At 65.9% G+C, this 57671-nt stretch carries 49 protein-coding genes, 2 tRNA genes and 1 riboswitch (1 of these 52 running past the window's edge); of the genes, 19 read left to right on the top strand and 32 right to left on the bottom strand.

Annotated elements, in window-relative coordinates; genetic code table 11:
• The 3 genes from PO883_RS06720 to PO883_RS06730 all read right to left on the bottom strand — a co-directional run.
• Positions 1-515 (bottom strand): thymidine kinase (locus PO883_RS06720; protein ID WP_308605774.1); only part of this gene is annotated, 515 nt, incomplete at its 3' end.
• 99 nt (positions 516-614) lie between these two features.
• A complete protein-coding gene (locus tag PO883_RS06725; RefSeq protein ID WP_289309055.1) occupies positions 615-1541 on the bottom strand; it encodes an NADP-dependent oxidoreductase in 927 nt (308 codons plus the stop codon).
• Positions 1538-2605: an alkene reductase gene (locus PO883_RS06730; RefSeq protein ID WP_289309056.1), complete on the bottom strand. Its 1068-nt coding sequence runs from the start codon at positions 2603-2605 to the stop codon at positions 1538-1540. Before PO883_RS06730 ends, PO883_RS06725 begins: the two co-directional genes overlap by 4 nt.
• A 102-nt stretch (positions 2606-2707) precedes the next feature.
• On the opposite strand from PO883_RS06730, the gene PO883_RS06735 reads away from it, so the two are divergent.
• Entirely contained in the window at positions 2708-3613 is a 906-nt protein-coding gene (locus PO883_RS06735; protein ID WP_289309057.1) for a LysR family transcriptional regulator, read from the top strand.
• Here PO883_RS06735 and PO883_RS06740 read toward each other — a convergent pair.
• The 4 genes from PO883_RS06740 to PO883_RS06755 form a co-directional block, all read right to left on the bottom strand.
• Complete coding sequence (locus PO883_RS06740) at positions 3596-4132, bottom strand: sugar O-acetyltransferase (RefSeq protein ID WP_308605775.1); 537 nt, start codon at positions 4130-4132, stop codon at positions 3596-3598. The genes PO883_RS06735 and PO883_RS06740 overlap by 18 nt on opposite strands.
• 33 nt (positions 4133-4165) lie before the next feature.
• Positions 4166-6370 carry a penicillin acylase family protein gene (locus PO883_RS06745; protein ID WP_289309059.1) on the bottom strand — a complete coding sequence of 735 codons (2205 nt, stop codon included), beginning with the start codon at positions 6368-6370 and terminating at the stop codon, positions 4166-4168.
• Between the two features lie 49 nt (positions 6371-6419).
• Positions 6420-7217: a hypothetical protein gene (locus PO883_RS06750; RefSeq protein ID WP_289309060.1), complete on the bottom strand. Its 798-nt coding sequence runs from the start codon at positions 7215-7217 to the stop codon at positions 6420-6422.
• A 249-nt stretch (positions 7218-7466) separates the two neighbouring features.
• A tRNA-Leu gene (locus PO883_RS06755) sits at positions 7467-7553 on the bottom strand.
• Between the two features lie 226 nt (positions 7554-7779).
• Here PO883_RS06755 and PO883_RS06760 point away from each other — a divergent pair.
• A complete protein-coding gene (locus PO883_RS06760; protein ID WP_289309061.1) occupies positions 7780-9906 on the top strand; it encodes a DUF6055 domain-containing protein in 2127 nt (708 codons plus the stop codon).
• 93 nt (positions 9907-9999) lie between these two features.
• Here the strand turns inward: PO883_RS06760 and PO883_RS06765 are convergent, their stop codons facing one another.
• Positions 10000-10302 carry a hypothetical protein gene (locus PO883_RS06765; protein WP_289309062.1) on the bottom strand — a complete coding sequence of 101 codons (303 nt, stop codon included), beginning with the start codon at positions 10300-10302 and terminating at the stop codon, positions 10000-10002.
• Between the two features lie 74 nt (positions 10303-10376).
• Positions 10377-10598: a hypothetical protein gene (locus PO883_RS06770; RefSeq protein ID WP_289309063.1), complete on the bottom strand. Its 222-nt coding sequence runs from the start codon at positions 10596-10598 to the stop codon at positions 10377-10379.
• Between the two features lie 544 nt (positions 10599-11142).
• On the opposite strand from PO883_RS06770, the gene PO883_RS06775 reads away from it, so the two are divergent.
• Positions 11143-12354, top strand: a complete 1212-nt coding sequence (locus tag PO883_RS06775) for a cation:proton antiporter (RefSeq protein WP_289309064.1) — start codon at positions 11143-11145, stop codon at positions 12352-12354.
• Between the two features lie 10 nt (positions 12355-12364).
• On the opposite strand, the gene PO883_RS06780 is transcribed toward PO883_RS06775, so the two are convergent.
• Positions 12365-14464, bottom strand: coding sequence for a TonB-dependent receptor (locus tag PO883_RS06780; RefSeq protein WP_289309065.1), 2100 nt, complete (start codon positions 14462-14464; stop codon positions 12365-12367).
• Between the two features lie 359 nt (positions 14465-14823).
• Positions 14824-15037: riboswitch (cobalamin riboswitch) on the bottom strand.
• A 100-nt stretch (positions 15038-15137) separates the two neighbouring features.
• On the opposite strand from PO883_RS06780, the gene PO883_RS06785 reads away from it, so the two are divergent.
• Positions 15138-16559 (top strand): PLP-dependent aminotransferase family protein, encoded by a 1422-nt coding sequence (locus tag PO883_RS06785; RefSeq protein ID WP_289309066.1) that lies wholly within the window; start codon positions 15138-15140, stop codon positions 16557-16559.
• Here the strand turns inward: PO883_RS06785 and PO883_RS06790 are convergent.
• Positions 16556-17233, bottom strand: coding sequence for an ion channel (locus PO883_RS06790; RefSeq protein WP_289309067.1), 678 nt, complete (start codon positions 17231-17233; stop codon positions 16556-16558). The two genes, PO883_RS06785 and PO883_RS06790, sit on opposite strands and share 4 nt — an antisense overlap.
• Positions 17234-17351: 118 nt before the next feature.
• Entirely contained in the window at positions 17352-18314 is a 963-nt protein-coding gene (locus PO883_RS06795; protein ID WP_289309068.1) for a diacylglycerol kinase family protein, read from the bottom strand.
• 170 nt (positions 18315-18484) lie between these two features.
• Between PO883_RS06795 and PO883_RS06800 the strand changes: the two genes are divergently transcribed.
• Positions 18485-19021: a histidine phosphatase family protein gene (locus PO883_RS06800; protein ID WP_289309069.1), complete on the top strand. Its 537-nt coding sequence runs from the start codon at positions 18485-18487 to the stop codon at positions 19019-19021.
• A 109-nt stretch (positions 19022-19130) separates the two neighbouring features.
• Here PO883_RS06800 and PO883_RS06805 read toward each other — a convergent pair whose 3' ends face one another.
• From PO883_RS06805 to dgoD, 13 genes are all read right to left on the bottom strand, one after another.
• Positions 19131-21662, bottom strand: a complete 2532-nt coding sequence (locus PO883_RS06805) for an ATP-binding protein (protein WP_289309070.1) — start codon at positions 21660-21662, stop codon at positions 19131-19133.
• A 137-nt stretch (positions 21663-21799) separates the two neighbouring features.
• Complete coding sequence (locus PO883_RS06810; protein WP_289309071.1) at positions 21800-22216, bottom strand: 4-fold beta flower protein; 417 nt, start codon at positions 22214-22216, stop codon at positions 21800-21802.
• 91 nt (positions 22217-22307) lie between these two features.
• Positions 22308-23072: an SDR family NAD(P)-dependent oxidoreductase gene (locus PO883_RS06815; protein WP_289309072.1), complete on the bottom strand. Its 765-nt coding sequence runs from the start codon at positions 23070-23072 to the stop codon at positions 22308-22310.
• 41 nt (positions 23073-23113) lie between these two features.
• Entirely contained in the window at positions 23114-23737 is a 624-nt protein-coding gene (locus PO883_RS06820; protein WP_289309073.1) for a 2-dehydro-3-deoxy-6-phosphogalactonate aldolase, read from the bottom strand.
• 2 nt (positions 23738-23739) lie between these two features.
• Positions 23740-24615 (bottom strand): 2-dehydro-3-deoxygalactonokinase, encoded by an 876-nt coding sequence (locus tag PO883_RS06825; RefSeq protein WP_289309074.1) that lies wholly within the window; start codon positions 24613-24615, stop codon positions 23740-23742.
• A gap of 8 nt (positions 24616-24623) precedes the next feature.
• Positions 24624-27185 carry a TonB-dependent receptor gene (locus tag PO883_RS06830; RefSeq protein WP_289309075.1) on the bottom strand — a complete coding sequence of 854 codons (2562 nt, stop codon included), beginning with the start codon at positions 27183-27185 and terminating at the stop codon, positions 24624-24626.
• Positions 27186-27318: 133 nt separating this feature from the next.
• On the bottom strand, positions 27319-28278 hold the full coding sequence (locus PO883_RS06835) for a LysR substrate-binding domain-containing protein (protein WP_289309076.1): 960 nt from the start codon (positions 28276-28278) through the stop codon (positions 27319-27321).
• A 149-nt stretch (positions 28279-28427) separates the two neighbouring features.
• Complete coding sequence (araH, locus tag PO883_RS06840) at positions 28428-29414, bottom strand: L-arabinose ABC transporter permease AraH (RefSeq protein ID WP_289309077.1); 987 nt, start codon at positions 29412-29414, stop codon at positions 28428-28430.
• Complete coding sequence (araG, locus tag PO883_RS06845; protein ID WP_289309078.1) at positions 29411-30934, bottom strand: L-arabinose ABC transporter ATP-binding protein AraG; 1524 nt, start codon at positions 30932-30934, stop codon at positions 29411-29413. The genes araH and araG overlap by 4 nt, the downstream gene beginning before the upstream one ends.
• 6 nt (positions 30935-30940) lie before the next feature.
• Positions 30941-31930 carry an arabinose ABC transporter substrate-binding protein gene (locus PO883_RS06850; protein ID WP_289309079.1) on the bottom strand — a complete coding sequence of 330 codons (990 nt, stop codon included), beginning with the start codon at positions 31928-31930 and terminating at the stop codon, positions 30941-30943.
• Positions 31931-31947: 17 nt separating this feature from the next.
• Positions 31948-32790, bottom strand: a complete 843-nt coding sequence (locus tag PO883_RS06855; RefSeq protein WP_289309080.1) for an SMP-30/gluconolactonase/LRE family protein — start codon at positions 32788-32790, stop codon at positions 31948-31950.
• Between the two features lie 4 nt (positions 32791-32794).
• Entirely contained in the window at positions 32795-35230 is a 2436-nt protein-coding gene (locus tag PO883_RS06860) for a beta-galactosidase (protein ID WP_289309081.1), read from the bottom strand.
• Between the two features lie 47 nt (positions 35231-35277).
• A complete protein-coding gene (gene dgoD / locus PO883_RS06865; protein WP_289309082.1) occupies positions 35278-36426 on the bottom strand; it encodes a galactonate dehydratase in 1149 nt (382 codons plus the stop codon).
• Between the two features lie 185 nt (positions 36427-36611).
• On the opposite strand from dgoD, the gene PO883_RS06870 reads away from it, so the two are divergent.
• The 5 genes from PO883_RS06870 (at position 36612) to PO883_RS06890 (ending at position 40807) form a co-directional block, all read left to right on the top strand.
• On the top strand, positions 36612-37214 hold the full coding sequence (locus PO883_RS06870) for a PEP-CTERM sorting domain-containing protein (protein WP_289309083.1): 603 nt from the start codon (positions 36612-36614) through the stop codon (positions 37212-37214).
• A gap of 78 nt (positions 37215-37292) precedes the next feature.
• Positions 37293-37493, top strand: a complete 201-nt coding sequence (locus PO883_RS06875) for a hypothetical protein (protein ID WP_289309084.1) — start codon at positions 37293-37295, stop codon at positions 37491-37493.
• 77 nt (positions 37494-37570) lie between these two features.
• Positions 37571-37882 carry a hypothetical protein gene (locus tag PO883_RS06880; RefSeq protein WP_289309085.1) on the top strand — a complete coding sequence of 104 codons (312 nt, stop codon included), beginning with the start codon at positions 37571-37573 and terminating at the stop codon, positions 37880-37882.
• The gene (locus PO883_RS06885) at positions 37860-39167 is read left to right on the top strand and encodes a hypothetical protein (RefSeq protein ID WP_289309086.1); all 1308 of its coding nucleotides are present in this window, start codon (positions 37860-37862) and stop codon (positions 39165-39167) included. Before PO883_RS06880 ends, PO883_RS06885 begins: the two co-directional genes overlap by 23 nt.
• Positions 39168-39442: 275 nt before the next feature.
• Complete coding sequence (locus tag PO883_RS06890) at positions 39443-40807, top strand: DUF4214 domain-containing protein (protein ID WP_289309087.1); 1365 nt, start codon at positions 39443-39445, stop codon at positions 40805-40807.
• 148 nt (positions 40808-40955) lie between these two features.
• Here PO883_RS06890 and PO883_RS06895 read toward each other — a convergent pair whose 3' ends face one another.
• Together PO883_RS06895 and PO883_RS06900 are read right to left on the bottom strand one after the other, a co-directional pair.
• Entirely contained in the window at positions 40956-41948 is a 993-nt protein-coding gene (locus tag PO883_RS06895; protein WP_289309088.1) for a PQQ-dependent sugar dehydrogenase, read from the bottom strand.
• Between the two features lie 321 nt (positions 41949-42269).
• Entirely contained in the window at positions 42270-43763 is a 1494-nt protein-coding gene (locus PO883_RS06900) for a DUF1565 domain-containing protein (protein WP_289309089.1), read from the bottom strand.
• A 196-nt stretch (positions 43764-43959) separates the two neighbouring features.
• On the opposite strand from PO883_RS06900, the gene PO883_RS06905 reads away from it, so the two are divergent.
• From PO883_RS06905 to PO883_RS06915, 3 genes are all read left to right on the top strand, one after another.
• Entirely contained in the window at positions 43960-44331 is a 372-nt protein-coding gene (locus PO883_RS06905) for a DUF1566 domain-containing protein (protein WP_289309090.1), read from the top strand.
• A 135-nt stretch (positions 44332-44466) separates the two neighbouring features.
• Entirely contained in the window at positions 44467-44658 is a 192-nt protein-coding gene (locus PO883_RS06910) for a Thivi_2564 family membrane protein (protein WP_167091545.1), read from the top strand.
• A gap of 103 nt (positions 44659-44761) precedes the next feature.
• Positions 44762-45610 (top strand): MBL fold metallo-hydrolase, encoded by an 849-nt coding sequence (locus PO883_RS06915; RefSeq protein ID WP_289309091.1) that lies wholly within the window; start codon positions 44762-44764, stop codon positions 45608-45610.
• 7 nt (positions 45611-45617) lie between these two features.
• Here PO883_RS06915 and PO883_RS06920 read toward each other — a convergent pair whose 3' ends face one another.
• The 4 genes from PO883_RS06920 to PO883_RS06935 form a co-directional block, all read right to left on the bottom strand.
• Positions 45618-47006: a M20/M25/M40 family metallo-hydrolase gene (locus PO883_RS06920; RefSeq protein WP_289309207.1), complete on the bottom strand. Its 1389-nt coding sequence runs from the start codon at positions 47004-47006 to the stop codon at positions 45618-45620.
• Complete coding sequence (locus tag PO883_RS06925) at positions 46892-48355, bottom strand: DNA methyltransferase (protein ID WP_289309092.1); 1464 nt, start codon at positions 48353-48355, stop codon at positions 46892-46894. Before PO883_RS06925 ends, PO883_RS06920 begins: the two co-directional genes overlap by 115 nt.
• Before the next feature lie 2 nt (positions 48356-48357).
• Positions 48358-48434, bottom strand: a tRNA-Pro gene (locus tag PO883_RS06930).
• 75 nt (positions 48435-48509) lie between these two features.
• Positions 48510-49643 (bottom strand): metallophosphoesterase, encoded by a 1134-nt coding sequence (locus PO883_RS06935; RefSeq protein WP_167091530.1) that lies wholly within the window; start codon positions 49641-49643, stop codon positions 48510-48512.
• A gap of 214 nt (positions 49644-49857) precedes the next feature.
• Between PO883_RS06935 and PO883_RS06940 the strand changes: the two genes are divergently transcribed.
• The 5 genes from PO883_RS06940 to PO883_RS06960 all read left to right on the top strand — a co-directional run bounded on the left by PO883_RS06940 (position 49858) and on the right by PO883_RS06960 (position 56265).
• On the top strand, positions 49858-50379 hold the full coding sequence (locus PO883_RS06940; RefSeq protein WP_289309093.1) for a YMGG-like glycine zipper-containing protein: 522 nt from the start codon (positions 49858-49860) through the stop codon (positions 50377-50379).
• Between the two features lie 556 nt (positions 50380-50935).
• Positions 50936-51940: a serine/threonine-protein kinase gene (locus PO883_RS06945; protein WP_289309094.1), complete on the top strand. Its 1005-nt coding sequence runs from the start codon at positions 50936-50938 to the stop codon at positions 51938-51940.
• Positions 51937-54333: an FtsW/RodA/SpoVE family cell cycle protein gene (locus PO883_RS06950; RefSeq protein ID WP_289309095.1), complete on the top strand. Its 2397-nt coding sequence runs from the start codon at positions 51937-51939 to the stop codon at positions 54331-54333. Before PO883_RS06945 ends, PO883_RS06950 begins: the two co-directional genes overlap by 4 nt.
• A complete protein-coding gene (locus PO883_RS06955; RefSeq protein WP_289309096.1) occupies positions 54294-55811 on the top strand; it encodes a hypothetical protein in 1518 nt (505 codons plus the stop codon). Before PO883_RS06950 ends, PO883_RS06955 begins: the two co-directional genes overlap by 40 nt.
• A 10-nt stretch (positions 55812-55821) precedes the next feature.
• Positions 55822-56265, top strand: a complete 444-nt coding sequence (locus PO883_RS06960; RefSeq protein WP_289309097.1) for an SH3 domain-containing protein — start codon at positions 55822-55824, stop codon at positions 56263-56265.
• A 6-nt stretch (positions 56266-56271) separates the two neighbouring features.
• Here the strand turns inward: PO883_RS06960 and PO883_RS06965 are convergent, their stop codons facing one another.
• Positions 56272-56727 carry a GNAT family N-acetyltransferase gene (locus tag PO883_RS06965; protein WP_289309098.1) on the bottom strand — a complete coding sequence of 152 codons (456 nt, stop codon included), beginning with the start codon at positions 56725-56727 and terminating at the stop codon, positions 56272-56274.
• A 115-nt stretch (positions 56728-56842) separates the two neighbouring features.
• On the opposite strand from PO883_RS06965, the gene PO883_RS06970 reads away from it, so the two are divergent.
• Positions 56843-57671, top strand: partial view of an MFS transporter gene (locus PO883_RS06970; RefSeq protein WP_289309099.1) — the 5' portion only. The gene runs 425 nt beyond the window's last position; the window shows 829 of its 1254 coding nt (coding positions 1-829); the start codon lies at positions 56843-56845; its stop codon lies off the right edge, out of view.

A 57671-nucleotide genomic window follows, 5' to 3' on the forward strand; every position in this document is an offset into this window, starting at 1 on the left:
GTATAAAAACACCGGCCGCAAGCCTGGCGATACTGCTCGTTTCCGCCGATACTGACCTGCTCGCCTTCCCTGATCCGCTTGCCCTGCCCGTCCACGCGGATATTCATCGTGGCTTTCTTCCCGCAGGTGCAGATATTTTTCAATTCCTCGATATCGTCGGCCAGCGCCAGCAAATAGGCCGAGCCGGGAAACGGCTCGCCGCGAAAATCGCTGCGCAAGCCGTAGCAAATCACCGGTACACCCCTGATCTGCGCCAACTGGTGCAATTGCTGCACCTGGGCGGTCGATAAAAACTGCGCTTCGTCGACCAGCACGCAAGCCACATGCGGCGCATCGTTCAGGAAATCGGTCGCGCCATCGAAGATATCGACTTCGCGCTGCGGCCCCAGGCGCGAAGTCACCTGCCCCACGCCATAGCGGCTGTCGATCGCGGCCGTGTACAGCTTGACCTGCTGGCCCTGCTCTTCATAGTTATGCGCGACCTGCAGCAGTGCTGTCGACTTGCCGGCGTTCATCGCCGAATACCTGAAATAAAGTTTTGCCACTGCGTGTTCCCACCAATTGAAGCGCGTCATTATAGCAAGCGCGGCGGGCCAGCCTGTTGCACCTTAGCATCAGCGAGTGAAATCGACGACCACCTTGCCGGGCCCATGTCCGCTGTGGGATTCCTCGATCGCCTGCGCCAGGGCATCGAAGGCGACCACCCGGGCGATGGTCGAGCGCACGCTGCCGGCGGCCACCGATGCGGCAATCTCGGTCAACTGCCGCTGGTCCGCCACCATCATGAACCACAGGCCGCGCCGTCCGGCCGGGGTGCGCGCCACGATGTCCGGCGCGGCCGTGCTGACGATGGCGCCGCCCTCGGCGAGAACCTGCCAGGAGCGGTCCAGCGTATCGCCGCCGACCAGGTCGAGCACCAGGTCGACATCGCGCACCTGCTCCTCGAAGCGTTCGGCGTGGCGGTCGATGACGCGGTCCGCACCCAGCGCGAGGACATGCGCGCGGCTCGACGACGACGCTGTCGCCACCACCACGGCGCCCGCCGCCTTTGCAAACTGCAGCGCGAAGCCACCTACCCCGCCGGCCGCGCCGTGAATCAGCACCTGCTGGCCGGGCCGCAGCGGGCCGGCGGCGCGCAGCGATTGCCACGCGGTCAGGCTGGCCACCGGCAACGCCGCCGCCTGCGTGTAATCCATCGCCGGCGGCACCAGCGCCAGCTTGTCCGCCGCAATCGCGACCACGTCGGCATACGCGCCAAGCCTGCCCAAGGGCGCCATGACACGGTCGCCCGGCGCGAACCCCGTCACGCTAACGCCGACCGCCATCACCTCGCCGGCCAGTTCGATACCCAGCGTGGCGGGCAGCGCCAGCGGGAATGCCGCTTGCAGGTATCCCTGGCGGACCTTCCAGTCCAGCGCATTCACGCCGGCCGCATGCACCCGCACCAGCACCTCGCTGGCGCCCGGCGCGGGTACGTCGACCTGGTCGACCCGCACAACGCCGGCGCCGCCGTAACCGTGAATCCGAACGGCGCGGTTCATGCTGCTTCTCCCAGCGTCGGGTAGTCGGTGTAGCCGGCCGGTCCGGGCGAATAGAAGGTCGACTGGTCCGGCGCATTGAGCGGCGCGTCCACGCGCAAGCGCTGCACCAGATCGGGATTGGCCAGATACAGGCCGCCGAACACCGCGGCGTCGGCATGCTGCTCGCCGATGACGCCTTGTGCGCTCGCCTGGGTCAATCCGCCACCTTGCAGATAGGCGCCCGCAAACAGGGGCCGCAGCGCCGCGTGGTAGTCGAACGACGTCTTGAACAGCGCCACGTGCAGGTAAGCCAGTTTGAACGGCGCCAGATGCTGCACCAGATAGCGGTAGGTCTCCTGCGGCGTGGCGTCGCTGATGTCGTTAAAGCCCATCTCCGGCGAGATCTTCATGCCGACACGCTCGCCACCGGCTTCGCCCGCCATCGCGGCCAGCACCTCGAGAATGAAGCGCGCCCGGTTTTCGATCGAACCGCCATATTGGTCGGTGCGCTCGTTGGTCGACGAGGACAGGAACTGCTCCGGCAAATAGCCCGATGCCGCATGCAGTTCGACGCCATCGAAGCCAGCGGCGAGTGCGTTGCGGGTCGCCACGCGGTACTCCTCGATCACCTGCTGCACCTCGCCGGTAGTCAGTGCGCGCGGCTGCGCCAGTTCCAGCGGTCCGGCATCGGTGTACACCATGCCCGCCGCCTTGATCGCGGATGGCGCAACGGGTGCGGCGCCGTCCGGCAGCAGGGTCGGATGCGAGATGCGCCCGCAATGCATCAACTGCATGAAGATCCGTCCGCCCTTGCGGTGCACCGCATCGGTGACCTTCTTCCACGCGGCGATCTGTTCGCCGCTATGAATGCCGGGCGTGCGCACGTAGCCCTTGCCCATCGGGCCAGGCCAGGTGCCTTCGGTGATCAACAGGCCGGCATCGGCGCGCTGTTCGTAGTAGGTGATGGTCGCCGCGGACGGCACGCCGCTGGCGCTGTCGGCACGCGAACGGGTCATGGGCGCCATGACGACGCGGTTAGGCAAAGTGAGGCGGCCGAGGTCGAGCGGGGTGAAAAGCGTATTCATCTGATTCCCTTCTGGCTGAGTGAAAAGCCATGGTACATTGATGCGCCAACGGTAGAAATAGACAGGAATGGGATTCACTGCTGCAAAAATGGAGCAATCGACATGCAACTACTTAATTACATGCATCTGTACGTGGAAGTCGCGCGGACCAAGAATTTCCGCAAAGCGGCCGATACCTTGGGCATGTCGAGTTCCACGCTCTCGCGCAATATCGCCGCGCTGGAAAAGGAAATCGGCGTACGCCTGCTGCACCGCTCCACGCGCCGGGTGGAACTGACCGAGGCCGGCGAGGCTTACTTCAACCGCTGCCAGGGCATCGTGGAAGAAGCAAATATGGCGCACGAAGCGCTGCGCGGCGAAGCGGTCCACCCGAGCGGCACGCTGCGCATCTCGATGCCGGTGGACTTTGCCATCAACTATCTGGCACCGGTGCTGGCCGAATTTGCCGCAGCCTACCCGCTGATCGACTTTGAACTCGATGCCGGCGCGCGCCGGGTCGACCTGCTGGCCGAACCGTTCGACCTGGCGATCCGCATGGGGCCTGCCCCGGCCGCGCCATCGACCCTGGTTGCGCGCCAGATCGCGCTGCTGGAGCGCCATTTATATGCGTCGCCCGCGTATATCGACCAGGCGCCGCCGCTGGCCCATCCCGAGGACCTGGCACATCACACCTTGTGCGTCGCCGGGGGGATCAAGCAGCAAGGATGCGTACTTTTCAACGGCGCGGACAGCACGACGGTGCCCATCGCAGCGCGCTTCATGCTCAACAGCATGGGGCTGAGCCGCGCGCTGGCGGCCCAGGGGGCCGGCATCGCCATCCTCGACAAGGTGATCGCACGCGCGGAACTGGCCTCAGGGCAGCTGCGGCGCGTGCTGCCGCAATGGAGCCTGGCGCCGATCCCGGTGCATGCGATTACCGATACGCGCCTGCTGTCGGCGCGTACGCGGCTGTTTCTGGATTTCTTGAAGGCGCGCCTGGCCGCCCACGGCTCAGTCGCGCGGCGCTAGCACCCGTGCCGGGTTGCCGACCGCCGTGGCGCCGGCCGGCACGTCGCGCGTGACCACGCTGCCGGCGCCGATGACGGCATCGTCGCCGATGCTCACGCCGGGCAGGATGATGGCGCCGCCGCCGATCCACACATTGCGGCCGATGCTGACCGGACGGCCGAATTCCAGGCCCGCACGGCGCTGCTCGGGGTCGCGTGGATGGTCGGCCGTGTAAATCTGCACGGCCGGCCCGATCATCGTGCCTTCGCCGATGGTCACGCCGACGACATCGAGAATAACGCAGTTAAAGTTCAGGAAAACGTCTTTGCCGAGGCGGATGTTGTAGCCGTAATCGCAGTGAAACGGCGGGCGGATCGCCGCACCCTCGCCGACTTCGCCGAGCCCCTCGGCCAGCAGAGCGTGCCGTGCCGGTGCCGGCTCGGCCAGCGCCGCGTTGTAGCGCACCATCCACGCCTTGGCCGTCGCATGGTCGGCCTGGATTTCCGGGTCGCTGAAGCGATACGCCTCGCCAGCCAGCATTTTTTGTTTTTCACTCAGTCTCACGTGGCGCTCCTATTGGCCGGGATGATATTTGCGTTCGAGCTGCTTCTCGATATCCGCCTTGTAGAACAGTACGTCCTTGAACTGCCCCTTGCTGTACATCTCGGCCTGGTCGCTGAAGTGCGGCGAGGCCGGATTGCTGCTGTTGCCGCCCGCCAGAATGCTCTTGGCGCGCACGCGCGGCCCGAACTCCACGGCCGCCACGAAGCTGTTGCCACGGTCGCCATATATGCGCCTGGTCGTTTGCGGCGCCACCATGCCGAAGGCGGCCAGCGAGCCCCAGGTGGCGGACGCGAACGCCACCGGATAGCTCGGTTTGGCGTCATCGTACTGCTGCGTGACGTCGCCACTGATGCGCTGGAAGCGGTTGATCTCGCCCCATGGCGTCTGCCAGGTACCGAAATCGGCTTCCAGCCTGGCCGTGGCGCGCACCAGTGCCTGCAAGCGCTCCGCCGGCGCCAGGCTGTCGCGGATGTAGTCGGCCGTCGGCACGCCCTTGGCCTTGGCCGCGCTTGATGCTCTCCCGATCATGTCCTGGCCCCAGTAGATCGCCAGCGAGGTCGGGACCGACGCCACGCCGTAGCGCCGGTCCCACCCGCGCAAGGCGGCCATCTGCGGCGCCAGCTGCGCTTTGAGCGCGTCGCCCTCCGGCAGTGCGTCGTACGCCGCCGACAATGAGCCGATGAGCGGGTCGAAAGCGGTCAGGTGGCTGTCGTAAGCGGCGGCGATCAGGCTGTCGAGGGTAAGGTCCTTTTGCTTTTCCAGCACCGCCACGGCATGCAGGCCGCGCGCGTTTTCCGGCAGCGACCACATATACAGGGGATAGTCCTGCTGGCGCGGACTGCTCGCGCCCGAAGCGGCGAACGGCCAGTTGTTGGTGTTCTGGAGCCAGCCGCTCGCGGGATTGAACAGCGTGATGGTCTCGTCGATGGCGTGCAAGCCTTGCCATTCGGTCGCCGGATTGCTGCCATCGACCGGCTTTTTCCAGTCGAAGGCGGTGTCGCGCCGGGGCAGGAAGTTCCCGTGGAAGTAGGCGATGTTGCCATCGCCGTCGGCATACACGGTATTGTTCGACGAATTGGTGCGCAGTTCCATCGACGCGCGGAACTGCTTGTAATTGCGGGCCTTGGTGCGGGTGTACGACTGCATCAGCGCCTTGAGCGGCTCTTCCATCAGCTTGACCGACACCCATTTGCCGCCCTCCTCGCGCACCACCGGCCCGTGGTGGCTGAAATAGGCCGTCACGGTCTTGCTGTCCATGCCGCCGGCGCTCTTGTAAGGCAGCGTTACCTTCACTTCGTGCAGGGCGCGCTCGCCGCTGCCGTATTTGTAGACATGCTTGCCGTCTTTTTCGGTCACCGTTTCGAGATACTCGTCGATCACGTCGCCGCCGCCCGAGGTGTGCATCCAGCCCGCCTTGTCGTTGAAGCCCTGGTAGACGAAGAACTGGCCCCAGGTCACGGCGCCGTAGGCGTTCAGGCCCTCTTCGCTGACCATATGGACCTCGGGGCGGAAGTAGAAAGAAGTGTGGGGGTTGATCAGCAGGAGCGCGTGGCCGGACGCGCTCAGTTTCGGCGCGATGGCGAAGCCGTTCGAGCCGCTCGGTTCCTGGTCGAGAGCATTGGACGCGTCGGCCAGCGCCAGCGCGCTCTTCTTGCCGTAGAACTGTTCCAGCTCCTTGAGGTTGATCGATTCGATGTCACCGCCGATGCTGCCTTCGCTGAACGCGAGCGCCATCCATGGCTCGAAATGCGTGATCAGGCGCGGCTTGACCTCGGGATGGGTGTGCAGGTAAAAGTTCAGGCCATCGGCAAAGGCGACCATCAGCTTCTTGAGCCACGCCGGACTGGCCGCGTAGCTGGCCTTCATGCCTTCTGGCGTGATGTACATCTTCATGCGCAGGTCGCGCCAGATTTCAGCCTCGCCTTCGACTTCCGCCAGGCGGCCAAGCGCGTTGATGTAATTGAGTTCGACCCGGTTGAAATCGTCCTCCGCCTGCGCGTACAGCAGGCCGAAAACGGCGTCGGCATCGGTCTTGCCGAAGACGTGGGGAATGCCCCACTTGTCGCGCATGATGGTCACGCGCCGGGCGGCCTTGTTCCAGCGCGCCTGTTGCGCGGACGCTCCGGGGCGGGTGTCGGGAGCGGCACAGGCGGGCAGCATGGCGCCGAGGATGGCGCAGCCTAGCAGTGTCGAAACGAGAACGGGTCGAAACATCGATGAATCTCCTGACGAGGATGGTGATCCGGGGCAGCCGCCCGCGTTGCTACGCGCCGCTGTCGCCCAGTGCCGCGAGGCGCTCCCTGAGGACCTGGTTCTCGGCGCTCAGGGCGTCGACCTTGCCGCGCAGGGTAGCTACCTGGGCCCGCAGTTCGGTTTCGGCATCGGCTGGCGCCTCTTTCGGCGGACGGCTCGCTGCCTTCTGTTCGCGCACCTGGCGCGCGGCCTGCTGCAGTTCCTTGCGTCCGCCGGCGACGGCCGCGATCTGCACCGATTCCGGCAGCGAGGCCACGTTGGCGGCGGCGTTGATCGAGATGGTCCCGGAGCGCACCGCTTCGACCAGCTGCGGCGTGGCCGCTTTCTGGATGCGTTCGATCTGGCTGATGGTATTGCTCGACACGCGCGCGGCCTTGGCCACGTCTTCACGCGTGTTCCAGGGCGGCGATTCGGGCACCTTGGGCGCATCCTGCGCGTCCTGCGCGGCGGCTTTCGGCTCCGGCTCGGCGGCGCGCTGCGCCACGCGGGCGGCGACGATATCCTTCTTGCGCAGGGCGAGCACGCCGCGCTGGTAGTCCGACACGCTGCGGCGCGCCAGGTGGTTATCGATCATCCACAGCATCACGTCATCGAGCGTGGCGAAGGTCGCGTTCTGCACGGTGTTGAATTCGATATGGTGCTTCTGGCAGATTGCGTAGCGATTATGGCCGTCGATCAGCACATCGTTCCATAAAACCAGGGCGTCGCGGCAGCCCTCGGCCAGCAGGCTGCGTTCGAGCGCGGCGTATTCGTTGGCGGTGAGCGGGTCGATGAAGGAACGCAGTTCCTCGTTGATAGTGATGTTCAATTCGTGTCCTTGTAAATGCTGCGGCGCGCCGGACTACGGCGCGCCGCCACGAATGCTACACCATACCGTGGACGAGGGGAATGCACAGCGGATCGCGCTGGACGACACGGCGTCGGCCAATTGGGCACAGCACCAGCTGTCGCGCGGGCACGGCCGACCGGCCAGGCAAGAAAGGGGGATTTTTGCGGAATAAAGCCGCTTTTGCGGAAAAGGTGGCGGGGCTTTGAAGCTACAAAACCCCGCCATTGCTGGTGCCCGGAGCCGGAATCGAACCGGCACGCCCTTACGAGCACGAGATTTTAAGTCTCGGGTGTCTACCAGTTTCACCATCCGGGCAGCGGGCGAGATTCTAGCACAGGATGTGGTCGATACGGCCACTTTCAGCGCGCCGAAGCGAGCAACGCTCCCGCGCCAGCGATGCCGCCGGTCCGATCCCCCGTCCCGCGCGGGTTGTATGTGCATTTGGCGGAAAAAGTTCACGATGGCATCAATACATACTTATCTATTATGCAAGTCATCTGATAACATATGATTTATCTTTGAATAACTAATAGAGAGACACATGACAAATATCATTCGCAAGACCTTGATCGCCAGCGCCACCGCCCTGGTCGCCTGTAGCGCCGCCGCACCGGCTTTCGCCGCCGACTGGCCGAGCGGCTATACGAAGTGCGCCGCCGAGCGGGAAACCTGTGCGGTCGGCGCCAGCAAGCGCTCGGTGTCTTATGGCGTCAGCAACAAGTGGGTCACCAAGAGCCTCTCCGGCAACGTAGCGTGCAACAACACGACCTTTGGCGATCCGGTCCCGGGCAAGAAAAAATATTGTGCGATTGGTCCGGTGACGCCGACGCCGACTCCGACTCCGACTCCGACGCCGACTCCGACTCCGACTCCGACGCCGACGCCGACGCCAACCCCGACACCGACACCAACTCCCACGCCGACCCCGGTGGTCGACGCCGGCACCACGACCACCGTCTGGGCCACGGGCTGCGATACCACCAAGCCGGCCACCACGCCAGGTACCTGGACGGCTGGCGGCCCCTCCCCTGACCGCCCGAACTACAGGCTGGTCAAGGAGTCGACGCACTTCGCGTTCTATTCCGACGAAGCGGTTTCCGATGCCGACCTCAATCTGGCGGTGTCCACGCTCGAAAACACGGTGTGGCACAACCTTTTCAACAGCAATCTGTTCATGCCCGAGCCGTTCTACAATACGGCCAACAAGATCAAGCCCTCGATCCACATCCACTCGACCGATGGCCTGACCGCCGGCGGATGGGCGCGCGACCGGGTCGGCATGTGGATCGGTCCTGGCGCCCTGAAGGACCACTGGGGCCTGACCCACGAATTCACCCACGCCTGGCAGTTCTGGATGGCCTACAACGGCGGCCTTGGCTGCCCCGACTCGAATACCTGCGGCTGGATCGCCGAGAGCCACGCGAACTACACGCCGCACCAGCTCCCGGAATACAAGAACGAGGCCCACTGTTCCGAGATGCTGTCGAACGCGCCGCACCTGTACCTTGGATCGACCCGCGACCGCTACTGCAACTGGCAGTTCATGGAGTACCTGAAAGACAAGCAGTGCCCGGCCGCGACCAACCAGATCTACACCACCCCGGGTCCGGACCCGTTCACCAATATCCTGAAGTCGCGCGGATGGAATATCTCCCAGCTCAATGACTTCTTCGGCGACTGGGCGATGCACAATGTGACCTGGGACTACAAGTCCACGCCCGACGCTTTCCGCAACGCTTACGGCAATATCACCCAGGCCGACAAGTCCGAGCGCATGCATCGCCTGATGCCGCTCGAAGCGCTCGACACCAACTGGACCGGCAACCGCCGCTTCGTCTCGCCGAACTATGGCGCGCCCCAGCGATTCGGGTACAACGTGGTCCGCCTGTATCCGGCCAGTGGCGCCACCACCGTCACAGTCAAGTTCCGTGGCGTGAACCAGCCGGGCTCCGACGCCGATTTCCGCTGGGGCCTGGTGGCCACCAATGCGCAATTCACCGCGCCGCGCTACAGCGCACTGCAGAAGGGCCTCGACGCCAACCTGACCTACAAAGTCAATCCGGGCGAGCCGCTGTTCCTGGTGGTGACGGCCACGCCGGCGGTGTTCAAGACCATCGTCGCGGAGCAGGAATACGGGTCCATCTGGCGCTATCCGTACATGATTGAACTGGCGAACGCCTGGCCGCAGGGCTTCCAGAACGGCCAGCGCGACGCCTGCCCATCGGGTACCGCGCGTCACGTCAACGGCGGCGGCTGCGCGCCGTCCACGACGCCGGCGAGCGTCTACGTGGGTCCGTATGCCACGGTATTGGCCGGTAACTCAGTGACGGGAAATGCGCGGATCGAGGACCAGGCCATCATCGCCAACGGCACGGTATCGGGTGGGACGGTGGGCGGCTTGAGCATCATCGGCGAGAGGGGCAACAACGGCGACAATGCCTTTATCGTCGGCGGCTCGGCGCAGGTACGCACCACCTTCTATCCACTGGGGTTCTTCGAGCGCGCCCAGGCCGCGTCGGGCAGCCTGAACCTGTACGGGGACGTGGAGTACCGGGGGACTGGCCTCAATCTCGGCTCGGGCAACCGGTCCGGCTTCATCGATGCCACGTCCAACGTGGGATCGGCCACCGACATCAATACCAAGGCGCGGCCAGTCTGGCGGCCATGATCGGGAGCGTGCAGCAACGCTGAGCGGTTCCCGGACTCACCGCCGATGGTCGGCGGTGAGTCCGGTGCAAAGCAGCTCAGGCACCGGTGGCGGTCAAGCTTTACTTGGGGAAATTGCTTCCCGGGCGATATAGTCCTCGACCGCCGTTTGTGCACTGCGACCGGAAGACTCGGTCTGTTTCTGGTGCAAAGCCGTGGCCTTATTCTTGTGGCCCTCCGCAATCAGTTTTTTAACTTCCGGCGACAAATCCAGTGCCGTCATATCCACCGGAAGCGTCAGCAATAACGTCTCAACCTTTTTCAGCCGCTCCGTTAGCCCGCCAACCCGCGACAACAGGAGTATTACTCCGATAAGAATCGTGAACATGACCACGAAATTTACATCAGCGTCAGACATCGTTCGCCTCCTCAAAAGAACTGCGGGAAATGGATGCATTCCGATTTCCCGCGATAAGTTAAGGTACAGGATGTCTATTTTGCGCTGAGCAGACGCCAGCCAACGTAGCCGGCGCAAGCGGCAACTGCGAGGACACCGAGTGGGCTAATTGCGACCGCCGCGCCAACCGCCATCGTGCCCCAGTTCGTGGTAAAGGCGGCAGTAGCGATGGAGGCGCCAAGGCCGAATGCGGCCGCACTTTCTTTCGCAGTTCCACCAGAAACCAACTCGACTTCATTACGAGATAATTCTTGCATATGGCACCCTGTAAAGTGAACGACGGTTTATAGGAAAGCTTACTTGTTGAGAAAAGCAATGTCGGCCTGGTTCTTCATCCGCTACCGAAACACGTCGACATGTTTTTCTCAATGAATGGATATTGCCTACGCAGAATTTACTTAGCTATTTGAAATTAATTTCGCTCTGATAATAATCAACGAGATCAACATCAAACATTCCAAAAAATTTTTGTATCTTTTCCAAGTCGCGCGATGGCGTAGTCAGGATGATTGCGCACTACACGGCCATGACACCGGCCTCGCGTTCCGCGACCATCCTCAAGTGTCTCGGTTGAACTGGCGGATGATCAACAACAAATGTGCCCGACAGCTGTTTGCATTTTCACCATCCCGGCAAGTCCATCGCAGATACCATCCCAACATAGTTGTTGAACTTACTCAATTGTTGAGCTAGCATGGGGTCGCCCTTTTCTGAAATTTTACTACGTGATTTTCGCAGGGGCACATCAGCAGCGCGGGGGCCACACCCGCGCGCACACCACAACAAAAACGAGACAGCCTCATGCACACAGCAATGAACACGACGGAGATCTTTCTCCTGGCGATGCTCCTCATCTTCTCGATTCCCTATCTCGTCTGGCGCGTCTGCAAAACCGATTACTACGCCCCGCTGGTGGTGGTGCAAATCATCACCGGCGTGCTGCTCGGACCGGGCGTGATGGGGGCAATTTATCCGGATTACTACAAATTCATCTTCAACCCGTCCGTCATCATGGCCATGAACGGCATTGCCTGGTGGGCGGTGATGATCTTCGTGATGATCGCCGGCATCGAGCTCGACCTCAAGCAAGCCTGGGCGCACCGCCGCGAAACCACCATCATCTCGGGCCTGGCGCTGGGCGTGCCGCTGGTCTTCGGCGCGGTGGTGGCGGCCGGCATGCTCGGCTACGCCGGCTGGATCGGACCCAAGGCGATGACCTGGCAGTTCGTGGTTGGGGTCGGCATGGCGTGCGCGGTCACGGCGCTGCCGATCCTGATCCTGCTGATGGAAAAGCTCGACATCCTGCGCCAGCCGATCGGCCAGCGCATCTTGCGCTACGCCAGCCTGGACGACATCGCCATCTGGGGGGTGCTGGCCCTGATCATGCTCGACTGGGACCGGGTCGGGCGCCAGCTCGGCTTCTTGCTCGCCTTCGGCATCGCCACGGTCGGCTATCGCCGCCTCATGGTCTGGCTACAGGAACGCGACCGCTGGTACGTCGGCCTGATCTGGCTCGCCCTGTGCGGCTTCGGTGCCGACTGGGCCGGCCTGCACTTCATGGTCGGCGCCTTCCTGGCCGGCGCGGTGATGGACGCGCACTGGTTCGACCAGGAGAAGATGGACCTGATGCGCCACCACGTCCTGCTGGCGATCATGCCCGTGTTCTTCCTCAGCACCGGGCTACGCACCAACTGGGAAATGGGCGGCGCCGCCGTGTTCATCGCGGCCGGCGTGCTGCTGGTCGCCTCGGTCGGCGGCAAGCTGATTGGCGCCCACATCGCGGGGCGCATCCTCAACTGGAAAAAGGGCGAAGCGGGCATCATTGGCTGGCTGCTGCAGACCAAGGCGCTGATCATGATCATCTTCGTCAACATCCTGCTCGACAAACAGATCATCACCAGCGAAACCTTCACCGCCCTGCTCCTGATGGCCATCGCCAGCACCATGCTGACGGTGCCGGTGGTCTACCCGCGCCTTCAGCGGATGAAGGAAATCATCTTCCGCACCACCTGAGCACGCGTCGTCAGAAGGTCGTGCGCAGGCTCACGCGCACGCTGCGCGGCTCGATCGGATGCACCAGGCGTCCATCGATGCCGCCGCCGCAACTGCCATCGCGCTGTTCGGCGCGCGTGCAGGCGCCGCCCCAGTATTCGATGTCGTTGGCCTTGCGGTCCGCCAGATTGAGCACGTCCACGCTGGCCTGCCAGTGCGCGCCGATCCGATAACCGAGCTTCAGGTTGGCGATCCAGAATGGCGTCGAACGCTCGCGGTTCGTCTCTTCCAGCGCATAGGCGCCCAGATAACGCAGGCGCAGGCCACCGAACCACGCCCCGCCCGGGGCGTAATTGACCGCCAGCGAAGCGGTCAGCGGAATCGCATTCGGCACATGCGCGCCGCCGCTCTCGCCCACCGGCACCTTGAAGCGCGCGTGCGACCAGGCCACGTCGCCATCGATGGTCAGGCTGTGATTCGGCGTATAGGAATTGGACCATTCCAGGCCATGGCGCTTGGATGCGCCGCGCGCTTCGGTCACCCCGGCGTCGCCGACGAACACCAGCTCCGACGCGGAACTGATCTGCCACAGCGACACGCTGCTGGTCCAGCCTTTCAGGGGCCGCGTGCGCGCTCCCAGCTCGCCGCCGGTGGAGCGGGCGAACAGCGCCAGCCGGTCGGCCGGGCTGCCGTCGGACGGATGGGTGCTGGATGTCGCGCCGCGCACGTCGTTACTGTGAAAGCCGTGACCCCAGTTGGCATACAGCTCGGTATTGGCTCGCTCGCCGAACGGCCCAAACACCACGCTCACCTTGGGACTGGTCTGGCCCGCGCTGGCCGTGCCGCCGTTGCCAAGGTTAAAGCGCCCGCCGGTGGCGCTGGTGTCGGCCGAAATCTGGTCGCGCCGCAGGCCGATCGTACTGCGCAGCCAGGGCGTCCACTGGCGGCGCGCCTCGACGAACAGGCCCGCCGCCGTCTCGCGCAGGCAGTCTTGGCGCACCGTGTTGGTACGCACCCGGTCGATGGTTTCGTACAGGCCGACGTTGTCGACGCGGTCCTGGCGCAGCTGGACGCCGGCGCTCAATTCAACGTCGCGCAGCTGCCAGTTGTGGCGCGCATCGAGGCCCCAGGTCACGCGGCTGTCGGCCTGCTCGTGCTGGTCGGCGCTGGCGCCGCTGATAAAACCGGACGGCGTGGCAAAGTAGTTCAGGCCATAGTCGACCACGTACGCGCGCACCTTGCTGGCGCCGGCCGTGCCGCTGGCGGCCCACTCGCCGGACAGGCTGTAACGGTGGGTCACGCCGCCATCGCTGGGCGAGAGCGCGCCGAAGCGGCCGATCTCGCCGTTTAAAATGGCGCGTTCCGGCACATGCTCGGTGGCGCGCCAGTCAGACTGGTAAGCCATGAGCGTGACCGCCACGCCGTTGTCGATGCTGCCGTTCGACGCGCGCAGCACCGCATTGCGCTTGCGCAGATTGGCCGGTTGGTCCCACGGCCCGTCATTGCCGGCAAACTCGAACGCGCCCAGCATATCCATTCCGCCCAGCTGCACACTACCTGCGGCCAGCACGCGCCGGTAGCGGTGCTCGCCCAGGCTGACATCGAGCAGCGGCGCCTTGAGCGTGCGCTGGTACTCGATGCGCGCCGAGCCAGTGCTGGAAAAATCGCCATCGTCGGCCGCGTAAACGCCTTTGCGGTACTGGATATGCGAGATCAGCTCCGGCATCAGGAAATTGAGGTCCATATAGCCCTGGCCGTGCGCGTGGCTGGCCACGTTGACCGGCATGCCCAGCACACTGGTCGCGAAATCGCTGCCGTGGTCGAGGTTATAGCCACGCAAAAAATACTGGTTCGCCTTGCCGTCGCCGGAATGCTGGGTGACGATCACCCCGGGCACGGTTTCCAGCAGCTCCGCCGTGCGCAGCAAGGGGCGCACGGCCAGCTGGCGCAGGCTGACCGTGCCCTCGGTGGCCGAATCGGCGACGCCCGGCGGGGCCGCCCGGTTGCCCGGCACCAGCACCTCCTGCATCACCGGAGCATCCGGCATGGCCGGTGCCTCGGCCGCGAACGCCAGCCGGACGGCCGCGACCGACGTCGCCAGCAGACATGTTTGAAACTTTAATTTACGCATGCGATTACTTTCTTGAATCCATAGAAGATCAAGGCACATCGCGAGGAAAAATCACGCCAACTTGCACTTCGACAAAAATCTCCCCACCGGGGTCTGACCTCTGACTCGAAACATTTTGCGCGCGACAACGCAAAATCTGGGACTTTCCCAAATTTTGTTGAATAAAATGCCATCACGAACGTGCTTAATTGGGGACTGCCCCAGTCAAGCAACTAATTTCTAATCAGAGGTCAGACCCCGGTTGGGCGTTGGCTTGTGGGCGCGCAGGAGCGCATGGCCGGGGCGCAAGGCGGCCGGCCGTCACAAGGCAATGCTTCGATGTCGACTGCAAATGGACAAAACCACTCCCCGGGTTTTGCACCAGTACTTAACGCCATGGCCGGTCTTCTGGCTCGCCGTCATCCTCGGCTGTCCTTGCCTTCCCATGCGGTGCACAGTGGCGTTTGAACAGCGTCGTCAGGCCTACAGCAGCGGGGGCTGCGCCGGATTGTCAGAGAGGGCTTCTCTTGTCACCGGCTTCCCGTTTCACACTCCGGCAGAAAAGCGGAGCGCACCTTGGCGTATGTTGTCCATTTTACCTCGACCGGCGTGCCGCTGGGAATGCCAGGCGCGGAAATATGATTTAAGATGCAGCACTTCTCCCACCTCGCCCCCGCCTGGCCCTGGCCGCACCATGAAACTTTATGAAGCGCTCGCGCGCGATATCTCCGAATCGATCCTCAACGGCGTGCTGCAGCCGGGCGACCGCCTGCCGTCCGTGCGCAAGACCAGCGCCAGCCGCGGGGTGAGCCCGGCCACCGTGTTCGAGGCCTATTACACGCTCGAAGCCCAGGGCCTGGTGCGCTCGCGCGAGCGCTCCGGCTATTTCGTCAGCGTCGGCGCCGCGCGCCTGCCGCCAGAACCGGATACGGCGTCGCGTCCGGCCGAAGATGCGCTGCCGATCGCCATGAGCGAACGCGTGTTCGACCTGCTGGAAACGACCATGCGGCGCGATGTGGTGCCATTCGGTTCAGCCTTTCCCAGCCCGCTGCTGTTCCCGCTGGCGCGCCTGGCGCGCATGATGAGCACCAGCGTGCAGCAGCTCGACCCGTGGGCCAGCGTCGACGATCTCACCCCGGGCAACGCGCGCCTGCGGCGCCAGATTTCGCTGCGCTACCTGATCGACGGGATGTCCGTGCCGGCCGACGAGATCATCGTCACCAACGGCGCGCTGGAAGCATTGAGCCTGTGCCTGATGGCGGTGGCGCGCCCCGGCGACGCGGTGCTGATCGAGTCACCCGCCTTTTACGGCGCGCTGCAGGCGATCGAGCGCCAGGGCCTGGAGGCAATCGCGGTGCCGACCCACCCGCGCGACGGCATGGACCTGGGCGCGGCCGAACGCGCGCTCGAACGGCACCGCCCCAAGGCGTGCTGGCTGATGACGAACTTCCAGAATCCCCTCGGCAGCCTGATGCCCGACGAGAACAAGCGCGACCTGGTGCGCCTGCTGGCGCGCTACCAGGTGCCGCTGATCGAGGATGATGTCTTCGGCGAGCTGTATTTCGGCGACAAGCGCCCGCTGCCAGCCAAGGCGTTCGATACCGAGGGCCTGGTGATGCACTGTTCGTCATTCTCGAAATGCCTGGCGCCCGGCTACCGGGTCGGCTGGGTGGCGGCCGGACGCTACACGCGCCAGCTGGCGCGCCAGAAGCTGGCCAGCACCCTGACCACCTGCGCGCCGGCCCAGGGCGCGCTCGCGCTGTACCTGGAAAAAGGCGGCTACGACCGCCATCTGCGCCTGCTGCGCCACACGCTCGCGTCGCAGCAGGCGGTATTCATGGACGCCGTGCGGCGCCACTTCCCGCACGGCACGCGCGTGACGCGCCCCAAGGGCGGCTATCTGCTATGGCTGGAACTGCCGGGCGGGGTCGATGCGCTGGCGCTGCACGCGGCCGCGCTGGCCGAGGGCATCAGCGTCGCCCCAGGACCGATCTTTTCGCCGCAGCCGGGGTTTGAAAACTGCCTGCGCCTCAATTACGGCCATGCCTGGGACGCGCGCGCCGAGGCGGCACTGGCCACCATCGGGCGCATCGTGCAGGCACAGATGGCGCGCTAGCCGCGTCCATCCTTGCTCTGCTGCAGGGTGAAGCCGATCAGGCGCGACACCACCGCCGCCAGGTAAATCAGGCCGACGAACATCTCGACGCTGGCCAGCGCGCGCGCATGCGCCGTGAGCGGAATCACGTCGCCGATGCCGGTGCTCGATAGCAGCGCGAAGCTGAGGTAATTGAGTTCGGTCCAGGTGCGCGCGTCGGCCGCGTTGACGGCGGCGGCGTAAGTCCCGGGATGCATGGCTTGCACCAGCACGAACAGGTGCGTGAAGCCCCACGCGATCAGGGTGAAGGTGGCACCGGCGGCGAACAGTTCGTCGGTGGTGGCGAGACGGTCTTCCATCATGTAGGCGATCAGGCTGGCCGCGGCGTAGAAGTAGAACAGCGCTTCGAGCGCGGACGACCATGGCAGCAGGCCGTCGCGCCCGAATGCCATCTGCAGCACCAGCAGCACGATGACCGGCAAGGCGATGCCGGCGCTGATCCAGGCGTGGCCGGGCGTGCGCCGTACCATGCGCGTGGTGAAGCCGAGCACCACGATGCCGAAGGCGTTGAACACCACCAGCCCGCTCGGCGTCGATTCGATGAAGGGATACAGCAGCATGCCGAGCAGCTGCACCATCAACAGGATGGCGGACGGGTGGCGGTGGGTGCTGCGCATCAGGCTGAAAGCGTTCATGGTCGAAAAAAGTCGTACGGAAAGACGGCATTGTAGACCAGTCAATCCGCGCGCTGTCCACCACGTGCACGCTATCACTGCAAAGCAACAGGCGCGCGGCGACGCCGGCTTACGACGCTCAGGAAGCCAGCGCCAGCGGCTCCTGGTTCGCCGCCGCGGCCGCCGGCACGGGTTTGAGCAGCAACAGCTGTCCTTCCAGTACGCGAAACACCAGCGGCGCCTGCAGATGCGTCACCTCGCCATCGATGGCGACCTTGATCCGGCGCCGTCCGGCCAGCCCGCGCTGCCTGACCGTCATGCTGGTCAGGCCGAAGGCGTGCAGATTGGGCGCGTCGCCCAGGCGCCCGAGCGCACCACGCAGCAGCAGGGTCAGCATGCCCAGCTTGCCGACCGGCTGGGGCGCCAGCGCCGCCAGCTTGCCATCCTCGATGCGCTCGGCCAGCGGCCCGATGCCGACCTGCTCCATCTGCAAACGGTTGTTTCCGACGAACAGGGTGGAGGTGCGCAGGGTGCGCGTCTTGCCGTTGAGCTCGACGGTGATGTGCAAATGCCGGTAGGCACCGAGCACCGTCTTGAGCGCCGACAGCAGCGCCACCAGCCGACTGCGTCCGTACTGTTTCTTGTCGATCTCGCGCTCTTCGAGCAGCCTGGGGTACAGGCCGATGCTGGCGTTGACCAGGAACACGCGCTCGTTGACCAGTCCCACCTGCACCGGCTCCACGCGCGCCTGCAAGAGCGCTTGCACGGCCCCGGCCAGGTCTTCCGGTATCTGGTGGGTGCGGCCGAAATAGTTGAAGGTGCCCTGCGGCAGCACGCCGAACTGGCATCCGCTCTCCACCGCCGCGCGCGCCACCGTGTTGATGGTGCCGTCGCCGCCGGCGGCAACCAGCACGCCATCGCTGGCGCGCGCTTGTCCAGCCATGCGCCGCGCAATGCCGCCGAGCTCGCCAGCCTGGTCGACCACGGCGAGCTCGAACGGGCGCCCGGCGGCACTGAGCAAGTCTTCGATGGTTGTACGCTGGAGTTCGGTTTCCGCATGGCCGGAGCCGGCGTTGAGAATGATGAAAAGCGGTCCGGGCATGGCGAGGCTGACGTGGTGTTAAATAATGCGACACTTTATCACCAGCGTAGAAATTGCGTTTTCAATACGACAGCACCCGTGCGGCACGAGGCGAACCCATCTTAGCATCTGACAACAGCGCGCCATCCCCGGGGAACCCGACCATCACACTCATGCGGCATGGAAAACCATTGCTGACCGATCGCGGATGGGTGGCCCTGGCCGGCATGCCCGCCTGGATCGCCGCTTACGACGCGGCCGGGGTCGTCGACCAAACCATTCCACAAGCGAGCATCGCCTCCGCCGGCGCGGCCGCAACGATCGTGTCCAGCACACTGCCGCGGGCGCTGGCCTCGGTCAGGGCGCTCGGCCATACACCCGCCCTGGCCGACGCCTTGTTTCGCGAAGCGGCGCTGCCCACGCTGTCGATGCCGCCCGTATGGAGCCGCTGTGCGCGCTTGCCGCCAGCCTGCTGGGCCGTGCTGTTGCGGCTGATGTGGATGGCCGGTTACGCCAATGGCGCCGAGAGCAGGCAGGCAACGCGCCTGCGCGCGCGCCAGGGGGCCGCGCGCCTGATGCTGCTGGCGCGCTCCGGACCGGTGCTGCTGGTGGCGCACGGCATCATCAACCGCATGATCGCCGCCGAGCTGCGCCGCAGTGGCTGGACCACCGAACAGCGGGCGCGGCATGCCTGCTGGAGCACCAACACCTTTACCCTCGCCGCATAGCCGGCATCGAGGCGCGCCCTGCGCCCGGCCATGAACGCGCCTGCCGCTGGCCGCGGGGGCGCCCGCTCCGCCGGCAAGGCGCCAACGGCGCGTGGCGGCATGGCCGCCATCAGCCTTCGATCCGCTCGGCAACCGGCGAACTGCAGCTTGCGCCTGCAAGCGGCTTGATGCGGGCCAGCACGCCGATCAGCTCGGCCGTGTTGGCCGGCTTGACGAAATAATGGTCGAAACCGGCCTGCACCGCGCTGGCCTTGTCGTATTTATTGCCGTAGCCAGTCACGGCGATCAGGGTGGCGGCGCGCGCATGCGTGCTGGCGCGCAGCCGGCGCGCCAGTTCGTTGCCGTCCATGCCGGGCAGGCCGATGTCGAGCAGGCAGGCGTCCGGCCCGAAGCTGCCCGCGCTTTCCAGCGCGCGGTGCGGGTCGTGCTCGACCATGACGACGTGGCCGGCCGATTCCAGCACCATGGCCATGGCGTTCGCGGCATCCTTGTTGTCGTCGACCAGCATCAGGCGCAAGCCCTCGCCCGCGTGCTGGCCAGTCCCGCGCCCGGCGCCGCCCGCGCCGTGCGGCGCCGCGTGCTTTTGCAGGTACACGGAAAAGGTCGCGCCCTCCCCCGGCCCCGGGCTGGCCGCCGTCACGTGGCCGCCGTGCAGCGATACCAGGCTGCGCACCAGCGCCAGCCCCAGGCCCAGCCCGCCCTGGGAACGGTCGGAGGAACGTTTTTCTTGGGTGAACAGGTCGAAGATGTGCGGCATCAGCATGGCATCGAGGCCGATGCCGTTGTCGCGCACGTGCAGCTCGACCGTGTCGGCATGATGGCTGATCTCGAGGGTGATGCGGCCACCCGGCTGCGTGTACTTGGCCGCATTGTGCAGCAGGTTGGTCAATACCTGCACCAGCCGCTTGCGGTCGCCCCACACCGCCGCCTCGCCCTCGGCCGGCACGGCGAGGCTGAGTACGTGGCCGCGTTCGCTAATGAGCGGCTGGGTCTGCTCGACCGATTCCAGCACCACCTGGTGCAGGTCGATCAATTGCTTGTCGAGCACCACCAGCCCGGTATTGACGCGCGAAACATCGAGCAGGTCGTTGATCAGGCTAGTCATATGGTTGACCTGGCGTTCGATGATGACGCTCGACGTTTTCACGCGCGAGGCGTTCTCTGGCGCCATCGCCAGCAAGTGCGCGGCCGAGCGGATTGGCGCCAGCGGATTGCGCAGCTCGTGCGACAGCATGGCCAGGAATTCATCTTTGTGGCGCCCCGCCTCGCGCAACGATTCCTCGGCGCGCTTGCGGGCGCTGACATCGATCGATACGCCGCGTATGCAGTGCACATCGCCAGCCTGGTCCGCCACCACGGTGCCGTACACCTGCAGCCAGACCGTCTGGCCATTGTCGGGCCGGCGCAGGCGCACCACTTCGCCGTAGCTGCCATGCGATTGGACCGCCTCGCGGCGCCCAAGCTCCATCCTGCGCAGGTCGTCGGGATCGAGATAATCCCAGACATGGCGCATGTCGGTCCAGTTGGCGCCGAACAGTTCGGGCGCGTTGTCGGAAAAGACCACCTCGTTGCTGGCCAGGTCCCAGTCCCACACCACCATGCGCGCCACTTTCATGCCTTCTTTCAGGCGCAGTTCGCTGCGCTGCAGCGCCTGGCGGGCCATGGTGCGGTCGGTTACATCGAAGCCCTGCACGAAAATCCCGCTCACCTTGCCGTTTTCCATGATCGGCTGGTACACGAAGTCGATGTAGGCATGGATAGCCGCGCTGTCGGGCGTCACGCGCAGTTCGATGCGCAGGTCGCCCGCCTTGTACGGTTCGCCGCTGGCGTAGACCGCATCGAGCAGCTCGAAAAAACCCTGGCCGACGATGTCCGGCAGCGCCTCGCGCACGCTCTTGCCGATCAGCGCGCGTTCACCCACCAGGCGCAGGTAGGCCGCGTTGGCAAACTCAAAGACGTGCTGCGGCCCGCGCAGGATGCACATGAAGCCGTGCGCCTGCTCGAACAGCGAGCGCAGGCGCGTCGATTCCGCTTCGCGCTGCTCGCGCAGGGCTTGTTCGGCGCGCAGGCGCTGCCCGGTCTGGATCGCTTCGAGCCGCTGCGCCTGCTCGCGCTGGGCGATCTGTTCGGTCAGCGCCAGGTTCATGCGTTCCAGCGCCGCCTTGGCATTGTGCTGGGCCGTCACGTCGTTGCACACCACCAGCACGCCGTGCACGCCGTCGTGGTCTTCGATCGGGCTGTAGCCGTAAGTCCACCAGACATCCTCGCGCTTGCCGTGGCGCGTGACCGGCACCAGCTGGTCTTCGTGCCAGGTGCTGCCGCCGCCGGCCATGACCGTCTCGATCTGCGGGCCGATGATGGGCCAGATTTCTTCCCAGCAGTCGCGCCCGCGCTGGCCCAGCGCGCTCGGATGGCGCTCCGGACCCATGGTCAGGCGGTAGGCATCGTTATAGAACTGCACCAGTTCGCCGCCCCACCACAGGAACATGGGGTGGCGGGAGGTGAGGATCAGGCGGATCGTGCTCTTGAGCAGCGTTGGCCAGTGTTCGGGCGGGCCGAGCGGTGTCGTGCCCCACTCCCTGGCACGCATCAGGGCGCCGAGTTCTCCGCCGTTGGAGAGAAAGTCAAATGTCAGACGCATCCAGTGCCCGGGTTATTGTCGCCGATGATGAAAACCTGCGCCCGGCAAAGCGCTGGCGCAAGTGTGATCGTATCACTATGCTTGGGCATACGACGTACCGTTTGTATAGCGTCGGCGTGCGGCAACACCGGGCGCCGTCAGCCCGGCAGCTCGTTCAGCGCGGCGCGCGCTGCGGGCAGCGGCGTCGCCAGGGTGGCGCTGGCGTCGATGTAGCCGGGCAAGCCATGACGCGACCAGCCGCCGGCGGGCCGGCGCACCGGCCGCGCGCGCAGGGTCGGCACAGTCGGGCGCTTGCCGAACACCGGTTCTGGCGGCGGCGCCAACAGCGCCGGAAAGTCGTGCGCCATGCCCCTGGCGCCCGCCAGGAAGCCGAGGAGTTGGTTGTCGACATCGTACAACACCCCATCCTCGAACCAGCCGATATGCTCGCCCCTGAGTGAAAACGCGCTCAGGCCGAACACGAAACCGGCCGCCTCGCCACCGAGGGTGCGCAAGCAGAATTCATCCAGGATGGCGGCCGCCCTGCCCGCCTCGTCATATAGCCAAGTAAGCAAAAATCACCTCCTCAACGCGCTTTGTGATTTCCTCCCTCGATTTTAACTTGCAACATTCACAACTTGGCGCACCGTTGAAACGTGGGCCGCCTCAAGTCCAGCCGGCGTCGACGACGAATTCCTGGGCCGTCACCATGCGGCTATCGTGGGCGCCCAAAAACAGCGCCATGCTGGCCACGTCCTGGCCGGCGATGCGTCCCGGCAGGCACTGGTTGTCATCCATGGCGCGCTCGCCGGCCGGGTCGACCCATTTGTCGAGCTGGCGCGGAGTCATGACCCAGCCCGGCGTGAGCGTGTTGACGCGGATGCCGCTCTTGCCGAATTCGCGCGCCAGGCTGCGCGTGAGACCGTTCACGGCCGACTTGGCCGAGGCGTACACCGGATAGCCGGCCACCTTGTTCTTCCAGCCGGTCGAGCCGAGGTTGATGATGGCCCCGCCGCCACGCCGCTGCATGCCTTCCATCACCGCCTGGGCCGCGAAGAACGCCACCTTGAGGTTGATCGCGATCTTGGCGTCGAAGTACTCCGGACTGACCTGCAAAAAATCGTGGCGTTCGTCGTTGGCGGTATTGTTGACCAGCACATCGAAGTCGCCCAGCTGCCCGGCCGCCGCCTTCACGCTGGCGCGCAGCGCATCGATGTCGGACAGGTCGCAGCCGATGAAGTATGGCGTGTGCGGCACCGTGCCGGCCAGGCCGTCGACCAGCTCGGTGGACGAGGCGATGTCGCGGTCGGCAAAGGCCACGCGCGCGCCCTGGCGCGCAAAGGCGGCCACGATATCGGCCCCGATGCCCGAACCGCCGCCGGTCACGAAGACGGCTTTGCCGGCCAGGCTCGGGTAATTCGCAAATTCCATGGTGTTTCCTTGTTCTCGTTGTGGAGGTGTGGTCCGGGCGGTTAGCCGGCCTGGGTGGCGCGCCAGGCGGCGACAAACGCCTGCGCGCGCACGCCCAGCTGGTCCGGCGTGACGCCAGGCGTGTACAAGGCGCCGCCGATGCCGAAACCGGTGGCCCCGGCCGCGACCCAGGCTGCCATGGTGTCGGGCGAGACGCCGCCGACTGGCCACAGCGGCGTGCCTGGCGGCAGCACCGTCTTGAACGCTTTCAGGCCGGCATAGCCGACCATTTCGGCCGGGAAGATCTTGAGCGCGTGGGCGCCGGCGCCAAGCGCGTCGAACGCTTCGCTTGGGGTTGCCACGCCGGGCGCGCACAGCATGCCCAGGGCGGCGGCGCGCGCGATCACCTGCGTGTTGCAGTTCGGCGCGACCAGCATGCGCCCGCCGGCCGCATGCACCGCGTCCACATCGGCCACGCCGAGCATGGTGCCGCCGCCGACGATGGCCCCGGCCGGCGCCATGCGCGCCAGCAGCGCGATCGATTCCAGCGCGCCCGGGCGGTTGAGGGGCACTTCGAGCAGGCGAAAGCCGGCCCCGAACAGGGCCGCGCCGGCCGCCTTGGCGTCAGGCGCTTGCAGGCCGCGCAAGATGGCGACCAGTGGTGGCGTGAATTGGGTCAGGTCCATGATCAGAGTCTTTCAAAAAAGTGGGCCAGCGCGGCAAGGTAGACCTCGTCCGGATCGTGGGCGCGCGCCGGCATGCCGTAATGCGCGGCCGCGCGCTCGTAACGGGCACTGAGCGCGGGCGAGGCGATGATGTCGATGGCGCTGTCGGCGTGGCCCTGCGCCGCCACGAACTCGGTGCCGATCAGCAGGCCGCTGACGAAGGAACGCGCCTGCGCCGCCGCCATGGTCTTCGAGACCACGCGCGCGCGCACCCCGAACAGCGCGTTCGACAGCGGCCGCGCGCGCCGCGCTTCCTGCAGGCCGGCGCCAAAGGCGGCATCGTCATCCGGGCCGTCGGCCATCAGCGTGGCCAGGGTACTTGCGCCCGCCAGCATCGCAAACAGTTCGCCGGTCATGTAGGTGAGCAGCTGGTCGATGCGTCCGCCGCGCAGGTAGACCCACTTGCTGTGGGTTCCCGGCAGTACCACCCAGCCGTCGCCCAGCCCGCGCCCGACGGCGCCGAGCAGCTGCGTCTCTTCGCCGCGCATCACGTCCACCGCGCCGTCGCGGGTGCAGTAGCCGGGCACGATGAAGCAGCCGGGGTGGCCCGCCACGCTCGCCAGGTGGGCCGGCAGCGCAGTCAGCGGCACGCTGGTATCCAGATACGGCACTTCCTGCCAGCCGCTGGCCGAACCGACCATGCCGGACATGACGACCGGGATGCCGGGGTCGACGCCCATTCTGGCGCGCAGCGCCGCCAGCGCGCCGGCAAAGTCGCCGCCGACGGCCAGCATGCCCTGGCCGTCGGCATGGTGCGCGAGACATTTGCCATCGCGCCCGACCAGGTAGGCGCGGCGGTTACTGGTTCCCCAGTCGATGCCAAGTAATTGCGTGTGCATGGTTCCTCTCATAATTTGAACGACAAGCCCAGGTTGAAACGCCGTCCGAACTCGCTGACTTCCTGCTCGTAGGGATTGTTGGCGCTGGTGTAGACGACTTTTTGATTGCTCAGGTTATCGACACCGAAACGCAGCTGAAGTGTCGGCGTGAGGTGCTTGGCGAACGATAGCGCGACGTAGGTTTCCGCGTCGTTTTCGACCAGCTGGCCCGCGCCCCAGGTCGGGTTGCGCACAAACGCGCTGTGGTAGTTGGCGGACATGCGTGCTTCGTAGCCGGCTTGTTCGTACCAGACGGTCAGGCCGCCGTTGTGCCGCATCAGTCCTTCGATCGGGAACGGTTTGCCGGCCGGGATATTTTCGTGGACCTTACTGGCAGTGTAGGCGTAGTTGCTGGAGACGCCAAGGCGGTTGGCGAACGATTGCTGGTACACCAGCTCGACCCCGCGGATATGGCCGCCCTTGCCGTTGAGCGAGCGCGTCACCAGCGCACTGCGCCCGTCCAGCGTGGCCTGGCCGCTGGTGATGCCGATGTAGCGGCTGATATCCTTGTAGAACAGGCCCGCCGACAGCAGCGCGCCTTTGTCGAAATACCACTGGTACGCCAGGTCGATCTGGTCGGCCAGCATGGGCTTCAACTGCGGATTGCCGGCGCTGCCCGTGAGCGGCTGGGTGGGATTGGCGTCCACGTTCAGGTTGCGCGAGGCGCGCATCTCATCGAGCGGCGCGCGCGACATGGCACGCGCGACGCTCAAACGCAGCTGGCGTTCCTGCTTGTCGTCCATGTTGAAGATCAGGTTCACGCTGGGCAGCACTTCGGTGTACGAGGTGCCCTCGCTGACCGCCGTCGGCGCGCCGCCGTTGAACGCCTGCATGCCCTCGCCGGCCTGTTTGGTGTGGACCACGCGCACGCCGGCGTTGCCGCGAAAGGTTTTGCCGAACAGCGTGCCATCGAGATCGGCCTGGCCGTACAGCGAGGCGCCGCGCTCGCGCACCTTCCAGCCCGACAGCAAGTCGTTCTGGCTGCGCGGGCGGCCCGCCGCGTCGAAAGCGCCCGGGCCGAAAGCGGCCGCCGTGCTGGCGCCGAAGTCGCGCAGCGCGATATAGGGCGCCATGCCGGCCACGTTGACGGTTTCGTAGTCGGCGTCGGGAATCACCGCCAGCGGCGCGACCTCCCAGGTGGTCTGGCCGTACGATTTTTCGCGGTGGGTGGCGCGCGCGCCGAACTTGAGGCGGTTGACGGGACCGACGTCGATATCGCGCGCCGCGTTCAGGTGCAGCGCGCCCAGTTCATCCTTGAGGTGGCCGTCGGTATCGATGTGCATCGTCGGCCCCCAGAAGCCGGCGCGGTTGCCGCTGTCCTGGCCGAGCGAGAAGTCTTGCCGCTCATTGCCGGTGAAGGCCCAGCTGATGGTGCCCGTGCCACGGCTGAACTGGCGCAGGTCGCGCCACTGGCTGTCGCGCTGCGCGCGCGAGGTGGACAGGTCCGCTTCGAGCTTCCACGCTCCGGCCGTGGTTTTGCCGTTCACGCCCAGCGCCAGGGTGCTGGTATCCTGCACCCATAGCGAGTCGTGGTTGCTGAAACCCACATCGGCCACGCTGGCGCCGGCCACGTAGCCGTCGCGGATATCCAGCTTGCTGTAGCGCGTCTTCTGGGCGTTGTCCCAGTTGCCGATGTCGCCGGTCCAGTGCTGCAAGCCCGGTTCGCGAATCTTGGCCAGCGCGTAGTAGGCGTCGGTGCTGAGCAGGCTCTCGCCATCTTTCCATTCGACTTTCCCGAGGACGCTGGAGCGCTCGTCGGTGCCGCGCAAGACCTTGTCCTGGAAGCCCCACGGCGTTTTGTCGGCCTTGCCGTCGCCATCCAGGTCGCCCGAATGCGTTTCGTTGAAGCCCCAGTGATCCTTGTTCTTTTGCAGCGAAGGCTGGTCCTGGTAGCTGAACGCGAGCGCCACGCCGAGCGACTTGTCGAAGAACTGGTCCAGATAGATGCCACCCACGCGCGGCGCGGTCTTTTTCGCGCCCGGGATATCGCGCCCCAGCGCGTAGTACAGCGCATCGGCGCGCAGCGAAGCCTGGCGGCCGCTGTATTTGAGCGGCTGCACGGTTTTCAGGTCGATCGTGGTGGCCACGCCGCCTTCCACCAGTTCGGCCGACTGGGTCTTGTAGACGGTAGCGCCGCTGAGCGACTCCGATGGAAACTGCTCGAAACGCACCGAGCGATCCGGCTCCGACGTAGCCAGTTCGCGTCCGTTCAGGGTGGCGCCGATGAAGCGCGGACCCAGGCCGCGCGCCACCACCTGGCTGGCGTTGCCACGGTCCATGCCGGACGACAGGCCGGGCAGGCGCGCAAGCGATTCGGCGATGGTGGTGTCAGGCAGCTTGCCGATATCTTCGGAGGCGATCACTTCGACCATGCTGTCCGACGCTTGCTTGACCGCCAGCGCATTGCGCACCGGGGAACGGATGCCGGACACGCTCACTTGCTGCACCTCCTCGGCTTGGGCGTGGGCGTCCGCCGCGAGCGGCAAGGCGAACAGGCTCGCGATCAGCCAACGGAGTTTCTTCTGTTTCATACGGGTCTGCTGGGTTGTAGGGTCCTGCCATGCACAGTTCGCTTTGCTGTCCGCGAATCCGGGTCATGGTCAGGATCGTACGGACTCCAGGAATATGATTCCAATTGCTTATTTACAAAAAAGCATGCTCAAATCATATAGCTTGCGAAGGGGGATAGCGCAGGGCCGCCACTTCGCGCAGCGTGGCCAGCATGCTCTCGGCGCCGGGCGACAGCTGGTGGTGGCGGCGCGTGATGATGCCGTACATGTCCATGCGGATGTTCAAGTCGAACGGCAGCACCGTCAGCAGGCCCGTTTGCAGGTAGGGCTGGGCCAGTTCCAGCGGCAGCGCCACCACCATGTCGCTGCCGGTCAGCAGATGCGCGATCACGGGCAGGGCCAGCGTTTCGACCGTTTCGGCCGGCGGTTCGAGGCCGCGCGCGAGGAACAAGGCGGTCAGGCGGTCGCGCAGGATGCTGCCGTTGGGCGGCAAGATCCAGCCCTGGCGCGCCAGTTCGTCGAGCGTGAGGTCGCTGCGCTCGGCCAGCGGATGGCCGGCACGCGCGATCAGGCTGTGGGGTTCGTCGGTGACCGGCTCGAAATGCAGCTCGGCGGCGGCGCCGGTGTCGAGAATCCGGCCGACCACCAGATCGAGTTCGCCGGCCCGCAGGCGCTGCACCAGGATCTTGCTGGTATCGACGCTGATCGAGACGTGCACGCGCGCGTGGCGCGACTTGAGCAGATTGACCGCCTCGGGCACCAGGCTGGTGGACGGCGTGAGCACGGTGCCGACATCGACCCGGCCGCGCAGGCCGGACAGCAGTTCCATCACTTCCTGGTGGGCGGCGTCCATCTCGGCCAGGGCGGCGCCGGCGCGGCGGATCAGCACCTGGCCGTACCAGGTTGGGGCCACGCCGCGCGGCAGGCGCTCGAACAGCTGCACGCCAAGGGCGTGTTCGAGTTCGCCGAGCAGCTTGGAGGCGGCAGGCTGGGTCAGGTTCGCGGCCTGCGCGGCGTGCATGATGGAGCCGTGCCGGCCCAGTTCGACCAGCAGCACCAGGTGGCGGGTCTTGAGATGCGAACGGACAAAGCGGTCGGAGCGTGGATCGGACATGGATGGCTGTCGGGAATCAGGGATGTCGATGATATATGCTTACTAGCCAAAACGTCAACACATATGACATCGGACGTTCCGATCACTATCTGTCGTTCCCGCGCAGGGCCAGGCGCGGGAACGACGTGCAGGTGGTGGCGGAAACGAACTTAGGTCCGGCGCTCTCCCCGCGCCTTCAACTGATCGAGCAGCACCGCGGCCAGCAAAATCGACCCGCGCACCAGATACTGGTAAAACGAATCGACGTTCAGCAGATTCATGACGTTCTCCACGGTCCCCATGATCAAGACCCCGATCAGCACACCGAAGATGCGCGCCTTGCCGCCCTGGAGCGACACGCCACCGAGCACGCACGCCGAAATCACATCGAGCTCGAAGCCCTGCGCCGCATTCGGCTGGCCGCTGGTAATGCGCGACGCCAGGATCAGCCCCGCCAGCGCGGTCACCAGCCCTTGCAGCAGAAAGATCCACACGCGCAGCTTCTCGACCTTGACGCCAGCCAGGCGCGCCGCTCCCGGATTGCCGCCGATGGCCAGGGTATTGCGTCCAAAAACCGTATGATTGAGCAGCACACCGAAAATCAGGAAACAGGCGCCGGCCACCAGCACCGGCAGCGGCAGCCCGAACACCTGGGCGTCGCCAAACGCGATGAAGGCGTCGGAATTGATGCCGACCGCCTGCCCTTGCGAGGCGATGAAGGCCAGCCCGCGCACCATCAGCATGGTGGCCAGGGTCGCGATCAGCGCATTGACGCGCAGGTAGGCAATCAGCACGCCGTTACCGGCGCCGATCAGCGCACCCGCGCCCAGGCCGGCGCCCACCGCCAGCGCGACGCTGCCGGTGCGTTCCAGGACCATGGCCCCGAGCACGCCGGCAAAGGCGATGGTGGAGCCGACCGACAGGTCGAAATCGCGCGAGGCCAGGCACAGCATCATGGTGCAGGCGACCATGCCGATCTGCGCCACCGACAGCATCAACCCGACCACGTTGGCGACCGAGAAAAAGTTATCGACCGTGGCCGCCAGCACGGCAAACAGCACCGCGTACGCCAGCGGCATGCTGTATTCGATCAGGAGCGCGCGCTGGCGGCCTGCCGGCGCGGGGACGCCGGTGTGGGTGAGTGGGATGGTGCTCATGCGGTTCTCCGGGAGGTGATATCAGCGTTGTCGCTGTCGTTATTGGTATCGGGCAGCGCCAGGCGCAGCACCGCTTGTTCGTCGGCGTCGGCACGCGCCAGCTGGCCGACGATGCGGCCGCCGCGCATGACTGCCACGCGGTCGGAAATGCCCAGCACTTCGGGCAGTTCGCTCGACACCACGATCACGCAGCAGCCGCGCGCAGCCACTTCGTGGATGATGCGGTAAATGTCGTTCTTGGCGCCCACATCGATGCCGCGCGTCGGCTCATCGAGCACCAGCACTTTCAGGCCCGGTTCGGCCAGCCAGCGCGCCAGGATCACTTTCTGCTGGTTACCGCCCGAGAGCAGGCGGATTTCCTGCTCGCGGCTGGGGGTCTTGATGCGCAGGCGGGCGATGAATTCATCGGCCAGCGCCGCCTCGCGCGCGTGGCGCAGGAACACGCCGCCCAGCAGCGCGTGGCGGCGGCAGCTGATGTTGATGTTCTCGGCCACCGGGGACTGGGCCAGGATGCCCTGCTCCTTGCGGTCTTCCGGACAGAGCACGATGCCGGCGCAAATGGCCGCCGACGGCCCGCCCATGGCGACCTGCGCGCCGTCGAGGATCACGGTGCCGGGAGCGCGCTTGTCGGCGCCATACATCTGGCGCATCAATTCGCTGCGCCCGGCGCCCACCAGGCCGAAGAAGCCCAGCACTTCGCCGGCGCGCACCGAAAAATCGCAGCCGTCGGCCATGCCGCGCACCGTCAGGCGCTCGGCGCCCAGCTCGCGCTCGCGGTAGTCGTAGATGTCGCTCAGCTCGCGCCCGACCATGTCGCTGATCAAACGGTCGCGCGGCACGTCGGCCATCACCGGATGGGTGGCGACCTTGCGCCCGTCCCGGAAGATGGTGCAGGCGTCGCACAGCGCATACAATTCTTCCAGCCGGTGCGAGATGTAGATCAGCGTGCGGCCTTCGGCGCGCAGGTCGCGCACCAGGCGAAACAGGATTTCCGTTTCGCGGTGCGACAGGCTGCTGGTCGGTTCGTCGAACGCAATGACCTGGGCGTCCTGCATCACGGCCTTGCAGATCTCGACCATCTGGCGCTGCGCGATCGACAGGTCGGCCAGGCGCGCGTTCGGGTCCAGGTCCACGCCGATCTTGGCAAGGCGCTCGGACACCAGCTTGTTGGCGGCGCCCTTGTCGAGAAAGCCCATGCGGGTCGGCATGCGGCCCAGCAGGACGTTCTCGGCGACCGTCAACTCGGGAACGTACTGCAGTTCCTGGTGGATGATCGACACGCCGGCCGCGATGGCGTCGCTGGCCGACCCGAAGCGCACTTCGCGCCCGTCCAGCAGCAGGCGCCCGCCGTCCGGGCGGTACTGCCCGCCCAGGATCTTGAGCAGGGTCGACTTGCCGGCGCCGTTCTCGCCCAGCAGGCCATGCACGGTCCCGGCATGGGCCTCGAAGCTGACGCCCCCGAGCGCAATCACGCCGGGGAAGTGCTTGGAGACCTGGTCAAACTGGAGGTAAGCGGACATCGTGGATCACCGCTCCATTTCGGCGTGTACCTTGGCGGCATTGGCACGTGTCATCAGCGTGCCGGCGGTGAGCGTTTCCGCAGCCGGTACCTTGTTGGTGGCGATCCAGTCGTACAGATTGGCGGCGGTTTCATAGCCATGGCGTTTCGGGCTGATCATCACGGTGCCGAAGAAACCGGTCGGCTGCGGCTTGGCGAATTCGTTCAGCGCCGTCTTGCTGCCGCCGATGCCGATGCCGATCATGGCGTCGCCGCGCATGCCGCGTCCTTCGGCCGCGCGCACGGCGCCGAGCACCGCTTCATCGTTCAGGCCCACTGCCACCCAGCGCTTGAAGCGCTGCTGCTTGGTGTAGGCGATGTTGGCGGCGTTGAAGGCCGATTCGGTATCGGTCTTCGATTGCGCCGCATCGACCACGTTCGCCGCCGGCACGCCGGCCGCTTTGAGCGTATCGACCGCGCCCATGGTGCGCTCGCGCGCCGTCGGCAACTGGTCGTACGACACGCGCAGGATGCCCACCTCGGCCAGGTTCCAGCCGCGCGCCTTGATTTCGGCGGCCAGTCCGGCACCGACCTGCTTGCCGATTTCGTAGCCCGAAATGCCCATGTGCGGCACCGACGCCAGCGGTTTGCCGGCGCCATCGAGCAGACGGTCGTCAACCGAGATGACTTTCATGTTATTGCGCGTGGCGGCGCGTTCGACCGCCTTGCCCAGCTTGACGTCCGGTGCGCAGATGACGAAACCTTGCGCCTTTTGCGCGGCCAGGTTGTCGATCGCGGCGATCATTTTTTCGCCATTCGGGATGCCGATCTTGATCAGCGTGAAGCCCTTGTCCTTGGCGGCTTGCTCGGCGAAGCGCCATTCATCCTGGAACCACGGTTCCTCGGCCTGCTTGACCAGGAAGCCGATCTTGACCGGGCCGGCCGCCTGGGCGGCGCCGAAAGCGCATGCCACGACAGCGGCTGCGGCCAGTCTTGCGAGAGTAGGGAAGGTTTTCATGGTGGTCTCCTGTTGAATTATTGTGATGGATGATCGTCGAATGGACTGTCTGGCTGGCCCGCGACGCCGGGTACAGACACGGTAAACAAACCGCCCTCGCCTACCGCGGCGAGCTGCGTAAGACCAGCACCGCCAAAAGCGATGCTGCTGCAATCGAGCGCAATGCGCCGTACCACTTTGCCGCCGGGCGCGTACTGGACCAACTGGCCCGGCTGGGCGTTCCACAGGCAGCCGGCGGCGTCCAGCGCCGCGCCGCGCGGGGTGGCGCCGGCATCGAGCTGCGCGAACACCCTGACGGCGCCCACGCGGCCACGCTCGGCGTCGTAGTCGCAGGCGAGCAGATCGCTGCCGCGCGCGTCGGCGAAAAACATGCGCTTGCCGTCGGCGCTGAAGCAGATCGCGCTCGCTTCGGCCACCACCGGCAAGGCCAGCCTGCGCAAGCCGTACTTGTTTGACAACTGATAAAAACTGCCGATCGCGCGTCCGTCCTCGGCCACGTTGCGGGTGCCGAATACCAGGAAGCCGCTGCGGTCGGTGCAGCCGTCGCTGATCGCCGTGCGCGGTTCGGCGGCGTCGACCGCCACCAGCGGCTGTACACGCAACTGGCGCGCTCTGGCGTCGCGGCCCGGCTCGGAAAAGCCGAGGCGCTTGCTCAGGCCGAGCAGCACGCGCCCCGACGCGCAGTGCGCCAGCAGGCCGGCGGCATCGGGCAGGCGGCAGGCCAGCGGCGCCGGGTCGCGCTCGGCGACGGCGTGCACCGCGTGCGCGCCGCTTCCCGCCCACCACCAGCGGTGGCTGCGCGCGTCCCAGCGCAGGCAGCGCCCGGGATGCTGCGACAAACGTGAAGATGGCGCTGTCATCGGTTCACGGCTTCACGTCGAGGCGGTAGATCGGCGTCACGCGCACGGCGCGCAGTTCGGCGATCTGCTCCTTGCCGCCGAAGTCCGGGCGGCCTTCCTTCGGAATATAGACCGGGGCGTCGGCGCGCAGCGGCAGCACCGACAGGGTCAGCGGACCACTGCCTGCGTGGCGCGCCGCGAACTGCCAGCCGTAGCCGCTGTAGTACCAGTCGTCCAGCATGCGGGTGCCGTTGAACAGGCGTCCGATGTCGCCGACGAAATCGAGTTCGACCAGCGCGTCGAGCCGGTTCGTGTCGCGCGGCAGCTCGACCGACCAGGCCGCAGCGGCGCTGAAGCTCTCGGGCAGCGGTTGCAGCGCGGCGTTGGCCATGCCGCCGATCATCACCGGACGCACTGGACGCGCCGCCCGCACCGGCTTGAACGTCGCCTCAGGGCTGCGCGCCGGCAGCGTGGCGGCAAAGGACTGGAACATGCCATCCTGGCCGGCGTTGAGCGGCATGTCGGCCTTGGGCGTGCGCGCCAGCGCCGGATAGACGGCGAAGCGGAAGGCCGGATTGCCGTCCGAGCGCATGCGCAAGCCACCGTCGGCAAACCAGGTTAGCTGGGCGCCGATCACGAGGCGGCGCTGGCCGGCCAGTTGGCCGATGGCCAGTTGCTGCGATTGTTCCGGCGTGAGCACCAGCAGCGTCACGGGCGGCTTGCCGGCGCGCCGGATCGTCACCGCCGCCTGCGTGCCGGGGGCGATGCCGTCGACGACGGTCTTGCCGCCGTCCTGGGCGATGCGGGCGCCGGGCGCTGTCAGGCTGCTGGCGGCGGCGTCGAACCCCAATTCGACCGGGATGCCGGCGCTGGCCGCGAACACGTACACGATGCCGGCCTTGCCACTATCGAGCCGCGCCACCGGCTGCGCCGTGGCATACGCCAGGCGGGTGCCGTCCAGGTCCATGTTGACCGGCCAGATGAAGTAAGCGCCGTCGGCCAGGTCGACCGGCTGGCGCGGGAACTCCACGTTCTGGCCGGGCAGCTTGACCGAGAAGCGCACCTGGCGCTGCACCGGCATCGGATACTGGCGCACGTGGTTGCTCACGAACAGAAACGCGCTGTCACCCTGGCTGCGCACGGAAAAGCGCGGCGTTGTCAGGTCGTCCGGGCCGGTCGGCACCACGTCGGGTTTGCGCACCGTCATGGGCGCGAGGCGCTCGCCGAAGTCGCGCATGAACAGATGGAAGGGACGCAGGCGCGTGAGCACGGGGCGCTGCTGGCCATCCGGACCGAGTGGCGCCTGGAAGTCGTAGCTGATCATCGGCGTGTCGTTGTAGCCGCCGGTGAGCGTGCTTTCTTCGAGCGTGGTCATGCCGACCGGATTGCGCCCGCCGTGGAACATGTAGTAGCCGGCCAGGTTCACGCCGGAACCCAGCTGCACCGGCAGCATCGACGCGATGTCGTCGCTCGATACCACCGGGCGGCGGCGGTACATGAACGGCATGCCCGCGCCATATTCGGCGCCCAGGAACGGGGTTTTGTCGATATCGGTGTCGGCGCTGCCGCGCGCGCTGGCCTTGGTCTGCGCACCAAGGTCGCCGCTGACGCGGCTGTCGAAACGGAAGGCGTAGGTTTCTTTCGGCGGCAGTTCACCGGTGGAGCGCGCCCATGGCTCGTCGGGATAGCCGCCGAACACCGGCGTGACTTCACCGGACCGATACACGGTCTGGTCCCAGCCGGTGACGGTGTACAGCGGCACGTCCAGGCCCACCGCGCGTGCCATGCGCTTGAGGGTGCTGATATGGCCGGCGCCTTCGCCCGGGCCATTGAGGTTGTATTCGTTTTCGATCTGCACGCCGATCACGCGCCCGCCATCCTTCCACAGCAAGCCTTTAAGCTGGCGGCCGATCTGGCCGTACAGGCCTGCCACGTGGCGCAGGTACTGCGGGTCGTCTCCGCGCGTGGGCATGGCGCCCACTACCCAGTCGGGAATGCCGCCATAGCGCACTTCCGCGTGCACCCAGGGGCCGACCCGCACCACCACGTCGAGGCCCGCGCTAGCGGCCAGCTGCACGAAGCGGCGCAGGTCGCGCTGGCCGTTCCAGACGTACGTGCCCTGCCGCTCTTCGTGGTGGTTCCACATGATGTAGGTGGCGACGACGCCGATGCCGGCCGCCTTCATCTTGCGCAGCTCCGCGTCCCATTCGTCGGCCGGAGTGCGGCTGTAATGGAATTCGCCCATTACCGGCATCCACGGCTTGCCGTTGCGGGTCAGGTACTGGCTGTTGGCGCCGATGCGCTCACCCGACGGCGACACCGAGGCGCCCATTTGCAGCTGGTTTTCGAGCGGCGCCCTGGCCGGCGCGCTGGCGTCGATGTGCAGCAGGGCCTGGCCGCACGCGGTGCTGGCAAAGGCGCCCGCCACCAGCGGCGCCAGGCATTTGACGATCAGGTGCATCTTGTCTCCGTTATTATTATGGTATTGCTTGCGTCTTTTTTTGACTGCTACCACTCGGCGACGCTGCCATCTTCATGGCGCCACAGCGGATTGCGCCAGTCGGGCGCATTCTTGCTGGCCTCGATCACGCGTTCTTCGTCCACCTCGACACCCAGGCCCGGCTTGGTCAGGGCCGCGATGTAGCCGCCTTCCATGCGGAAGTCTTCCTTGTTCTTGACGTAGTCGAGCAGTTCGGCGCCCTGGTTGTAATGGATGCCCATGCTCTGCTCCTGCAGCACGGCGTTGTGCGATACGAAGTCGAGGTGCAGGCAGGCCGCCAGCGCCACGGGGCCGAGCGGGCAATGCGGGGCCACGGCGACGTCGTAGGCTTCGGCCATGGCGGCGATCTTGACGCATTCGGTGATGCCGCCCGCATGCGACAGGTCGGGTTGCAGGATCGCCAGGCCGCCCTGTTCGAGCACGCGCTTGAATTCGAAGCGCGAGTACATGCGCTCACCGGCCGCCAGCGGGATCGAGGTCGATTCGGCCAGGCGCGGATAATACTCGGCCTGCTCGGCCAGCACCGGCTCTTCGACAAACAGGGGGCGGTACGGTTCGAGGGCGCGCAGCAGCACCTTGGCCATGGGCGCTGCCACGCGGCCGTGGAAGTCGATGCCGAATTCGATCTCGTTGCCGAAGGCTTCGCGGATGTCGGCGATGCGTCCGACCGCCTGGTCGACCGACCGGGCGCTGTCGAGCATGCGCATTTCCTCGGTGCCGTTCATCTTGAAGGTGTCGATGCCGACTTCGCGCAGCTTGCGGATGCCGGCGATGACATCAAGCGGACGGTCGCCGCCCACCCAGCTGTACATCTTCATCTTGTCGCGTACCCGGCCGCCCAGCAGGTCGTAGACCGGCACGCCGAGCAACTTGCCCTTGATGTCCCACAAGGCCTGGTCGATGCCGGCGATGGCGCTCATCAGGATCGCGCCGCCCCGGTAGAAACCGCCACGGTACATGGCTTGCCACAGGTCGTTGATGCGGCCCGGGTCCTGGCCGATCAGGAATGGCGTCATCTCGTGGACCGCTGCTTCGACCGTGCGCGCACGGCCTTCGATCACCGGTTCGCCCCAGCCGACGACGCCTTCGTCGGTCTCGATCTTCAACAGCATCCAGCGCGGCGGAACCCGGTACGTCGTCAGTTTGATGATTTTCATTGCTTAGCCATTAGTCAAGAATGACAAGCAGTCTAAGCCTCCGAGCTAGCTCTGAAATATGAATATTCGATAAAAAGCTATACGCAAATCGCATAGCTCCGGCGCCATCGGGTAGTCGCTATGATGGGACTTCTCCGTCGTATTTCATACTTCGAAATATCAGATCTGATGCAGGGAGCACGCGCATGACATTCTTTTCTCGACTCATTGCCGGCGGCGTGGCCTTGACCGCGCTACTCGCGCCCGGGGCGGCGTTCGCCATTCCCATCGCCTCGCCCGGAACCGAGGGGCTGGCCGTGCTCGCCGCGAACGCGGGCGCCATCGTGGCAACTTATCAGGGCAGCTCGGCCAACTATGCCAACGACCTGTATTTGTTTACCGATGACGGGATCGACAATAACGATGTGTTCATGTTCAGCAACCGCAGCACGCCGCCCGGCGGCATCTTCAACCTCGGCCGGTTCGTGGCTGGCAGTGAACTGATGTTTCGCCTGCACGTGAATACGACGGGACGCGATTTTTACAGCGGTTCCGCCAGCCGCAATCCGGACCGGCGCCCGCACGCGCGGGTGCAGCAGGATTGGATGCCGGGAAGCGCGCTGGTCAGTTTTGAAGATTTGCGTGGCGGCCCTTACCAGTTCAACGATCTGAGTTTCTCGTTGAGCAATGCGGCGACCACGGTGCCGACCATTCCGGTGCCGGTTCCGGTGCCGGAGCCGGCTTCGCTCGGCCTGATCGGCATCGGCGTCGCCGGCCTGCTGATTGCACGGCGGCGCCACGCCGGTTGATGCGCGCGCACAAACCGGGCGGGAACTTTGCAGGGTACGCCCTTGTCCAACGAGTCATCACTTCAGTGGAGACTTGCCATGTCCAATGCTCACGAAAACGACCAGACCGGCGCCATGCCGTCACCCCTGTCGCGCCCGCGCGGCGTGCCGGACGCGAGTTTCCCGTTTCCGGACGACGATCTGCAAACGCCGGACGGACCGGATGACGACGAAGAAGATGACGACGATCTGCGGCTGATGGCGGACACCATGCCTGGCGAGGGGCCGGGCGACGACTAGCGAAGGCGCCGGCGGCGGCACCGGTAGCAGCGGCAACAGTACCGGCAGGACGGGCACTGGCGGCAACGCCAGTACCGGTGCCAGCGCCAGCGCCAGCGCCGCAGGGTGTCGCAGGCGGCAAGTTCGCGCGGCAGGTGTCGCAATTTAGTTTCCAATTGGAAATCTATTGCTTTGATTTTTCGATAGGTATTTTTATTCCCGCATCCGGAAACGGCAGCATCGCCCCTTCACATCCGTCAAAAGTTCCCTTGTGGAATGCGTCGATAATGTATACAGGCCTGCGCGTCTGCGCCGTCATCACGACGCCGCGCAGGAAGACCATCAACGAACCGAAAGGGAAACAGCATGAAATCGATGCAATCGGAAATGACGGATTCAATCACCAGTGACGGGATGTCGGACGCCGGCAGCGGCGCCGCCGCCCCGGCCAGCGCGCACGGCATGCCGGGCGCTCACATGATGAGCCAGCCTGCGGCGGCCGGCATGGCGCAGGCGGACACGCCCGACGCGCAAGCGCTGGCGATGCAGGCGAGTCCGCGTCGGCCCAGTTCGTCCCCGGTGGTGTCGTGGGGTCCGAACCGGCTCGACGTGTTCGCGCTGGGAACGAACCGTGGCATGAACCACAAGTGGTGGAATGGCTCCAGCTGGAATCCGTCCGTGACCGGCTACGAATTCATGGGCGGTATCGGCACCAGCGCGCCGCAGGCGATCTCGACCCAGCCAAACCGCCTGGACCTGTTCGTGACCGGTACCGACAGCGCGCTGTATCACAAGTCCTGGAACGGCAGCACCTGGTCGCCTTCGCTCACCGGCTATACCAATCTGGGCGGCGTGTGCATCGGCGACCCGCGCGCCATTTCGTGGGGTCCCAACCGGCTCGACGTGTTTGTCATCGGCACCGACCGCGCCCTGTACCACAAGTGGCGCAGCGGATCGACCTGGGGACCATCGCTGACCGGCTACGAAAACATGGGTGGCATCATCATGGAGCAGCCCGAAGTCGTCTCGTGGGGACCGAACCGGCTCGATGTGTTCGTCATCGGCACCGACCGCGCGCTGTATCACAAGTGGTGGGATGGCAGCAACTGGGGGCCGTCGCTGACCGGTTATGAAAAACTGGGCGGCATATGCACCTCGGCGCCGCGCGCGGTGGCCTGGGGCACCAACCGCCTCGACGTCTTCGTCACTGGCACCGATGGCGCGCTGTATCACAAGTGGTGGAACGGCAGTGCCTGGCTGCCTGCCGGGAACAACCTGGAACGCCTCGGCGGCGTGTGCGTTGGCAACCCCGAGGCGGTGTCATGGGGTCCGAACCGCATCGATGTGTTCGTGGTCGGCACCGACAGCGCGCTGTATCACAAGTGGTGGAACGGCAGCAATTGGGGCCCGTCGCTGACCGGCTTCGAATACATGGGCGGCATCCTGTCCTCGCAACCGCGTGCGGTGTCGTGGGCCGCCAACCGGCTCGATGTGTTTGCCACGGGCTCGGACAGCGCGCTGTACCACAAGTGGTGGAACGGCTCGTCGTGGGGGCCGTCGCTCACCGGGTACGAGTTCATGGGCGGCACCATCCAGTCCTTCGGCCAGACGCCGGTGGGGGCGTCCGACGCCGCCGCCGGTGGTGCGGGCGCGTCGGACCAGAGCGCGCACTCGGGCAGCGATATGGATAGCTGACGTCCTTACCGGTCAGCACTGGCGTGGCGGCGGGCCGGATGCCCGCGCCGCCCGCCCCGCATGACGCTCGGACCGGCAGGCATGGGGCTTGCCAGCCAGCAGCCAGCCCACGCATGCGTGGGCTTTTTTTGCCGCCATCGCTCCCCACGCCGGGCACGCAGCGCAATCGTTGCAAAATGACATAATTAGTTATTTCAACATAACTTTATGTGATTTCCCTTACGAATATCAGTAAGATCCCGGTTTGAGTTTTCGCCAACCGATAAGGATGCAGCATGACAACGATCTACACCGATTCCCGTATTTTGCTGAGCGCCGACAATATGGCATCGGCCAGCAAACTGACCTTGAAACCGTATGTGCGTGGGTCGATGGAATTCGGATGGGATATGTCAGCAGGCGCGGTCGACCAGAATCCGAGCCTGAGCACGCACCCGGTGCACAGCTGGACAGCGGTGGCGGGCACGCACTATGGTGTTCGGGCGTATAACGGGCAGCAAGAAGCACAGATCATGCTTTACGACAGCGACGGCAAATGCATCGCCTGGGAGCACGAAGTGTCCGCCGACAGCAGCGTTTTCCTGCACGATTTCATTGCCCCGTACTCGGGTACGGTCTATATCCAGGCGCTCCTGATGCCAAGGACGGGATTGCCGGTAAGCGGTGTGACGCTGTACGCGGACATGGACCCCACCGCCCCCGCGAGCAAACCCTACTACGTGGGCGGCACCGATGGCACGGACAAGCTGTATTCGACCCTGCGCGGCGAAACGGTGGACGCCGGGAATGGCAACGATACCGTGGTCTACCCGGGCGACCGCTCATCCTACGACGTCATCAATTTCGGCACCGGCATGATGGTCACGCCCAAGTACGCGACCGAAGGCGCCGATTACCTGCGCGGCGTGGAGCATGTGGCTTTTGCCGACCGCATTGTCGACTTCGAGTACAGCGTGCTGGCGGAGTCGCTGTATCTGAGCTATTTCGGGCGCGCCGCCGATCCCGCCGGCCTGCGCAGCTTCCAGGCGCAACTGGCGGGACTGAAAGCACCGGACAACGCGAGCGACCTGAGCAGCAAGTATGCCAGCGACGCAGGCATCAGGAACCTCATCGATTCTTTCGGCACGAGCGCCGAATCGAAGGCGCTCTATCCGGGCGATACCAAAACCTTTATCAAAGGCATCTTCAACAATATCCTGAACCGCGACCCGCAGCAGGCCGGACTCGATTTCTGGTCGTCGGCCATCGATTCGGGCAAGCTCACCCGCGCCAATGCCTCGCTGGCGATACTCGGCGGTGCGCAATCGAACACATCGGACCTGGGCTGGATCGATCAGCAAACCATTACCCAAAAAATCAGCATTGCGTGGAACTTCACCGCCGCGCTCGATTTGCCTGCGGAGGCGGCCTTGTATAACGGCAGTGCCGCAGCGGCTGCGGTTCGCACCCTGTTGTCGACCGTCACGGCCTACACCACCATCGAGACCTTCCAGCCCGACATCAACGCCGCCATTGCCAAGTTGCCGCGACCGCAGAACCCGACCGATCAGGTGCAAGACAGCCCATCCGCAGCGGCGCACTTCGCGCCGATTGAACTGACGGGCCTGGACAGCACGGCGCTATCGGCCTTGCCGGCCTGACCCGCGCCGCTGCAGTCATGCCCGGCCACGGGTATGACCGGCGCATGCATCCTTGACCCGGCGCATGCCAGGCCCGCGCCTACCGCAACCGGAAGCCGCTCACCGTTTCCCGCTTACCGCTCACCGCTCACCGCTCACCGCTCACCGCTCACCGCGCCACGATACGCAGCAACTGGCCGTTGTCTTCATCGGTAATCACGTACAGATGCCCGTCAGGCCCCTGGCGCACATCGCGCACGCGCTTGCCGATTTCCAGCCGCTCCTGCGACACCACATTGCCGTCCTTGTCCAGCACGATGCGCCGCACGTCGGTACTCGCCAGCCCGCCGCTGAACAGGCTGCCGCGCCATTGCGGGAACTGGCTGCCGCTGTACTGGGTCAGGCCGGACGCGCCCGGCGAAGGCACCCATGCAATCTTCGGTTGCGTCATGCCGGGCACGACCAGCTGGCCGACCGGTTCACCCGTTCGATAATCGCGCCCATAGCTTTGCAGGGGCCATCCATAGTTTTGACCCGCTTCGACCAGATTAAGTTCATCGCCGCCGCGCGGCCCGTGTTCGGTGGCCCACACGCGGCCATTGGCATCGAGCGCCATGCCCTGGATGTTGCGGTGGCCGTAACTCCAGATTTCCGGCAGCGCGCCCGGGCGGGCCGCCAGCGGATTGCCGGGCGCCGCCTTGCCGGCATCGGTCAGGCGCAAGATGGCGCCGTTATGGCTGCCCAGGTTCTGGGCCTGGTCGCGCGCCAGCATGCCGCCCACCTGCTGGGGCGGATTGCCGCCGTCGCCGATGCTCATCAACAAGCTGCCATCCTTTTGCCACAACAGGCGCGCGCCGAAATGCTGGCCGCCGCTCTTGTCGGGCTGGGCGCGGAACAAGGTCTTGATGCCATGCACGCGCTTGCCGTCGAACACGCCCTGGACCAGGGTGGTGCGGTTGGCCTCATCGGTGCCGGTGGCCATGGTCATGTAAATGCGCGGATTTTTCTTGTCGCCCGGATGGATGGCAATATCGAGCAGGCCGCCCTGCCCGTTCGTAAACACCGGCGGCAAGCCCTCCAGCGCGACTTGCTCGAAGCGCTTGCCCTTGAGCAGATGCAGCGTGCCTTCCTTGGTAGTGACCAGCAGGCGTCCGTCAGGCAACCACGCCTCGACCACGGATGGGACAGGCCTTCGCTGACCAATTCCGCGCGCCAGCCTTTGGCGGCAGGCGCCGCGTCGCTGGTGGGCAACTGGGCCAGCGCGGCAGGCAGCGCCAGCGTCATCAGCGCAACGCTCAGGCAATCGGACATCGAAATTCGCAACATCGGGGATCTCCTTCAACAATGGGGGGTTCGCCCTTCATCGTACCGGATCGCTGCGCGAAGCGCACGCCCGGCGTCGTTACCGGGCGTGCGGATTGACGATGCGCCGGCCATGACAGACCGGCGGCATCGGTGGAGTTAGCTGCTGTTTTACCGCTGTTTAGTGCTGATAGGCGCCGATGTCGAAACCGGTCGTCGCATTACGCGGCTTTTCCAGGAAGTCGTAGTCGAGCGACTCGGTCGGCGTGCCGCGTCCGATCGCAGGCGAGCTGCTGCTCAGGCGCAGGTCCGGCGTGCCGGTCCGCGCGTAGGCCACGAACAAGGGCGCCGAGGTGACGGTCGCGGTATGTTTCAGGCCATTGTTGAGTTTCCAGTTATAGGTCGAGTTCTGGAATACCAGGTTGTTGCGGTAGGTATTGTTCTTACCGGTCTTGCCCTGCTCCGACACGCCCATCTTGTTGTCGTACACGATGTTGCTGTACACCGCAGTGAAATCGTTCGGTCCCCTGGTGTGATAGAAGTCGCCGCCGCCGACGATGATGCCGGTGTTCGAGGTCGTCACCGTGTTGTTGGTGATGATCACGTGGTTGGCATCGTGCCACAGGTGGATCGCCCCTTCCGCCACGCGGTACACCACGTTGTTCTTCACGCTGCCCGAGGTGCTGACGTAAATACCCTGCACAAAGCGGCAGCCGGCGGGGCCGATGTCGTGCACGAGGTTGCCGATCACGTCCGACTTGACGCCCTTGTAATAACTGTCCACGCCGATGGCCGAGCCGCCGGCGCTGGTGCAGCCGACGCCCTTGGCGATGTGATGCACATAGTTGGCGCGGATCATGTCGTAGGAACCGCCGTTGTAGATGCCCCCGGTCCACTTGCCGCCGCTGCCATCGACGTGAAAGCCGACGATGTCCACATAGCTGCCCCGGTTATCCCAGCCGGTCTTGCCGCTGGAACCGGCAGCCACGATCTTGGCGCCCCACTTCGTGCTCGACACGAAATAGATACGCCCATTCGCGGAGCCGCTGACGTTGGTCTTGATGCCACCCGGATAGGTGCCGGGCGCCACGAACACGGTGGTGCTTGCTTTAGCCGCTTTCGCCGCGCGCGCCAGCGTCTTGAACGGCGCGGAGGCGCTGCCCGCGTTACGATCGTTGCCGTTCGGTGCCACGTAAAATTTGTAGGTGGTCGATGGGATGACGGGTGCCGCCTGCGCCGATCCTTGCGCGGCGGTGGTGGTGGTGGTGGCTGCGGCGGCGGCCAGGGCGGCGGCATCGCTGGCGCCGTACGCCGTCGCGCCGGCCTTGGCTGGCATGGCGTCGCCGGCGCCATAGCCAGTCAGGGCAAAATCTTTCTCGGTATAGATCGTTGCGCTGCTGCTCGCGGCATCGGCGCCAGTGCCCTGCGGGACGAGGGCGGCGGGTTCGGCCTGGTCGCCGTCGGCGCGGATCGCCATCAGCGCATCGACCGGCGCCGTGGCGGCAGCGCTCGTTTCGGTGCTGACGATATAGCCGGCCGTCTGCGTTTGCTGCTTAGCCTGGGACAAGCCCTGCTCGTCGGCACCACCGCCGCACGCGGTCAGCAAGACCGTCATGCTACTGCACAGCAACGTACCGACACGGATGTCCGAAGCAAAAGTGACAAATTTTTTCATTACAGCTTCCTTACCTTGTGACATGAATGAGTAAGGTTTGAGCCCGATCAAATGTTTAGGTTCAACTGTTTGACAGGAAAATTTTTGTCAAGTATAAGAACCGCACTTTTAATTCCCACATAGAAATCAAACACTTAAGTGCAACTTGGCTTCGTCAGGCCGCTCTAAGCAAGACCTGCAAACTGACGGAGAACCCATGCGCGACTACACGAGTGTCAAACACACCCTTCCCACTGGCGAGCTCTACGCCGGTCTGATTCTTGGAAAGAACAACTGCCGGGACCACCATCTGGTGTTGCTACCGGACGAGCTAGAAGAAGTTCCGTGGGGACTTGCGTGCGACTGGGCGGCGCAATGCGGGGGCGAATTGCCAACCCGGCGCGAGCTGGCGCTGCTGTATGCCAACCTGCGCGAGCACTTCCAGCGCATGTGGTATTGGTCATGCGAAACGCAGTTGCCGCGCGCGCACCTGGTGTGGGGACAAAATTTCACCAGCGGCATCCAGACCATGTACGGCCGGCCATTTCGCGGCCGGGCACGCGCCATCCGCCGCCTGCTTATCGATTGACAGCGGCCACGCCGGCGTCATGCAAGCATGCGCTATGTGCCCTACCGAACGGATCGACCGATGCTTTTCCGATATCGTCCGTTCTGCCTACTCCGAAGCACTACTTATATAACAACAGCCGTATTGGAAACCATCATGAATATCCTCATCAGCCTCATCGTTTACCTGGTCGTCTTCGGACTGATCTGGTGGCTCGTCAGCATGCTGCCACTGCCGGCGCCTGTGGCGCAGATCGTCCGCGTGCTGTTCATCATTCTCCTGATCCTGATCGTCCTGTCGGTCTTCGGCATCATCCCGGGTAACTACCTGCCGCGACTGAATTTTTAGTCGCGCCACAGCGCAACCGGCCCGGCCAGTTCCAAAAGGAAGCGCCGGGCTTTTCTACGTGCCGTGGGAATATAATCAGGCATCCATGACAGCCGCCTTCTCCATGCAAGCACAGATCCAGGCTTTTTTCGACGACGCCACCGCCACCATCACCTACGTGGTGTTCGCCGGCCCGGGCACGCCCTGCGCGATCATCGACCCGGTGCTCGATTTCGATGCGTGCTCGGGCCGCACCGCCACCGCATCGGCCGACCGCGTCATCGATTTCGTGCGCGCCAATGCGCTCAGCGTCGCCTGGCTGCTCGAAACCCACGCCCACGCCGACCACCTGTCGGGGGCGTCCTACCTGGCCGCGCAACTGGGTGGGCGCACCGGCATCGGCGCCGGCATCCGCACCGTGCAGCGTGCGTTTTCCGCGCTGTTCGCCGATCCGGGCGGGGCCACCCGGTTTAACCATCTGTTCGAGCCCGACGACATGTTCGCCATCGGCGAACTGCAAGCGCGCGCGCTGCACGTGCCGGGCCACACGCCGGCCGACATGGCGTACGCGATTGGCGATGCCGTCTTCGTCGGCGATACCTTGTTCATGCCGGATGTGGGCACCGCGCGCTGCGACTTCCCCGGCGGCAGCGCGGCGCAGCTATACCGGTCGGCGCGGCGCCTCCTCGCGCTGGCGCCCGCCACGCGCCTGTTCATGTGCCACGACTATCCGCCCGCCGGCCGCGCAGCGGCGTGGCAGACCACCGTGGCCGCGCAGCGCGCCCACAATATCCACGTGCGCGATGGCGTAAGCGAGGCCGATTTCGTCGCCATGCGCAGCGCGCGCGACGCCACGCTCGCCATGCCGACCCTGATCCTGCCCGCGATCCAGGTCAACTTGCAGGCCGGCGAACTGCCGCCACCCGAAGCGAACGGCGTGCGCTACCTGAAGATTCCGCTCAACGCGTTCTGAGCCGGTTTCACTCTTTGGTGGCGTCGACCCAGCGCGCTACCGGCTTGTCGGTATTGGCCAGGAACCAGCTGGTGGCGGCCATCAGCGCCACGTGGCGGCGCAGGTTGGCCGGGTTGACCTTGTCGAGCGTATCGGCGGCCGAATGGTGGTAATGGAAGTAGTCCGAGGTGTCGAGCAGCGGCGTAAAACTCGGCACGCCGGCCTGTTCGAGTTCGTGCAGGTCGCCCGACCCCATGACATCGACGCGCTGGAAGGCGCCGGCGCCCATCGGTTCGAGCGCGGCTTGCAAGGGCGCGAACTGCGCCGCATCGCGCGCCGTCACGCTGGCGCGCAGGCCGAACGGACGCCCTGCCCCGCTGTCGCTCTCGATCGCGGCAATCTGCTTGCCGAGCGCCGCCTTGTTCGCCTCGAAATACGCTTGCGCCCCGCGTCCGCCGTTTTCCTCGTTGGCCCAGGCGATCACGCGGATCGTGCGGTGCGGCCGGTAGTCGAGCTTGTTCAGCGTCTCGATCACCCCCATCGCGCTGGCCACGCCGGTGCCGTCGTCATTGGCGCCGGTGGCCAGGTCCCAGGAATCGAGGTGGCCGGAGACGACCACGATTTCGTCGGCCTTGTCGGTGCCGGGCCAGTCGGCGATGACGTTGAAACTGTCGGCGTCGGGCAGGATCTGCGGGGTGAGCGTCAGGCGCATGCTGAGCGGACCGCGCGCGGCCAGGCGCACCATCAGCATGGCGTCTTCGGCGCTGACGGCGGCCGCCGGAATGCGCGCGCCATCCTTCATGCCGCTGTTGCCGGTATGCGGCAGGCGGAAGTCGGCGCCGCCGACCGAGCGCACCAGCGCCGCCGCCGCACCCATTTCAGCGGCCATGCGCGGGCCGCCGACCCGGTATTTCGAGCCCTGGCGGTAGGCTTGCGAGGCCTGGCCGCGATCGGCCATGCCCTGGTCGAAGGCCACGTCGAACAGCACGATGCGGCCTTTCACCTCGGCGCTGCGCGCCTTGAGTTCATCGAAGCTGCGCACCACGATCACGCTCGCCACCAGCCCCGCCGCCGGGGTGGCGGATGAACCGCCCAAAGCGGTGAGCACCACGCGCTGGGTCACGCCGGACGGCCGGCCGCGGTAGTCCACCAGCTCGCCCTTTTCTTCGCCCCGCACCCAGTGCGGCACCTTGACCGGTTGCAGCGTCACCGTGGCGCCCAGCTTGCGCATGGCGTCGGCCACCTGGGTGACGGCGGCGGCGGCGCCGGCCGATCCGGACAGGCGCGGCCCGATCAGATCCGTCATGTCGGCCAGGCGCTCGTAGGCCCAGCCGCTTTCGAGCGCGGTGTCGCGGATTTTCGCCAGGGCGGCGGGGTCGTTGCCGGGGGCGGCGGCGAACGCGCCGCCACTGAACAGGCTGGCGGCGAGTAGGGACAACACTGGCTGGTGGAACGTGCGTGACATGCGTGACATCCTGGAAAAGGGCGGAAGGATTCCAACGATAGCGCATTTGCAGCAAGCGTGCCGGAGTGATGGCGATCCGTAGTCGTCCGGACGCCGTAGCGCTTACTCGTATCGCAGGCGCCCTGCCGCGGACAGCCCGTCGTCGACGAGTTGCTCGTCGGCGCGCCGGAAAACAAGGACGTGGCCTCCCGCCATAGCGGCGCGGCGTCCTTGCGCTGCGGCCCATCAGGGAAAATGGCCGCCGTTTGCCCGGTTTTTACAAGCTGCACAAACGACGAGTCCGCCGTGATGGTAACGACCGTTTCGGGCATGGCATGGGCCGTATGCTCCTTCAGCTTGTTGATGACGGCGGCGGCCTCTTTCAAGCCTTCGTGGCTTTCGCGGTTTGCCAGGAACACATAACCGTAATTCAAGACATGCGCGGTGGGCCGACGCTGCCTGCGGCCGACTGCTTGCGAAGCTTGCCGAGTTTCTTTCGGATTGGCGAGGCGCTTGTAGTCATCGCGCAAATTCTGGAAGCGCGCCACGATCGCGCTGATGTGCCGCTCTTGAAACACCATCGGATCGATACGGCTCACGCTTGCTCTCCTCCCAGTTTGCCGAACCGGAAGCCACGCGTCAGGTCTGCCGGAACTTCTCGCAGATTGTTTTGATTGACCATTCCCGCCAGTGCCGCCGGGGTCCAGGTGTAGACGATCGCGCCGGTGGGCGGGAATCTGGCGCGCGCGGGCGTAGGCGAAGCCACCGCCCAAGCCGTCGATCTGCTCGTCCTTGCTGGACGCATATCCTTGCGCCGCGCGGCGCACCCGGGTGGCGCACACGTCGCGGCATAAGTTCTTCTCGGGCTCGGCGTCGGTCGCCTCGGCATTCGATGCGAGAATAAAGCGCCGGTCGCCCTTCCCTTCCTTGTTGAGCTGCAGGATCGCTTGCGCGAGCGTACCGGACCCGGCGAAAAAATCCACGACCAGGTCGCCGGGATTGGTGGCAAATCGCAAGATCCGGTCCATCAATTGCAGCGGCTTGGGGGTCGAGAAGACATCCTCGTGACGATCCTTCGGCAAGATCTCGTTGAGCTGCTTTTTGGCGTCCTGCGTGTGCCCGACGGCCTCGTAAGTCCACAAAGTCTGCGGTACCACACCTTGCTTGACCTCGCTCAGGAAGCGCTTCTGCGCCGGGATGTTATTGCCATCCTTGCCCCACCAGACGCGCTTGTCGGCGTCCAGTTCCTTGAACCGCTCCGCGCATGCTGCTAGGCTTGAATGCGAAAAAGCCGACAATATCTTGTCGGCTTTTTCAATCATGCTGGTCGGAGTACAAGGATTCGAACCTTGGACCCCCTGGTCCCAAACCAGGTGCGCTACCGGACTGCGCCACACTCCGCTGACCCGAATCATACTGGCAGCGGCGGGTGACGGTCAAGGGTCGCCGCCATTTAATTCGGCCGGCCGCCATCCCTCACGCCGCAACCAGGCGCACGCGCGTGATCTCGGACGGCGCGCCGAAGCGCTTGGGCGGTCCCCAGTACCCGGTGCCCCGGCTGGTGTAGACCCACAGCTCGCGCATGCGGTTCAGGCCCGCCGTGAACGGCTGCTGCAAGGGCACGAACAGGTTCCACGGGAAGAACTGGCCGCCGTGCGTGTGGCCCGAGAGCTGCAAGTGAAAGCCGGCGTCCGCTGCGGCAGGGGCGCTGCGCGGCTGGTGTGCCAGCAGGATGCGCACGGTCACGTGGTCCGGCGCGCCGGCCGCCGCCGCGCGCGGATTGCTGCGGTGCGATTCGTCGAAATGGTGCGCCGTGAAGTCGGTCACGCCGGCGATCATCAGGGCCGCGTCGCCGCGCTCGCACACCACGTGCTCGTTCATCAGCACCGTCAGGCCAAGGCGGCGCATCTCGGCGATCCACTCGTCGGCGCCGGAATAGTATTCGTGGTTGCCGGTGACGAAAAAAGTGCCATCGCGGGCCGACAGGCGCGCCAGCGGCTCGGTGTGGGCGCGCAGGCGCCGCACGCTGCCATCGACCAGATCACCCGTGATGGCGATGGCGTCCGGATTGAGCGCGTTGACCTTGGTGACGATGGCGTTCAGATAGCCGCGCTTGATGGTCGGTCCCACGTGCACGTCGGAGATCTGCACGATCGAGTAGCCGTGCAGCGCGGCCGGCAAGCCGGCGATCGGCACGTCCACATCGACCACGCGCGCCACGCGGCGGGCATTGACCAGGCCAACCAGGGTCACGCCCAGCGCCAGCAGCGGCACCGCCATGGCCGTGCCACGCACGATGGCGGGGGCGGCGGCGCCGGCCAGTCCAAGCGCCAGCAAGCCCAGGTCGCGCACCAGCGTCAGTACCAGCAGCGAGGAAAACAAGCCCATCGTCAGCATTCCGGCCCACGCCAGCTGGTCGGCCCAGCGCCAGCGCTTGAAGCGCACCGACAGCAGGCCGGCCGGCATCAGCAGGGTGGACGCGGCCAGCAAGGCGACCGCCACGGCCACGCCCAGCGGCCCCGGATCGATGGCCGGCACCAGCCGCATGCCTATATAGACATGCAACATTGACAGAAGGGCCAGGACGATGAAGATGGCGCGCGCAGGCATGGGCAAGTCCGGAAAAGGAGGGGTAACCGAGGTCAGATGGGGCGGCACACGGCTTACGCAAGGGCAAACATCGCGAACGACCGTTGTGACAGTGCCGCCGCATTTGTAAGATTCTGTATTACCAATGGAGTTCCCATGGAGTACGACTATAGTGGCGTCATGCCCCAGCGCTTGCGTGATCATCCCGATCTCGGTTGAGGCCAAAGGAAACGCTATGTTGAACACAAAATTTGTTGGTGCGGTGATTCTGGCCGCAGCGGCCATCTCCTCCACCGCAATGGCTAGCGACCGCGGCGTCAATACGGCGATCGGCGCCGTCGCCGGCGCAGCGATCGGCAACAGCACCGGATCGCGCAACGGCGCCTTGGTCGGTGGCGTCATCGGCGCGGTGGTCGGCAATTCGATCCACACCCGCGACCGCGACAACCGCGCGTACTCCGACAACCGTTACGACACGCGTTATGAAACCCGCTACGAAGAGCCCCGCTACGAGCCCCGCTACGAAGAGCCCCGCTACGAGCGCCGCTACCGCGAACCGGCTCCGGTGTATGTCGAATCGCGCAGCTACTACCAGCCAGCTCCGGTCTATTACGCGCCGCCTCCGCGCTACTACGGCACTGCGGCGGTCGTGTATGTCGAGCGTGGCCGCAGATATCATCACGGCTACGGCCATGGTCACGGCCATGGTCACGGCTACGGTCAGGGCTACGGTCACGGATACGGATACGGCCGTTAATACCAGGTAGTCTCCCAGTTTTGCCCGGGCACGAGTTTCTCGTGCCATTTTTTTTGGTCCTGCCTTCCGCTGTTCCACTCTTGCGTCCCGGATCGCCCCCCCCCCCCGAGATCAGCGCATGCCGTGCCCCCTCCCCACGCCGGCTGGTCAGCCGTTTTCGCGGGCGCCCTCGCCCGCTTCGGGGCACGCCATCTACAATCCCTTGACCCAGCGTTTGGGCGCCTGCCCAAACCATCGGCGCGCAGCGCGGCCGACGCTGCTCGCAAAGTCGTCCGACCACAGGATCATCATATTGGCGTCAGCACCAAACTGCGGGACCAGGCCGAAGCAATCGACGTAGCGTTGCACCGCCCCCTTGCGCCGAATGCCGGAAACGCAGGGCCAGCGGCACGATCGCTTGTTGTGTCAGCGACATGGAGTTCGGCCAGACAAAGCCCTGGCCCCCAGTTTTACCCGGGCACGCGTGTCTCGTGCCTTTTTTTCGTCCTGCCTCCCCCTTTCCCGCCCCCCCGGCTATGGCTTGCTGACGGCAGGTGCCGGCAACCGAGGGGGAAGCATGGAAACAGCGGACGCAATCATCGCGCTTGGTGCGGGGCAGTACCGCCTGTGCGGCCAGCTGGGCGGCTCCGCCTACGGCGTAGTCTGGCGCGCGCTGGGGCCGCGCGGCGAGGTGGCCCTCAAGCTGGTCAACCGCGACCAGATGGCGCGCGCCCATCCCCTGCAGCAGGAGCGCTGGATCACCAGCGCGCGCAACGAAATCGCCTTCCTGCGCTCGCTCGCCCCGTGGGACGAGCGCCACGTCGTGCGCCTGCTCGACAGCGGCGAACACGATGGCTTGCCCGTCATGGCACTCGAACTGCTCGACACCGACCTTGGCCGCCATATCGCCATTGAACGCGATGCCGGCCGCCCGCTCGCCGCCGGCCAGTTGCTCGACTGGCTAGCGCAAATCAACCAGGCGCTGGCCAAGGTTCACCAGTACGGCTGGTCGTATCTCGATTTGAAGCCGGCCAATGTACTGCTTTCACGCCGTCACGGCAACGTCAAGCTTGCCGATTTCGGCACCAGCCGCCTGCTGGCCGACGGCCGGGCCAGCGCCTATGCCGGCACGGCCAGCTGGCAGGCGCCGGAACAGTTCTTCCCGGACGCCGCCGGCGGCTACCATACCGACACGCGCACCGATTACTTCGCCCTCGGCGCCCTGTTTTACTACCTGGTCACGGGCGGCCTGCCGCTGCGCTTTTGCAGCGATTGCGGCCAGGCTTACCGCGAACACCGCACCGAGGGCGCCGCCATGCTGCTGGCGCGCCACGGAAACCGCCCTCCTCCCACCCTGCACGACGATGAAGCCGCCCATTTCGCGCGCGCCTTCGGACGCCGGGCTGACGCCTGCACGTGGAACCCGGCGACCGAAACCAGCACCGGCGGCGCGCACGAGGCACTGCTCCTGCTGCGCGCCCTGCTCGGCGCCGAGCGCGCGCGGCGCCCGCGCCACGCCATGCAAATCAGCCGCATGATCGGCGCCATCCGCGCCGCCCTGCCCGCGAGCATCCAGCCATGATGCGATTTCGGCTTGCGGATCGTTCGCCCGGCTTCATCCTGACCGCCGCCCTGCTCGCGGTCCTGTGCCTGCTGCAACTGGTGTGCCTGTGGCGCGCGCCGCCGGCATGGTCGCCCGAGCGCATCTCGGTGGCGCTGCGGCCGGGCGAATCGCTCACCGTCGGCAACGCCGAACTGGCCGCGCCCCAGGCCGACAGCGCCCATCTGGCACTGCGCCGCGCCCCTGACGGCAGCTGGTGGGCCAGCAACGTCAGCGCCGGCAAGCAGGTGCTGCTGCAGCGCGATGGCCGCGAGCGCCGCATGGGGTCAAACGCCCTGCGCGCCGGCCAGTCGCTGCGCATCGGCGCCGCGCGCTTCGATGTCGCCGCTGCCAGTGCAAGGCAAGTCGCGTTCGGCGGCCCCGGCGCCGCATGGCGCTACGACGGCGCCACCCTGTACCGCAACGACAGCGCCCAGCCAGCGTGCCCGGACGCCGGCCTCGCCGCGCGCGCCGTCGCGCTGTGGAACCGCGCCATGCCGCACGCGCTGACGGCGGCGCGCCCGCTCACTTTCGGCGGCAATCTGTATTGCGGCAACCGGCTCGGCATCGCCTATGTGGACGGCGCCAGCGCCACCATCGCGCGCGCCCGCGACGGCCTGCTGCTTTCCGGCGCGGCCGAACACGCACCGCTCATGATCTCGTCCGCCGCCGGTTCGGTCGACCTGGCGCGCAGCGCCGAAGCACTGGCCGGCGTGCAGACGCTGGTGGCCGGGCGCACCCGGTTCGGCGTGCACATCGACGACAGCGTGCTGTACCTGCTGCCGCAACGCCACGTGGCGCTGTACGCGCAAGCGCAAGCGCTGCTGCCGGCCCAGGTGGCGTGGCAGTGGAAAAAGCGCGGCCTGTGGACGCTGCCCGGCGGGCGGCCATGGTCGCTTGCGCTGGGCCTGTGCATCTTGCTGGCCGCCGCGGCGGCCGTGCACTGGCAGCGCGGCGCCTGGCCATTTACACGCAATACGGCGCACGCAGTGCGCGCGGCAGCCGGCGCCAGCGTGCTGCTGGCCATTGCCGGCGTGGCCGCGCTGCTGTTCCAGCGTTCGGGCAGCGCACCGGGCGTGGGCTGGTCGATGCTGCTGGCGTGGAGCGCGCTGTGGGGCTGCCTGCTGGTGCCGGCGCGCCTGACCTTGGCCACGGCGGCGGGCGTGCTGCTGCTGGCGGTGGGCTTGCTGGCGCAGCTGGAACTGGGCTTCGGCGGCGCCGAATCGGCCGCGCTGCGCCACTTCCAGAAATCGGTGGCGCTGCTGGCGATCGGCCTTGGCATCGGCGCGCACCTGCGCCTGCGGGTGTGCCGTGGCGCCCCGGCGCTGCCGCAGACCAGCCTCGAATGGGTGCTCGCCCTGTTTGCGCTGGCGGCACTGGCGGCATTGCTGATGCAGGTCGTCTTCGGCGACGAAACCGGCGTGTTCGACTTGCAGCCGGTCGAATTTGCCAAGCTGGCATTGACCGCGCTCACCGCCCACTGCCTCGCCATCGGCCTTGGCTGGCATGCGGACATGCCGCAACAATCGAGTCCCGCGCGGCGCTGGCTGCGGCTGGCGGCCCCGGTCCTGCTGTTCGCCGCGCTGCTCGGGCTGGCGCTGGTCCAGGTCGACGATTATTCGCCCTTGATCCTGCTGCTGGTGTGGTGCATGGCGATGGCGCTGGCCTGGGCGCTGGCCACCCGCACCCACGCCGCGACCGCCGCCTTGTTAGGCCTGGCGTGCCTGGCCGCCGGCGGCATCGCCTGGCTGCGCAGCGCCGGCGTGGCGGAAGTGGCGCAATGGGGCTTTTACGCCGACCGCTTTCTGGTATGGCTCGACCCGGCCCAGCATCCGCATACCGGCCAGCAGTTGCTGCTGGCGGCGCGCGCCATCGCCGAAGGCGCCTGGTGGGGCGCCGACAATGTGCTGGGACTGGGGGCCATGGGCCAGCTTGGGGGCAGCGCGCTGCATATTCCGGCGGTGCAGGATGATTTTGCGCCCTCCTTCTTCCTGAACCGCCACGGCCTGCTGGGCGCACTGGCGCTGTGGGCCTTGCAGGCGCTGTTCCTGGTCGGCCTGCTGCAGACGGCGGCGCGCGCCTTCGGCGCCAGCGAGCGCACGCGCGACTTCCGCCAGGCCTGGCTGTGGCGCTTCCGCTGCTTCGCCCTGTGCGGCGGGGCCGCCTTCGTGCTGGGCCACTTCCTGCTGTCGTGGGGGACCAACCTGGCGATCTTCCCGATCATGGGCCAGCCCATGAGTTTTCTGTCGGCCGGCGGCAGCCATCTGCTGTTTTTCATCTGCCCCCTGCTAGCGTTCAGTGCAATCAGTGCGCAATCATTCGAGGAGAATCAAGCATGCCGGTCTACGTCCAACATGAAGTCCTGGGCAAGGTGAACGATGTGTTCAACGCCGAAACCCTGTGGCAGGCGCCAGGCCTGGCGCTGTTCTCGCGCCGCCCGCTGCTGCGCGACCTGCTCGAACGCTCCCCGCGCGAACACCGCGGGCGCGCGCCCACGCGCTGTTTTTCGCATATCACCCTGATGCTGGCGCAGGATGAGGTCGACGACGACCGCCACCTCACACGCGGCGCGCGCGTGCGCGACCTGGCGCAGTCGCTCACGGCCCTGCACCAGAAAGACTTCGGCGACCTGCTCGGCAGCGACGATGTGCGCTACGACGTGATCGGCACCGATGCGCTGGAACCGGGCCAGGTCGAGGTCAAGTTCGGCCACGCGGTGTACCTGCCGGCCGCCGGCGAGCAGCCTTTGTATACAGTGGAAAGCTCGCGCGACAGCGCCATCTGGCAGGCGGTGTGTCCGATCTACCCGCAGCAGCGCCTGGCCCTGATCGGCCACGATGCCGACCTGGCCAGCCACGCGGTGCCGGCCTGGCCGTTCGGCACGGAAGGTGCCATTTTGCTCATTAACGATGGTCCCGACGCCCCGATCGAGGTGCAGGTGCGGCCCAAGGGCGCATTCGACTGCGCGCTCGATCCACTGAGCGGCCATTACATCGTGAGCGCCAAAGGCGACGCCGGCACGCGCCTGCTGATGCGCGTGCGGCGCGCCGGTGCGGCCCCCATCCCCGCGCCCTGCGCCAAGCCGGCGGCGGTCTGGAAGGCACGCGCGCCGCTCGCTCCCGACAGCGGCGACACCGCCGTGCCGTTCAGCCACCGTCCCGCCGCCGCGCCAGTCGGGAGCGACGCCACCTACGCCCCGCTCGCGCAGCAGCGCGTCAGCCTGGCCGGCCTCGCGCTGCCTTGCCTGAGCCGCTACCACGAGACCGGCGCCGTGTCGATGGAGATCGGCCTTGCGCCCTCGCTGCTGCTGGCCGCCGATGGCGAGGAGGTGGCACTCGGCTTCGCCGTCGACGCGGCCGACCAGCTGTTCGCGGTGACCGGCGCCGGACGCCAGCCGATCGAGGCGCCCGCCATCTTCACGCCGGTCGACGCGCGCGCGGTGGAGCTGCTGGCGGTCGCTCCCGCCATGGCGGAGCGCTACCGCGCCCTGCTACGCCTGCCGCATCCGGTTTCGGCCCCCGTGGCCAGCGGCGCGCGCTTTGCGTTCGGGCGCGATGCGCCGATGCTGGCGGCGCTGCGCGTGCTCGATTCGGCGCGCTTCCTGCGCCTGGCCGGCGGGATGGACAGCGCCAGCGCCGACCGCATCGGCCTGTCGCGCAGCGCGTTCAGCTTCGAGGCGGGGCCAGGCGGCTACCGGATCGGGCGCCTGAGCGCGACCCAGGCGCTGTACCACCTCGACGACAAGCTGGCGTTCGTGGCCAGCATCGGCGAGGCGAGCGCCGACAAGCCTTACATGCTGCCATCCGGTCATCACCTGGTGGCGGGCCATTACGTGCTGCGTTTCGACGCCTAAGGAGAGCACCATGCCAAGCGCACCTTACCTGGCCATGGGCGCCTATGCGGCGGGCCTGGTCGCCACCCTGGTGCTGGCGGCGTGGCTGACGCCGGCGCGCTGGTGGCGCCGGCCGAACCTGCGCGCGGCAAGCATCCTGGTGGCCGGCACCTGGGCGCTGGGCGCCCTGCTGCTATCGCTGCTGCCGCCGCAGCCACCAATGCAGCCGGCGCTGGCCGCCGCGCCGCCTTCGTACGCGGGCGTCAGCTACACCGTGTTCGACGATTTGAACCTGCGCGCCGACAAAGGCATCGGCGCGCGGCGCATCGCCGTGGCGCCGGCGGGAACCGTGGTGACCACGACCGGCCTGCGCGACGGCGACTGGTGGCAGGTCAGCGCGCGCATCGAGGGCAAGGAGGTGCGCGGCTGGTCAAGCAGCCTGTGGCTGCGGCGCGCCGAGGAAGCGCGCCGCTGAAGGTGCTCAGGCGGACAGCTTCATCGGGTTGAAATACAGGCCGTTGACGCTCTGCATGGGCGCGCTGCGCTCGAACCCCATGGAATGGTAGACCGGCAGCGCGTAATTGGAGGAATTGACGGTAAAGCTGCCGTCGCCGCCGCCCGCGACCGCCGCGCCCCGGGCCACGTTCCACATGGCGCGCGCGACGCCGCGTCCGTGGAACTTCTTGGCCACGAACATGTGATACAGATGCTTGCACTCGCGTACGGCGATGAAGCCGGCCAGTTCGCCGTCGATCTCGGCCACATGGTACACATAGCCCTTGGCCAGAAAGCCCTGGAAACCCTGCTCGTCATTCTCGCGCAGGAAAGTGGCGACCACTTCCGGCGGCGATTCGTGCACGATGAACTCGGTGGCCAGCGCGCGAAACATCGCGACGACGGCCGGGATGTCGCTGGGCTCGATAAGACGTATATGCATTGTCGGTTTGGTCAGGTTGGCAGAGCACCATTGTGCACGTTCGGCCGCGATTGTGCAGGCCATTTGCGCCCGGATGTTGACGCCCGGCACGAGCGCACCGTAGACTGGAACGATCATGTCTAAACCGAGCCTGTCCGTTCCGCTTCCGGCGCCCTCGCTGTGCGCCAGGGTGCCCTTGTCCAAGCCGCTGCGCCACGCGCGCTTCCGCCATCTGTGGAGCGCCAACCTGATATCGAACCTCGGTACCTGGACCCAGACCTTCGCCTCGGCCTGGCTGATCGCCTGTGTGGCAAGCTCGGCGTCGACGACGAGCCTGGTGCAGACCGCCAGCTACATTCCCATCTTTCTGTTTGCGCTGTTCGCCGGCGTGATTGCCGATGCGGTGGACCGCCCCAAGTTTTTGTTCTTCTGTAATCTGTTCATGGCCCTGTGCGCCTGCGCCATGGCGGCGCTGGCCATCAGCGGCCGGGTCTCGGCCGCGCCGGTGCTGGCGTTGACGTTCTGCATGGGCTCGGGCGCGGCTTTCATGTGGCCGGCCTGGCAAGCGTCGATGTCGGGCCTGGTCGAACCGGACGAGGTCGAAGCGGCCGCCACCCTCAACAATCTCAGCTACAACGTGGCGGCCATCCTCGGACCGGCGCTGGGCGGGCTGCTGTTCAACTGGGTCGGCGCCGGCGCGCTGTTCCTGGTCAATGCGCTGTCGTTTATCGGATTGCTGGCGGTGTACTGGTCGTGGTGGCGCGACGGCGTGCCCGAGCCGCGCGCCAAGGTCGATTTTGCAAGCAGCCTCAAACTCGGCCTGAGCACCGCCCTCGGCTGCGGGCGCTACCGGCGCATCCTGCTCAATGTCTGCACGGTGTTTTTCGCGACGATTGCGTTCGCCGCCCTGCTGCCGGTGTTCGTGCGCCAGGTGCTGCACATGGATTCGGGCGTGTTCGGCACCC

The sequence above is a fragment of the Massilia sp. DJPM01 genome, from assembly GCF_030348125.1.
GTDB classification, from domain to species: Bacteria; Pseudomonadota; Gammaproteobacteria; order Burkholderiales; family Burkholderiaceae_D; genus Telluria_A; species Telluria_A frigida.

Bases quoted from the DNA above. Each gene is read 5' to 3' on its own strand.
- PO883_RS06835 (WP_289309076.1), bottom strand. From the start codon at position 28,278: ATGTCCGATCCACGCTCCGACCGCTTTGTCCGTTCGCATCTCAAGACC.
- PO883_RS06955 (WP_289309096.1), top strand. From the start codon at position 54,294: ATGCCGGTCTACGTCCAACATGAAGTCCTGGGCAAGGTGAACGATGTG.
- PO883_RS06945 (WP_289309094.1), top strand. From the start codon at position 50,936: ATGGAAACAGCGGACGCAATCATCGCGCTTGGTGCGGGGCAGTACCGC.
- araG (WP_289309078.1), bottom strand. From the start codon at position 30,934: ATGTCCGCTTACCTCCAGTTTGACCAGGTCTCCAAGCACTTCCCCGGC.
- PO883_RS06825 (WP_289309074.1), bottom strand. From the start codon at position 24,615: ATGCACACGCAATTACTTGGCATCGACTGGGGAACCAGTAACCGCCGC.
- PO883_RS06935 (WP_167091530.1), bottom strand. From the start codon at position 49,643: ATGCCTGCGCGCGCCATCTTCATCGTCCTGGCCCTTCTGTCAATGTTG.
- PO883_RS06855 (WP_289309080.1), bottom strand. From the start codon at position 32,790: ATGACAGCGCCATCTTCACGTTTGTCGCAGCATCCCGGGCGCTGCCTG.
- PO883_RS06830 (WP_289309075.1), bottom strand. From the start codon at position 27,185: ATGAAACAGAAGAAACTCCGTTGGCTGATCGCGAGCCTGTTCGCCTTG.
- PO883_RS06735 (WP_289309057.1), top strand. From the start codon at position 2,708: ATGCAACTACTTAATTACATGCATCTGTACGTGGAAGTCGCGCGGACC.
- PO883_RS06915 (WP_289309091.1), top strand. From the start codon at position 44,762: ATGCAAGCACAGATCCAGGCTTTTTTCGACGACGCCACCGCCACCATC.
- PO883_RS06965 (WP_289309098.1), bottom strand. From the start codon at position 56,727: ATGCATATACGTCTTATCGAGCCCAGCGACATCCCGGCCGTCGTCGCG.
- PO883_RS06815 (WP_289309072.1), bottom strand. From the start codon at position 23,072: ATGGAATTTGCGAATTACCCGAGCCTGGCCGGCAAAGCCGTCTTCGTG.
- PO883_RS06795 (WP_289309068.1), bottom strand. From the start codon at position 18,314: ATGCCCGGACCGCTTTTCATCATTCTCAACGCCGGCTCCGGCCATGCG.
- PO883_RS06785 (WP_289309066.1), top strand. From the start codon at position 15,138: ATGAAACTTTATGAAGCGCTCGCGCGCGATATCTCCGAATCGATCCTC.
- PO883_RS06775 (WP_289309064.1), top strand. From the start codon at position 11,143: ATGCACACAGCAATGAACACGACGGAGATCTTTCTCCTGGCGATGCTC.
- araH (WP_289309077.1), bottom strand. From the start codon at position 29,414: ATGAGCACCATCCCACTCACCCACACCGGCGTCCCCGCGCCGGCAGGC.
- PO883_RS06725 (WP_289309055.1), bottom strand. From the start codon at position 1,541: ATGAACCGCGCCGTTCGGATTCACGGTTACGGCGGCGCCGGCGTTGTG.
- PO883_RS06765 (WP_289309062.1), bottom strand. From the start codon at position 10,302: ATGTCTGACGCTGATGTAAATTTCGTGGTCATGTTCACGATTCTTATC.
- PO883_RS06850 (WP_289309079.1), bottom strand. From the start codon at position 31,930: ATGAAAACCTTCCCTACTCTCGCAAGACTGGCCGCAGCCGCTGTCGTG.
- PO883_RS06740 (WP_308605775.1), bottom strand. From the start codon at position 4,132: ATGCTGGCTGGCGAGGCGTATCGCTTCAGCGACCCGGAAATCCAGGCC.
- PO883_RS06770 (WP_289309063.1), bottom strand. From the start codon at position 10,598: ATGCAAGAATTATCTCGTAATGAAGTCGAGTTGGTTTCTGGTGGAACT.
- PO883_RS06940 (WP_289309093.1), top strand. From the start codon at position 49,858: ATGTTGAACACAAAATTTGTTGGTGCGGTGATTCTGGCCGCAGCGGCC.
- PO883_RS06860 (WP_289309081.1), bottom strand. From the start codon at position 35,230: ATGCACCTGATCGTCAAATGCCTGGCGCCGCTGGTGGCGGGCGCCTTT.
- PO883_RS06760 (WP_289309061.1), top strand. From the start codon at position 7,780: ATGACAAATATCATTCGCAAGACCTTGATCGCCAGCGCCACCGCCCTG.
- PO883_RS06780 (WP_289309065.1), bottom strand. From the start codon at position 14,464: ATGCGTAAATTAAAGTTTCAAACATGTCTGCTGGCGACGTCGGTCGCG.
- PO883_RS06960 (WP_289309097.1), top strand. From the start codon at position 55,822: ATGCCAAGCGCACCTTACCTGGCCATGGGCGCCTATGCGGCGGGCCTG.
- PO883_RS06870 (WP_289309083.1), top strand. From the start codon at position 36,612: ATGACATTCTTTTCTCGACTCATTGCCGGCGGCGTGGCCTTGACCGCG.
- PO883_RS06790 (WP_289309067.1), bottom strand. From the start codon at position 17,233: ATGAACGCTTTCAGCCTGATGCGCAGCACCCACCGCCACCCGTCCGCC.
- PO883_RS06910 (WP_167091545.1), top strand. From the start codon at position 44,467: ATGAATATCCTCATCAGCCTCATCGTTTACCTGGTCGTCTTCGGACTG.
- PO883_RS06745 (WP_289309059.1), bottom strand. From the start codon at position 6,370: ATGTTTCGACCCGTTCTCGTTTCGACACTGCTAGGCTGCGCCATCCTC.
- PO883_RS06900 (WP_289309089.1), bottom strand. From the start codon at position 43,763: ATGAAAAAATTTGTCACTTTTGCTTCGGACATCCGTGTCGGTACGTTG.
- PO883_RS06885 (WP_289309086.1), top strand. From the start codon at position 37,860: ATGACGGATTCAATCACCAGTGACGGGATGTCGGACGCCGGCAGCGGC.
- PO883_RS06905 (WP_289309090.1), top strand. From the start codon at position 43,960: ATGCGCGACTACACGAGTGTCAAACACACCCTTCCCACTGGCGAGCTC.
- PO883_RS06925 (WP_289309092.1), bottom strand. From the start codon at position 48,355: ATGATTGAAAAAGCCGACAAGATATTGTCGGCTTTTTCGCATTCAAGC.
- PO883_RS06805 (WP_289309070.1), bottom strand. From the start codon at position 21,662: ATGCGTCTGACATTTGACTTTCTCTCCAACGGCGGAGAACTCGGCGCC.
- PO883_RS06730 (WP_289309056.1), bottom strand. From the start codon at position 2,605: ATGAATACGCTTTTCACCCCGCTCGACCTCGGCCGCCTCACTTTGCCT.
- dgoD (WP_289309082.1), bottom strand. From the start codon at position 36,426: ATGAAAATCATCAAACTGACGACGTACCGGGTTCCGCCGCGCTGGATG.
- PO883_RS06950 (WP_289309095.1), top strand. From the start codon at position 51,937: ATGATGCGATTTCGGCTTGCGGATCGTTCGCCCGGCTTCATCCTGACC.
- PO883_RS06875 (WP_289309084.1), top strand. From the start codon at position 37,293: ATGTCCAATGCTCACGAAAACGACCAGACCGGCGCCATGCCGTCACCC.
- PO883_RS06820 (WP_289309073.1), bottom strand. From the start codon at position 23,737: ATGGACCTGACCCAATTCACGCCACCACTGGTCGCCATCTTGCGCGGC.
- PO883_RS06890 (WP_289309087.1), top strand. From the start codon at position 39,443: ATGACAACGATCTACACCGATTCCCGTATTTTGCTGAGCGCCGACAAT.